A 57,671-nucleotide genomic window follows, 5' to 3' on the forward strand; every position below is an offset into this window, starting at 1 on the left:
GTATTCTTTTATGGAAAACCTCCACCGTATAAGGATACTGAAAACAGACATAAGAAAAAGAAGAAATACCCATGGAGATCTTCCTTTTACAAAGAAGAACAGCAGCGCCAGAAACAGAATAAGCATAAATGCCATATAGACCATTCTGGGGCTGAATTCCATGGGTTTTCTTCTCATGTCAATTTCTCCTTTTGCTTCCGATCAAGAGGAATATACCTGCATAAATCAATAGTACCGCATGAGCAATCAGAAATCCATTTCTTTCTCCCCGATATACAGCGTCCAGTCCATAAGGCAGCCAGTAAGTGGGCAGCACCCTGATGAAAGGTATGAGTTTGTCCGGCAGAAAGTTAAGGGGGATCGATATGCCGCTAACAAGACACATGACCGAACCCAATCCTGAAAATAGTCCGAAGGAAAGATTGAAGTTCCTGAAAAATGAACTCCAGGCAAGGGTCAGTGAAAGAGTCATCACCGCAAAGGAGAGATAGAGCGAATAGAGCATCGGCTGACCGAATGTCGCTTCACCATGAAGTACAAAGGTTCCAAGAATGAAGATCAGGCTCTGGATCATCAGAATCAGAAAATACGCAGCGAGATGACTGCTGAGATACTTTAGCCGTGATATGGGACTCGCTTCGATTCTGACAGATATCCCTTTCATCCTGTCTTCGACTACGGGTCTTGAAAGAAGATATCCAGAGTAAAGAATAACCATACCTACAAGACTTACCCCCTGAGAAAAACCGTATTCGCTTGCAGGGATGAAAAGAACCGCCGCGGGCAGCAAAAAAATAAGTATGATGTTGATCGGCTGTCTGAAACTTTCTTTTATCGCATAACTAAATATCATCTTTTATTCACCTTCCTGCTTAGAGGTCTGATCGCCATATACAGCAACATGCTGATGAGAATAAGAGGAAGTACACCTGTCAGCAGTTTGCCAAGGTCTTTTTCCATTGCACCGAATATGGCGGTATTTGCAAGTGCCATTGGGGTAAGGTATTTTTTCATCAAGTCGAAGAATGTATTGTCCGGGAGCGGAAAATAAAGCCCAGTAATCATAGGTGCCACGATTGCGTATACAGTCATTACAGCGGTTGCAGTCTTCACTTTCCCCGTCGAAAGAATAATAAAAGTACCGATGAGCTGGTTCACAATAATGGATACAATCATCACAGCCAGGACAACCAGAATCGATGGGATCACAGCATTCAGCACGAATATAGAAAACAGCAGGACAACCAGCGTCTGCATAAAACTGATGACAATGCTTGTGGAAACAATGGAAAGGATAAGACTGCTCGGCTCCTTGGGAGATGCCAGAAGTCTGCCCTGCATCGGAGAGTAGAAGTCTGTGGCTATGTTTTCATAGCTGAGCACTCCTCCATAGATCTGGAATGTCAGCGCAAAACCGATGGTGAGAACAGTAATGAAAGGACTGGCATTGCCGTTGATATCCGATATGAGCCCATTGTCCCTGTAGATGAAATTGAAGAAAGCGATGAGAATTACAGGAAGCACAATTAGAATTCCATGACCGAATATGTCTCTTGATGCCCGTACAAAGTAAAATTTCAGCATAGCTACACCTCATCCCGCAGCTGTTTACCCGTTAAAGTCAGGAAGACATCCTCAAGATTAGGCTGCTTTGAATTGATGTTCACAATACCCTGGGAGGAAAGAATGGGTATGATTCTGTCTATGACAATAACGCCTCCGGGTACGATGACGTGGTACTGGTTGTCATTAAGGGCCACCTCTTTGACATCCGGCAGCGCCTGCAGTTTCTCCCTCACTTCCTCACTTCCGATGCGGACATCAATGAGCAGATGGGAATCTCCCTTTATTCTTTCAATAAGCTCTCTGAGGGTACCTTCTGCAATAGGATGTCCCTGATCCATGATGAGTACCCGGGAAGCCACCGCTTCAACTTCTTCAATATAATGAGAAGTATAGAGAATGGTCATTCCCGTTTCATGGGCTTTTCTGACAAACTCCAGTATATAGTTTCTCGACTGCGGATCGATTCCGACAGTCGGTTCGTCCAGTATCAGAAGTTTCGGCTCATGAAGCAGAGCACATCCGATATTCAGTCGTCTCTTCATTCCGCCTGAAAAATGACCCGCTTTCTGGTTCAGCTTATCTTTCAGTCCTATGATTTCAGCAACTTCAAGAATTCTTCTGTCCAGCTTTTCCTTCTTCAGCCCGTAAAGGCTTCCGAAGAATGCCAGATTCTCCTTGGCGGTCATTTCCTCATATATGGTGATTTCCTGCGTGACATATCCGATCTGTCTTCTGATGTCCTTGTTCTTTCCATCCTGTTTTATGCCAAATACATTGATTTCACCTTCGTCTATCGAGAGAAGTCCAATGAGCGTTTTGATGAATGTTGTCTTTCCCGCTCCATTAGGTCCCAGCAGGCCGATCACTTCTCCTTCATTGATCGACATGGAGAAATAATCAAGTGCCAGCTGATTCTGATATCTTTTAATTACATTTTCTGCCTGTAGTATCATTTATTTTCACCTCTTGAGTTCAGTATAAGGAATTTCGACATTCTAAAGTAGTGACATTTGTCATCATCTCATCCCGAAAACATAAATCGCTCCACCATAAATCAGATTTCCATGTCTATGATTATCTCTTCCTCTACCATAAGAATTTTCAACTGCTTCGATATATTTTTATTATCCATTTCTTGTTATTTTCCGCCTCATATCATCTTTGGATCCAGGCAAACAAAAAAGAGATAGAATCCTATCTCTTTTTTTATGAACCTGAGCTCTCATATTTCTTTATTCCCTGGATCCAGATGTAATAGGCCAGAAAGATACTGACTACACTGATGACGTGCGTCAGAAGAATCCCATCGAAGAAATTTTCTCTTCCCAGAAAATAAGCACCGGGAAAGTATCCTGTAAATGCGAAGGGAATAATAAAGGTCAGTATGAACTTAACCGCCTTAGGATAGATGGAAAGCGGATACTTTGTAAATGAGCTGAGCTGGTAGGTCATATACAGATAGGACTGGGCAAATTTGATCCAGAAAGAAATGCTGGCAACAGCAAGTTTGATTGCAGTATAGATCAGTGTCGCAAAAAGTATTGTTGAAAGAAGGATCAGAATGCTTGGAAAACTCCATTTAAGATCCAGAGTTCTTCCAGCTGTTATCATCAGTATGGCTCCGATGATGATTTCTCCAAACCCGTCCGGCTGAAAGCGCTCTGCCAGAAGATGAAAGAGCGGATTGAGGGGTCTGAGAAGATACTTGTCAAAGCCGCCTTGAAGGATGATCCTTCCGCTGAGGAGCCAGAGATTGTCGGTAAAAACATGATCTATTCCTCTGGGTACCTGTGCAAGCCCATAGATGAACAGCACTTCATGGAAACTCCATCCATCCAGCGAAGGTATGCTGCTGAAAATAAGCCGTATGAAAATTACACCTGTGAGCTGAACAAAAAGAAAGCCCACCAGTCCGAAAACGAAATCCGCACGATATTCGATCAGTGATTTGATGTACTGTTTGAGAAACTGATTATAGAGTCTGATATATTTAGTCATGCTCAACCTCCCAGTATGCTCAGTGACTTGACGAGTGTCTTCCACATGAATCTTGAAATCACGATCATGACAATGATCCAGACAAACTGAAGCATTAAAGCATTGTAGGCTTCTGAACCACTGATTTTCCCGAGATAGATCATCGTAGGGGTATATACGATGGAACTGAAGGGCAGAATCGTGATGACTTTTCTGAAAATCTCAGGAAAGAAAACGATGGGAATCAGCGCACCGGAAAGAAGCTGTGTGACGGCACCCATAATCTGGCTCATTCCCCACATATTCGTGATCTTGAAAGAGAGAAGTCCGAAGGTGTAGCTGAAATAAAAGTTGATGACTATCCCCATCATCATGCTCAGCATATATAGTGGAATGTTGACATCGCTGGTGAATCCCGTTGTAGAGTAAAAAATCAGATTGACTACAGTAAATGCCGCAACAAAAATGATCACAAAATTATAGAGTACTCCGCCCAGAGCCTGAAAGAGCATCCTTTTTTCGTAGCTGATCGGTCTGATCAGATTAATGGCAATGGATCCGTCTTTGACCTCTCTTGCAATATCAAAGGAAATATCCACAGAAGTCATCAGCGTTGTAAGGAATGAAATGATGATATACATGATCATTTCATTCAGGGTGAATCCGTTGATCACCTTATCTGGAGAACTGGAGAATATGGCTTTCCAGAGAAAAAATGATACTGTAAGCATCAGCCACTCTCCAAGCATAAAAATGATGACATTCGCCTTATAAGAAAGGAGCATCTGGAACGTATTCAAGGTGAACGGCAGATAAGCTTTTATCCTTCTCAATCATCACACCTCATTTCTGTAGATCTTCTTCACGATGTCCTCTATTGAAGGTTCGTGTATGGTGAAGTCTGTAATATCCAGCTTTCCCATCAGTCTCTTGGTGATTTCTGTTGTTGACGTATGATTTTTATTGAACTGAACCGTCAGTCTGTTCTCTTCAGTCTGGAAAGAGATGAACTTTTCATCCAGCGCCTTGATGAACTGCACATCGTCCGGGTTGATGACGCCTGAGGCAACGATATCGATGTCAGACATATAACCGTAGGTTTCCTTGATATGTTTCACATTTCCGTCGTAGAGCATTTTGCCCTTGTCGATGATGATGATGCGGCTTGAGAGCTCTTCTATGTCCATCAGGTCATGGGTGGTCAGTATAATTGTCGTACCGTAGGTTTCATTGATTTTCCTGATGGCCTTACGCACATTTTCCTTGACGACGATATCTAGTCCGATAGTGGGTTCATCAAGATAGATGATCTTCGGATTATGGATGAGGGCAGCTGCAAGGTCCCCTCTCATTCTCTGACCAAGGGACAGCGTTCTTACGGGACTGAGCATGAAATCCTTCAGCTCAAGAACTTCATTGAGAAAGTCCATCTGCCTTTCGAAATCCTTCTGATTCACCTCATAGATGTCCCTAAGAAGCGTGAACGTCTCAGAAAGCGGAAGATCCCACCAGAGCTGGGTTTTCTGACCGAAAACCACTCCGATATCCATGGCATTCTTCTGTCTGTCCTCGTACGGAACTACTCCGTTGACGACTACTTCTCCGGAAGTGGGTGTAAGAATACCCGTCATCATTTTTATGGTTGTCGATTTTCCGGCACCATTGGCTCCGATGTATCCTACAATCTCCCCTTCATCAATCTGAAAACTCACATCATCTACAGCTTTCGTGATGGTATATTCCTTGGAAAAAAATGATTTTATGGCACCTGAAAATCCAGGGTACTTTTTATTCATTTTGAATTCTTTGGTAAGATTTTTAACTTCAATCATTCTTTTTACCTCATATGTGAATTGATTCTGACTTGCAGGATTCATTATATCACATAAGTCTATCATTAATATATCTATTTTTAAAGAAAAAAGGCAGAAAACAGAATATCTGTTTCCTGCCATTATCTGAAGTTAAAAGACGGCAATATTTCCATCCGTTCTGGTCTCAGTACCGGCAACATAAGCGCCGTTTTCAAGTCTTAAAATCATCTGCCCCCGTCCGAAGCTGCCGCTGTCCTCTGATACAGTGATCTCATGACCCATTTCCTTCAGTTTACCGAGGATGTGCTCATCGAAGGTATTCTCCACTATGATGGACTTTTCCTTCGTCCACTGCCACCTGGGGCAGTCTAGAGCCGCCTGAGGATTAAGCTCAAAATCAAGAAGCGAGCTGATAACCTGCAGATGACCCTGAGGCTGCATATAGCCGCCCATGACCCCAAATACCCCGATGCATTTTTCATCCTTCATGAGCATTCCCGGAATGATCGTATGATAGGTCCTCTTTCCAGGTGCCAGGCAGTTTACATGAGTTTCATCAAGTCTGAAGTCTGCACCTCTGTTCTGAAGTGATATTCCTGTCCCTTTTACCACTATGCCGCTGCCGAATCCCATATAGTTTGACTGAATCATGGAGACCATGTTTCCTTCACGATCCGCACAGGAAAGATACACCGTACCGCTGTGAAATGGGTCTTCGTGGGTGAAGATCTGTACCTCATCCGTAATCATTGATGCTCTTCTTTTCCCGAATTGCGGGGTTAATAAATCTTCCGGTGAGAATTTCATCTCCTTAGGGTCGGTGATGTGGTGAAGTCCGTCTGCAAACGCCATCTTCATGGCTTCCATCGATCTGTGATAGTAGATTTCATCCCGCTCCGTGACTTCGAAGTTTCCGAGAGTATTCAGCGCCATGAGCGCAACCATTCCCTGACCGCTTGGCGGAAGCTCAACGACCTTATGATTTCTGTATGGGACAGATAAAGGTGTTACCCATTCAGACATAAATCCTTCAAGATCTTTTTTCCTCAGATATCCGCCATGTTTCACCGAATCATTTTCCATTTCATCAGCGAGACTGCCTTTGTAAAAAGCCTCCCCCATGGACTCGCCGATCTTTCGGAGGGTTTTTCCATGATTTGGAAGGGTGATGATCTGGAAAGCTTCCGGTGGTTTTCCGTCAAAGGTGAAGGTATTAAACCACTCTTCATACTCCGGTCTGTCACTGAAGATTTCCTTATATTTCCTATACGCGCTCTGCCAGGCATGAGCGACATTAGCGGCAACAGGGAATCCCTCTTCCGCAAGCTTTATAGCCGGAAGAAGACACTCCAGAAGCGTAAGGCTGCCGAATCTTCTGCTCAGTTCTGCCCACCCCCTGGGTGTTCCAGGTACGGTAACAGGAATCCAGCCGTGAGTGGGCATGGATTCATGATTCGTCTTCACCTCATCCAGTGTGATGCCTGATGGAGAAGGTCCATTGCTGTTCAGACCATATAGCTTGTCCTTCATCCAGATCAGAGTGAAATTGTCCGAACCGATTCCGTTGGCTGTTGGTTCTACGACTGTAAGGCAGGCTGCTGTGGCAATGGCTGCATCAACAGCGTTGCCTCCTTTCTTCAGAATCTCAAGTCCGGCATCTGCTGCCAGAGCATTTGAAGTGGCAACCACACCATTTTTTCCGCTTAAGGGGATTCTTCTGCTTGCGTAGGGCAAGTGCATAGGATCAAATTTCATGTCTACCTCCATAAATGTTACTCATATTCCCGATCGTTTTTCAGATCGCCCATACCTCCTAGTATATCTGCAATAAAAAAGGATTGGCATAATTCCCGAAGGAACTGTACCAATCCTAAGATATCTGTTTATGATTTTCTACATTTCTTCCACAGTCTCGATGCCCAGAAGATTGAGCGCATTTCTGATCACAATGGTCGTGGCCAGCACAAGATTGAGCCTTGCCTTTTTCAGGTTTTCCTCGGCTGAATTGATCGGACAGTTGTTGTAGAACTTGTTGAAGTCCTTGGCAACCTGAAGCACATATCTGGTGAGCACAGATGGTTCATATTTGTCCATCGCCTGCTTCACTGCATTACCGAAACCTTCAAGTGTCTTGGACAGTTCAAATTCTTCCTGATTGCTCAGAAGGGTAAGATCCGCTGTTTCAGGCAGCTGATTCTTTCTCAGGATGCTTTTCGCCCTTGCATAGGTGTACTGAACATAGGGTCCTGTTTCTCCGTCAAAGGAAAGAATTTCGTCCCAGTCGAATATGATGTCTTTTTCTCTGGAATTCTTGAGATAGGTGAAAATGATGGCACCGATACCCACCTTTCTTGCAACAGATTCACGATCTGCAAGGTTAGGATTCTTATCATGTATGATCTTTTCCGCTGTAACTACAGCTTCCTTCAGCAGGTCATCAAGAAGAACGACATCGCCTTTTCTTGATGACATCATCTTGCCCGGGAATTTGACGAGTCCAAACCCTACATGCACACAGTCATCTGCCCACTCAAACCCTGCCAGTGAAAGTGTCTTGAACACCTGCTTGAAATGAAGCGCCTGAGGCGTACCCACAACATAGATATTCTTGTGGAAATCATAGGTTCTTTTTCTGTAGATCGCTGCAGCAAGATCTCTTGTTGCATAGATGGTGGCACCGTCAGCCTTTTTGATTATTGTGGGCGGCATGTTGTATTCATCGAGCATGACGACCTTTGCGCCGTTGCTCTCTGTCAGGATGCCCTTGTCATTCAGAATATCCACAACCTCATCCATCTTATCCCCATAGAAGCTCTCTCCTGCATAGGAATCGAATTCAACACCCAGTTCCTTGTATACCCTATCGAAGACCATGAGGGAAAGCTCTCTGAATTCTTTCCAGAGATTGTACTCATATTCCTTTCCATCCTCAAGATTTTTAAAGTGCTGTCTTGCTTCATCATCTAGACTCTTATCATTTTCCGCTTCTTCATGGAATTTCACATAGATTCTGTTCAGTTCCTCAATAGGTGACGTCTTCAGTTTTTCTTTATCCACCCATCTTTCATACCCGGAAATCAGTTTTCCGAACTGTGTTCCCCAGTCTCCAAGATGATTGATTCTGACTGTGTTGTATCCCTGAAATTTATAAATTCTGCTTAATGAATTTCCGATAACTGTTGTAAAAAGATGCCCGACATGGAACGGTTTTGCTATGTTCGGTGATGAGTATTCCACGATTACGGTTTTACCCTCACCCATATCAGATCTGCCGTATTCATCTTCACTGCACAGTATCTCTTTCACTACGCCTTCAAGAAAAACACTCTTATTCAGGAAGAAGTTGACATATGGTCCCAGTACTTCAATTCTTTCAATCTCCGAGATTTCAAGTTTGTCCTTAAGCTCATTTGCAATCATATTGGGTGCTTTTCTCAGGGTTTTTGCCAGCTGAAAACAGGGAAATGCATAGTCGCCCATTTCCTGTTTAGGCGGAATCTCAAGAAGTCTTGAAACTTCATCCTTCTCTATTTCCAGCAAACTGCTGATCTTACCTGCTATCAAATCTTTATAATCCAATATTCTTCCTCCTCACGCGATTCTGATATAAAAAATATCAGTTACCTTCATCTATATCTAATCTATTTTACTACAGAGTTTTAAGGGAGTCCATAGCAAGATTCTTCATACGAAGCCGTGTTCAGAATCGACGTCTTTGTAGTATAATGAGACTACTTGAAATAAGTGAGGTAATATCAATGGAGAAATTAGGACTGATTTACGTCGGCGGGAATACCACAAGATATGCACTGTGGGAACTCAACGACGACAGAAGCTACAGACTGCTTGAATCTTACAAGGAGGATTTGAAGCTTGGTAAAAACACAGATGAAGAATTCATCATTACAGAAGACAAAATTATCTCTCTCATCACCATACTGAGTTATTTCAAAGAATTCTCAGACTCAGTGGATGCCACAAACATCCACATCATTCTGTCGGAGTTTTTTCTACGTATTAAAAACAGAAAAGAAATCCGTGAAAGACTGGAGAAAGAGCTGAACATTAAAGTCACTGAGCTCAACAGCGAAGAAGAGCTGCATTACGATATTCTTGCGCTGTCAAATACCATGAAACTGACAAATGCACTGGTTGTAGACATCAGCGGTGTTTCCACTCAGCTGGCACTGATCAGAGACGGTAAGCTCGTTAACAGTCATCTCCTCCCGCTGGGAACATTATCCCTGACTGAACGTTTCAGACTGGAAAGCCAGGTTACCAAAGATGACCATGTGGCAATGGATATCTTTCTGGAGAACGAAATCGGGCAGGTGGATTGGCTTAAGGACAGCAGCATCAATGAAATGATTATTCTCGGCGGTTCAGCCAGAGCCATCAGCAAAATCGACCGGAAAAAGAGACGTTACCCCGTGGACATCATCCACGAATACACCATGCAGGATCTGGATATCCATACGATGTACAAAAATATCATCATCAAAAACCTGAAACAGAGGTATGCCATAGAAGGTCTGGATAAAGAAAGAGCAGATATTCTCCCCGCAGCATTAAGCATACTTGATGCACTTTTGAGGATAACAGAAATCCAGAATATCAGAGTGAGCGGATCCGGAATTCGGGAAGGCTACCTGTTCGACTATATGACCAGACAATATGGTAAGATGGAGGACATGCTGGACCGATCCATCAGCAATATCCTCAGCAGACATAACGTGGATAAAACAAGAGCGGAAAACCTATATCAGCTTACACAGGAAATTTATCTCGCCTTCAGAGGACTTCATAAGGACTGGGAAAATGTGGGTGACATCATCAAGGTCAGCTCTAAGTTACGAGATGTTGGCCTGTCCATAAGGTACTATAATCATGACAGGCATAATTTCTACATCATTTCCAATTCTGAAATCAACGGTCTTGATCACAGACAGATCATCATGTCATCACTGGCTGCCACTTTTTCCAATGGACTTTCGAAAGAGACACCACTGCTGCAGTATGGCCAGCTGATCAACCGAATGGACCTCGAAATGGTATATGATATCGGCATCTGTTTAAGCATTTCAGAGATTCTGCTTCGTTCAAATAAGAAAAAGGTGCATCTTGATCATATCGAGCTGCTGAATGAACGAGTAAGGCTTAACCTCATCTCCTCCCATGATCTGCACTTTGAAATACACGAAGCAATGAAGCTGAAAGATCAGTTCTTTGAAATGTATGATAAAGAGCTGGAGATAGTTTACAATATCAGGAATAAATAAAAAGACTTAGGAGAAAAGATATCATGCACTTTGAACCACTTGAAATGGAAAGCAAAAAAATCTTTGATGATTTTTTGACCCCTTATCCTTTTATCGCCTCTACCTACAACTTCACAAATCTTTATATCTGGCGTAATGCACAGAACATAAAGCTTCATCATTCAGACAAAGCACTATATATAATGAAAGAAAAAAACGGTGTTCCCTACTTTATTCCCCCGATATTGAAGAATGAAGAAGACGGGAAAGCCGCTTATGATCTTCTTCTTCATGAGATGGATGCAATGGGCATGGATAGAGAACTGAAGGATGCTGACAAAACACAGATTGAGCTTCTGGAAAGATTGGGCTACAATATCGAATATGTTTCGGACAGGGACAATGCCGAATATATCTATACTGTAGAGAAAATGAGTTCTTTCAGCGGTAAAGCGCTTCACAGTAAACGAAACCATTTTAATAATTTTATAAGATACAACGAATATACTATTAAACATATACAGGAATCCAAGGAAGAGTGTATTGCTCTAGCAGAAAAATGGTACGAGGCAAGTGACAAAACACCTGCTCTTGCCCATGAATTTGCCGGAATAAAGGAGCTGATCACTCATCAGGAATTCTTTAATCTCGTTGGAATATCGGTTTTTGTCGATGACCACTGCCAAGGTTTTTCCTTACTGGAAATCCTGAATGAAAAAGTCATCCTTAACCATATCGAGAAAGCGGATCGCAGCATCAGCGGTCTCTATGCTTTTCTGGCAAAGACATCTATGGAGTATTTCGGTGAAGGAATAGCATTCACCAATCGAGAACAGGATATGGGTATTCCTGGCCTCCGAAAATCCAAAGAATCCTATGTCCCTGAGTTCCTGGAAGAAAAGTTTATCGTTAAATTTCATTGACAATACAAAGGAGTGATACGATTATGAAATTTACTTTTGGTGGAAATGAAGTTCATCTTTATGGAACGCAGCTTGAAATCGGTGATACTTTACCGGATTTCACGCTTACAGACACAACATTAAGTGATGTTGAATCAAAGGATATTAAAGGTCCTAAGGTGATTCTCACATTTCCTTCTGTCGACACCTCTGTCTGTTCACTTGAACTCCTGACATTCAACGATCAGCTGGAATCTTTTCCGGATATGAAGGTTTATGGAGTGTCAATGGATCTGCCCTTTACACAGGCAAGATGGGTCAAGGAAAATGCCGGAGACTTTATCCGCATGATGTCCGACCATAAATTCCGTATTTTCGGTGAAATCACAGGAACCTATGTGGAAGAACTCGCAATCCTCGCTAGAGCAGTATTTGTCGTTGACCGGGATGAAAAAATCACCTATGTGGAATATCTCCCTGAAATCGGAACAGAGCCTGACTATGCAAGGGTTATGGAAGAAGCCAGTAAAATATTTTAAATATTATCAGTAAAACAGAACCCTTCACCTGTTCTTAAGCCATATGGCTATAAGAATCAGGTGAAGGGTTTTTCTCCTGTTGTCATTTACTGATAGAGATAGTTTTCCTGGTAAATCTTCAGTTTTACCGGTAGCTCTTCAACCATGTCGTCGAGATAACGGTTGAGTACATAGTATGCAGCTGCATTGGATGCTGCAAAATCATACTTTGACTTTCCGAAATATAGTCCGTCCTCATCAAATCGGATAAATATCTCTGCAATCTCGAGGATATCCGTTCTTGTCTCTTCAGTGAAGTCATTGAATACACTGATGTTGTCTTCAAAGAAAATGAGCACATTTTTTCTCTCTTCTTCATCCAGACTGAATCTCAGTTCAACCTCCCCTGCAGGAACATCCAGATGACGGACTTCGGAATCTCTATAGAACCCGCGAATAAAATTCGTCAGATCCGTTTTGATCTCTGCGATATCCATCATGATTCTATCCTCTCCTCTCTATATCTGAAGATACCAAACTTTATCTTCACACCAAACGCACTGAACTTCTCTTCATATTCCGTTCGGACATTATCTTTAAAGTCACTTTCGGAAAGGTCCCAGTTCCTGTACAGTTCCTCGAAGTTCTCTTCTTCAAAGTACTCGAGAGATGCTTCAAAAAGATCGTCGTCATCTGTCTTGAACCAGACTTCAGTTCCAGGCTGAATGAATCTTTTATATTTTGTCAGGAATCTCGGGTGAGTCAGTCTTCTCTTATTGTGAGAAACCTTCGGCCATGGATTGCAGAAATTGATATAGATTTTGGAAATCTCATCTTTTTCAAAAATCTCATCAACTCTTTCAATGAACATCGGAATAATCCTGACGTTGGTCAGTTCCATTTCGTTCAGTTTTCTCAGAACAAATACCAGAACCTCATCTTTCAGATCAATGGCAATATAGTTTATGTCTGGATTCTTTTCAGCAAGGGTTGTAATAAACTGTCCCTTTCCGCAGCCAAGCTCCAGATGAATCGGATTATCATTACCGAAATTTTCTCTCCATCGGCCTTTTACGGCATATGGGTCAATTACTGCTTTGCTGTCCTTTTCCATTTCTGGACGAGCCCACCACTTTTTTCTTAATCTCATCTTATCACCTATTCCAATTTAATCACTTAAAGAAGTATACAATATTTCTCGTCTTTTTTCATCATTTCCGGAGCATTCTTTTCTTCACCTGTCAAACGTGTATCACACTGACTCTCAGTTTCTCTCAGAAAATCCGTGAAATTTGATTTAAGTCATACAAAGTTTAAGCAATATGTAGTATGTTGAGGAAGTAAACATTAAGGGGAGGAAATTATGAAAGAAAAAATAGCACCAATACATTTTATGCAGCATAACCGTATCAGGATTCAGGAGAATCTTGAAAGATATCTCATCGACATGTTCAGCCTGCAGGATCTGGATCGTGAAAACACAGAACACTACGGTGAACGTACCAGTGAAGAAGCCCTTGAAAATCAGATTGATCATGACAATATTCACGGATGGCTTGAATCACATGTCATCGGAAACGAAAAGAGACTGGCTGCACTCGCAGGTAAAATTATTGAAACCAGTGATGAAGAAACGCTTATTTTAGCTTATGCCGAGTATGGCAGAAGAGTAGGTGAATCATTGAAGGGAGAGATTCATTTCAGCAACGGTCAGGAACTTTACGGATATCTGAATGCGCTTCTTCTTGATGGCATGCCCTGCGACAAAATCAATGTTCTGGCTGAAACAGACGAGAACCACCTCGTCTGGCATAATGTAAGAGATATCCATGGAAGATATTTTGAAGAGCTGGGTCTTCAGGGAAATCTGTTCTACATTTTAAGACAGTCATTCATGACAGGTTTTCTGAGCGCCATCGGCAACATAGAATACAGTCTTGACATCATGCCGGAATTCATTGTAAACAGTGTAACTTTCTAAAAATCCTAATAGCCGCTGCAGAATTCTGCAGCGGCTATTATTTCTTACTATCCTATTTAAGGAAATCTTCTCTCATGGGACTGAAGACATCCACAAGCATTCCATCTTCCAGCGCAAGAGTTCCATGAGGAACATCTGGTGGCATAAGAAGACTGTCTCCTGCTTTCACAACTTTTGTCTCATCTCCTATAGTGAACTCAAATGATCCCCTGATGATATATGTTACCTGCAGATGCGGATGAGCATGTCTTGCGCCTACGGCACCCCTTTTAAATTCAATCTCACACATCATCATATCTTCATTGTAAGAAAGTATCTTACGATATACTCCCTCATCACAGTTAACCCGCTCAACTTCCTGATTGTAAACAAACATGTAGTACCCCTTCCTGCGCATTTAAGCGCTTCTCTTATGACTCCATTATACCTCAGAAGAATCCTTTGAAAAAGTCATAGTTTCATCATAGGCATACCAGCCATGAAAATATCCGATCAGAGTGCGGAATCGTCGATAATCTCCTTCATCTTCTTCGCAGATGATATGAAATCCTCTCTCTCTTTATCTGTGAGTGGAACTTCAATGACTTTCCTTATACCTTCTTTTCCTACAACTGAAGGTATCCCGATATAGAGGCCATTGAGGCCGTATTCTCCATCCATTAATGATGATACGGTAAGTATGGCTTTCTCATCACCGGTAATCGCTTCACATATCCTTCTTACAGCAAGTGCAATGGCGTAATTTGTATACCCTTTGGTATTGATCATTTCATATGCAGCATTTTTCACGCTCATCGGGATGTATTCCATAAAAGAAAGATCTCCCTTCCCTTGCTCCGTAATACGGACATATTCCTCAAGATTCACACCTGCAATATTGGTCAGGGACCATGCAGCGATTTCTGAATCTCCATGTTCTCCTATAATATATCCATGAATACTTCTTGCATCCACGTCAAGATACTCGGCAAGAAGTGTTCTGAATCTCGATGTATCAAGTACAGTTCCTGATCCGATAACTCTTTCCCTAGGGAATCCTGAAAGCTTATAGGTTACATAAGAAAGAATATCAACAGGGTTTGAGACAACAAGCAGTATACTGTCCGGACTGTATTTTACGATTTCAGGGATGAGCGACTTGAATATACTGATATTTTTATTGACAAGATCAAGTCTGCTTTCACCCGGCTTCTGAGCTGCTCCAGCTGTTATGATGACGATATCCGAGTCTTTGGTGTCCTCATAAGTGCCTGAAATCACTTTCACCGGCTTAACAAATGCTGCGCCATGAGAAATATCCATGGCTTCTCCGATTGCCTTATCTTTATTGATATCTACTATCACAAGCTCTTCGCATAATCCTCCGAGCATGAGCGCATATGTTGTAGTGGCGCCTACAAAACCGGCTCCGATGATCGAAATTTTTACATTCTTCAGTTTCATAATAATCTCCTTATTGAATTTTTATTCATTATAACTGAAGTTTATGAACGGACTTTTAAAAGTCTGATAAAATATCACATACTTCGTCCTATTTTCAGAAAAAATATTCAACCAGTTAATATGGACTTTATGATTTCATTCTATACTGAAACTGTTCCTTCAGATTCCGGTTATCTTTTCACCCTATAGAGCGATTGAAAAGCAGTGAAAGATACCCGGGAACCCTTGCGAACTGCAGATTTATACAGTTTTCTGTATAAAGATTTTTTCTTGTAAATCGTGGTATTCCTATTGTGTATGATATATAATGAATTGAATTTAAACGGAGGTGCATAAATGAAAATAGAACTGATTGGTTTTCCCATGTTTTATGGTTGCGACAGACCTGGTGTTGAACATGGACCAGATAAACTGAGAGAAAATGGTATCGTTGATATCCTGAAAAAGTACACGAATGAAGTAAATGACAACGGTAATATAGAAGTAACGCAGGTGGATACGGATAAGAAGTATGCAAGTCACAAATCCATGAAATATCTTAATGAAGTAGTTGAAGGCAATGTACGCCTGGCAAAGGCTGTTGAAGGCGCAATCAATAAAGGAGGTCTTCCTTTTGTTGTGGGCGGCGATCATTCTCTTGGTCTTGGCTCCCTTGCTGGAGTCAAATCCGCAAGAGAAGATGATTTTGCAGTAATCTGGATTGATGCTCATGCAGACCTGAACGTAACGGAATCCTCACCTTCAGGCAATATCCACGGAATGCCTCTTGGTGCTTCTGCAGGTCTTGGAGACATCTCACTCACATCCCTTTACCATGAAGGACAGAAAGTCAAACCTGAGAATATCTACATCATCGGTCTAAGAAGCGTTGATGATGGCGAAGAAGTCATCATCAAAGAACATGGCATTAATATCTGGAGAATGACCGATATCAGGCAGCGAGGTATGGATACGATCATAGATGAACTGCTGTCAAAGATCAGCGCCAGCGGAATCAAAAAAATCCATCTCTCCTATGATATCGATTCACTTGACGATCAGCTGGTTCCCGGTACAGGAACACCAGTTGCAGGAGGTCTTGAAATCGATGAGAGCAAAAAACTTGTACAGTCCATTATCCAGACAGGTAAGGTCGGAAGCATCGACTTCGTTGAGTTCAATCCTGTCATTGACAGGAACGATATCACCCTTCATTCTTCACTGAGTATGCTTGATGCATTCTCTGAAGCGCTTGGAAACATAAAATAATACAAGAAATAAAAGCTCTTCATGAACATCGCAAAGATGAATCATGAAGAGCTTTTATTATATAGGGTTCAGATTTATACTACAAAGATTTCATATCCCTTAAGGGTCAGACTATACTCCTGATCCATTTATGGGATCTATACCTCGGATAGCAGATCATGAGCTTAACAAGCTCCTCAGCAAAGCTGATCAAAAGCACATATTCTACCGGCAGTCTGAAGTATAATGCAGCCAGTGACACCATAGGCACACCCACAAGCCATAAACTGGTGGTTTCTGCAAAGAGAGAATACCGGGTATCTCCACCTCCTCGGAATAGTCCGACGACAAAGAGTACATTGATGAATCTGATCGGGACGATAAAGGCAATCAGAGTCAGAAGTTTAGAGGTCGTAATTCGAGTAGATTCCTCAAGCTTGTAGAGCGAGAGAATCGGTGTTTTTGCCAGAACAAGGAGCAGTGCTGTACCTACACCGATAAGGAACGTCAGCTTAATGATTTTTCGAGCGTAGACCTTCAAGGTTTCAGTCTCCCCTCTGCCAATAAGATTGCCTGTTATGATTGCAGCAGCATTGCAGATACCAAACGAAAACACATAGAACAGCTGTGTTATGGTATTCTGAATCTGAATTGCCGCAAACGAGGACACACCAAGCTTGGAATAGGAAAAGTTATAGACCATGATGCCCAGCGACCAGAAGGTTTCATTCAGAATAACCGGGGCTGCAACAAGCAGGTACTTGGATATATTCGGTTTCCTGAATGATGAGATTTCCTTGAACGTCGCATTCAGAATGTTCTTCTTGATGAATACAATATAAAACAGAATTGAAAATTCGATTACTCTGGCAATCAGCGTGGCTATGGCGGCGCCTCTCACTTCCAGTCTCGGAAATCCGAATGCTCCATTAATCAGACAGTAATTCAGTACTGTGTTTGTACCAAGTCCAATGATGCTGGAGAGCATTGGAACAAAAGCCTGGGAAGTTGCTCGAAGCGAGAATATAAAAGTCATGGACAGATTACTGATCACATAGCTCAGTCCCACGATTCGAAGATAGTTTACAGATTCCTGAAGAACCAGAGGATCATCTGAGTACAGACTCATTACCCTTTCTGGAATCACAACAGCGATAAATGTAAACAGAATCGCAATAAGACTGCCCAGCAGCATCGTAATACCCATATACTTCTTGAATGTCTTATAGTCCTGGCTGCCATGAAACTGAGAGAAAAAAATCGATCCACCGCTGTTCAGTCCAAAGGACATCAGCGAAAACAGAAAGAACAGCTGATTGGCCTGCCCGACCGCGGCGATTGATTCTTCACCCAGATTGCCGATCATCAGGTTATCGACCATATTAAGAGATGAAGATAGAAAATTCTGTACAATAATGGGGACAGCAATGGTTAATAATATCTTATAAAATTTCTGATTATCAAGTGATGTCTTGTTTGTTAACTGCATATTCATAATACCTCACGATAAATAAGTATACCCCATTCGAGGGGTTTATTAAATATCTATTCTCACAAAATCTATTGAAAGCTGTAGTTTTCTCCTCTATAATCTAGTTAGGTTATGTTTATATAACACTTTAACTGAAATAGGAGGGAATATGATGAAGAGTTACGTTTGTTTGGTATGCGGATACGTTTATGATCCAGCTGTTGGCGATGAAGACAACGGTATCGCACCAGGAACCAGCTTCGAAGATCTACCTGAAGATTGGGTATGTCCACTTTGCGGAGTTGGCAAGGACCAGTTCGAGGTTGAGGAGTAAAAATCCCTTAAGGCACCAGACGTCAGTCTGGTGCCTTTACATTTCGCTTTTCTTTTATATCTGTTTGAAGATAGTGTCGATTCCGGCACATTTCAGGTAACTCACAAGAAAGTTCCCTAAATGCACATAATAAGAATGTTAAGCACGAGGATGTTCTCTATAATTCAATACATAATCCTATTGTATCGGCATGTATCCAATAACTTCTAAGGTATCACTATCACAAACAATCACCGCAAAGTCGTGGCCTGACCTATCACCGATAGTAATAATCCAGTCAGTCGAATCAACTGCATTTTTATCTGCTATAGAGTCTTCTGAATAGACAGACTCCCATGTTTTTTCATCTGCATTTTTTATTGTTATAATGTTTGTCTCTATACGGTCTTTTGAAGCAAACTCTGAGTTTTTAATAAAGTCTATACTGTTATTGACAGCCTTTTGTTGTTCAGATGATAATGAAATTTGCTGTTCAGGAGATAATGAAATCTCATTATTTGAATCGCACCCGAACATCGAGAAAAACATAGCTAACGTAATCGTTATGATCAAATATTTCTTCATAAAAACCTCACTTGAATTATTGATACAATCTAGTGTTATGTGAATCAAAACAGTTCTATCACTTTTACCATATATCGGACACCTGCCTTGAAAACCCGCGATTATGATATTGCTGTTTGATGAATGTGCACGTATAAAAGCTGCCTGCCTTTAAATGCTCTCATCCCGTTATTGAAAACTTCAGCCATTAAAACCAGCATAGATATTCCCTGAGGTTTTAGTGATTTCCTTTGAAACTAAAACAAAAGTACCCGCTTCATCAAGAAAACTCATTATATCTTCTTTTTGTGTATAGCCTGAAGAATATATCTTTCTTCATAAAATAAATGGTTTTAATACCAAGACTTACGTCCACGTTTATATACATATATTATACTTTTTCACGAAAGTATTCAATTTCCAACTTAGATTTCATAAAGAGCATTTCTTTTTACCTACCATATTACAGTTCGCCTTAACCGCTTCGCAAAAAAGGATGATAAAGATTTTACACCCTTATCATCCTGAAATTCTATTATCCGATTCTCTGTATATAGGTTTCCTCTTTGCCCTCTTCTTTTCTTTCACAGAAGCCTTCTCCAAGTTCCTGAAGAAGAAGCTGCATAAGTTCGGCATTTCGGCTGCGGTCCATTGGTTCAACACCTTCCAGCTTGTACTTCATATTCATGACTTCATACTTGTTTTCACCCATTGTGTGATAAGGAAGAAGCTCAACCTTGACAACATTTTTCAGCTCTCTGATTTTCTTTGCAAGATTTCGGATATGATCTTCACCATCTGTTATACCCGGTACAACAACATGTCTTACCCACATCTTTGTTCCTGCTTTCTGTATAGCATCAAGAAATCTTGCGGATTTGTCTTCTTTCTGTCCTGTAACAAACAGATACTGCTTTGGATCCTCATGTTTGATGTCAAAGAGAACAAGATCTGTATACTGAAGAATCTCATCATACTCACCGAAACCATATCCAGCAGTATCAAGCGCTGTGTGGATCCCTTTTTCCCTGCAGAGCTTAAGACTCTCCAGGAGGAATTCAGGCTGCAGAAGGGGTTCTCCTCCGGAGAATGTAACCCCTCCTCCTGACTTTTCAAAATAGGGTCTGTATCTTCCGATTTTCCTGACAAGATCAGAGGCTTCCACCTGATCTCCGCCGCCCATCATCCAGGTATCCGGGTTATGACAGTAGAGACATCTCAATTTGCAGCCCTGCAGAAATACAACGGTTCTGATTCCAGGTCCATCTACGAGGCCCATGCTTTCTATTGAATGTATTCTACCTTTCATAGCCTTCTCTCCTTATCTTGTCTTTTCTGTATGTTCTATATTACATTGCATCGTGGAATGTTCTTGAAATAACTTCCATCTGCTGTTCTCTTGATAATCTGTTGAAGTTTACTGCATATCCTGAAACTCTGATTGTCAGTGTAGGATATTTTTCAGGATGTTCCATAGCATCTTCAAGTTTTGATCTGTTGAATACATTTACGTTCAGATGATGTGCATCCTGTGCAAAGTATCCATCCAGAACTGCAGCAAGATTACTGATTCTTTCGTCCCCTGTCTTTCCTAGAGCATCAGGTACGATGGAGAATGTGTTGGATACACCATCTTCACAGGTATCACAGTAAGGAATCTTAGCTACACTGTTCAGTGATGCCAGAGCACCTTCAAGGTCTCTGCCGTGCATTGGATTTGCTCCAGGAGCAAATGGTTCGCCAGCTTTTCTTCCGTCTGGAGTTGAACCTGTCTTCTTGCCGTATACCACATTAGATGTGATGGTCAGTACGGATAGTGTATGTTTCGCGTCTCTGTATGTCTTGTGCTTTTTAAGCTCAGATGAGAATTTTTCAACAAGCTTTACAGCAATCTCGTCCACTCTGTCATCATCATTACCGTACTGTGGGAATTCTCCTTCGATTTCGAAGTCTGAAGTGATTCCTCTTTCGTTTCTCTTAGGCATTACCTTGGCAAACTTGATTGCAGACAGTGAATCCGCAGCAACGGACAGTCCAGCTACACCGAACGCCATCAGTCTTCCCACTTCTGTATCATGAAGAGCCATCTGACCAGCTTCATAAGCATATTTATCATGCATATAGTGAATGATGTTCATGGTATTCACATAAAGCTCAGCAACATATTCCAGTACCTTTGTGTAATTGCTTAGTACTTTTTCGTAATCAAGAACTGCATCAGTGATCGGTTCAAGTCCGCTGATGACTGTCTTTCCTGTCTTTTCATCCACACCGCCGTTTAATGCATAAAGCAGTGACTTGGCCAGGTTACATCTTGCTCCGAAGAACTGCATCTGCTTACCAAGAGTCATTGCGGATACACAGCAGGCAATCGCATAATCATCTCCATAAGTCGGTCTCATAATATCATCGTTCTCATACTGGATTGAATCTGTCTGGATGGACATGTCCGCACAGAACTTCTTGAAGTTCTCTGGCAGAGCCTGTGACCATAATACTGTCATGTTCGGTTCAGGAGCAGTTCCAAGATTGATCAGAGTATGAAGGAATCTGAAAGAAGATTTGGTAACCAGCGGTCTTCCGTCCAGTCCCACACCACCGATAGATTCAGTTACCCAGGTTGGATCTCCTGCAAACAGATCGTCATATTCAGGTGTTCTCAGATGTCTTACAAGTCTCAGCTTTATAACGAACTGATCGATCAGTTCCTGTGCATGTGCTTCATTGATCATTCCGTTTCTAAGATCTCTTTCTATGAAGCAGTCGATGAATGTGCTTGTTCTGCCCAGGGACATCGCCGCACCGTTGTTCTCCTTAACTGCTGCAAGATAACCGAAGTATACATACTGTACAGCTTCTTTGGCATTAGCAGCAGGCTCTGAGATATCAAATCCGTATGATGCAGCCATTTTCTTCATTTCGCCTAGTGCAACGATCTGTTCATTTGTCTCTTCTCTTTTTCTGATCAGATCATCAAGCATTGGACCTGTCAGATTCTCAAGATCCTTCTTCTTCTCTTCAATCAGTCTGTCTATTCCATAAAGAGCGATTCTTCTATAGTCACCTATAATTCTTCCTCTTCCGTATGCATCAGGTAAACCTGTGATCAGACCGGTACTTCTTGCCGCTCTCATTTCCTTGTTATATGCATGGAAGACGCCTTCATTATGAGTCTTTCTGTACTTTGGAAAATCCTTCAGGATAGCATCTGAAGCTGTGAAATCGTAAGCTTCAAGTGACTGTTCCACCATTCTGAATCCACCGTATGGATTAATGATTCTCTTAAGAGGAGCATCTGTCTGAAGTCCAACGATTGATTCGTGGTCTCTGTCGATATAACCTGGCTTGAAATTGTTGATGCCTGCAATATTCTCTTCGTCTACACCAAGAACACCTTTTTTGATTTCTTCTACAATCAGTTCACTTGATTTTTTCCAGACTTTCAGCGTATCCTCTGTCGGTCCTTCAAGGAAAGAATCATCACCATCATATAAGGTATAATTTTTCTGAATAAAATCTCTAACATCTATTTCATTCTGCCAGTTTCCTTCTGTAAATCCCTGCCATTGAGTCTTCATTGTACTTCCTCCTAATAATTCTATAACACATAGGTTATTTTTTAATCATCTGTTTTTTACTACAATCGTATTATACAATACCTGATCACATTTGTTAATACCTAATCAATATAATTTTTTATTGCTAAAACCTGTTTTTGCAGTATTTACTATTGACTTTTAAGCTGTTCTATGTATCTATGACAAGCACCATGATAAATTAGCACATAATCAGAACAGAAAACCTATTTTTTCATTGAAATACGGATATCTGTACTATGTTATATTACAGTTTTACATAAAATTTATTTTCAATTAATAATAATTATTACAATGGTTCTTTCTTGTTTCATCTCCCCAGCGGATTTTCACTTCAATTTCGCTTCTCGTTTCAAAGTACTGCTATTCATTTTCTATGAGAATCATGCAACAAACAGATCCCATAATTTTTAGTACAGTATCGGAACTAGACTGGACAATTGTAGTTAAATATCGTAACAGACAGCTCATATTTATTACAGACTCTGATCGGCAATAAAAAATGCTCTCCCTTGCGGAGAGCATCCCTATGATTTGTTCGATTCAGCTATTAGATATCTCAATAATCTGCGTTTTCGAGATCCAGCACTCTTTAGCTATGCGCCTCTTCCCGTCTTTCTCATTCTTTCCTTTGCGAAGTGCACTTCTCAGTATATTTTCACCTAAGGAAACCATTCTTCTTCTGACCGGATGATCGATCTCTCTTACAGTAAATCCTACTCTTCTTGCCAGCTTATGAAGCAGCGTAACAGAGAGGAGAGCTTTGTACATGCTATACTCTTCTGTCTGCATAAGCACTCCAACCTGACTCAGTTCCTGCTTCAGCATGATGAACAGATTTCCGTACCCTGTATCCAGGTTCGCAAGATTTGTATTGATGATATGTATTTCAAAAATATGATCACCTTTATGGATGACTGTTCCATCTTCTATTGTCACAGTTTTACCTCTGTGCACTTTCGGAACAAGATATAAAAACTCAAGATCGCTTCCAGGAATTTTCTTCCATCCAAGAAGTTTCACCATATTCCTGTCATAAAAGGCGACGATACTGTTTAATGCGTTCATCTGATCACTCCTTAAGCTGTGGTCGTTTTTTCGCTATCCATCGGGATGACAAAACGGAATCCCTTTTTCTTCATCTGAGGTATCGCACTCTTAAGTGCATTGATTGTTCTCTGAGGGGCTTCCTTAGCCCCTCTTCCATCATGAAGCAGAACAATATCTCCAGGCTTTACTTTTTGCGTGAGAACTTTTTCGATATGTTCTTCATTACAGTATCTGCTCCAGTCTGAAGCGTGGATGGACCATAATATCGGTGCAAACTTATACTCTCTGATGAATTTACGCGAAACCACATTGACCAGCCCCCACGGAGGTCTGTAAAGATGTATTCTTACCCCCATGTTCTTCAGGATGTCGAGTGAATTGTGAAAATCATCTTTCATCGCTTTATACGATCTGAAAGGCGCTCCGATATGTTTATTAGCATGAAGACCGATTACATGACCTTCATCTACAATTCTTCTGATGATATCCGGATTCGCCTTCGCCTTTTCGCCTAAAACAAAAAAAGTCGCTTTGATTCTATGCTGTTTAAGTAGATCAAGAAGCTGAGGTGTGTATCTCGGGTCCGGACCGTCATCAAATGTAAATGCGATATCTTTGTCACCGGCAGGCATAAATCTCATCACGTTCTTTGAAAAAAAACGAAAATAAATATTCGGTACGATAGAATATATGATAAATAAATAGAATAAAATTGTATCCATATTTCACCTTTTCTCTTAAGTTCAGTATTTTGCTCTATTTAATATTATAGCCCTAAACTTCCGGTTTATCACCCAGGAATCAAAAAAGCGCAAAAAAATTAAGCAGCCATAGGCTGCTTAACTGCACAAATGTGCTGAAAGCTATTTGACCTAGTATTTGACCCCACACTCGCCTGCTGGAGCTTTTGCTACCCGGACTTAACCTCTCACTACTTACCCTCTCATTTCTGGCAGGACTTACTTCTAAGCCGCACCATGATTGTCAGCGCTTTGACTGACTTACGTGGATCCTTTTGCCTGCGACTGGCCTGGACTATCAGGGTTACCCCTGAGCAACTACAAACATAACTTTCATCTAATCATTATAGCTATGTTGTTTTGATTTATCAAGGCGTTTTTTAGAAATTAAACTCTGCGGTCAGGCAGCTTTTTTCAGAGTCTGGAAAATGTAAGGTACCTGCACTCCATATTAAGCTCCTCCAGAAGCTCTAAACACTGCAGTACAGTACTTCCGGTAGTATAGACATCATCAATGAGGACAACCCTTTTCCCTTTAAGCCCACTGAAATTTCCTTTTCGAAGTCTGATATTCTTCGCATTCACCTTGCGTTCTTCCCTGTCCAGAACTTTCTGTTCTTTACCCGCAGCGATAAAAAGAGCGACTACAGGAACACCCGTTTTTCCCGATAGCGCACAGGCCAGATACTTCCCGTGATCAAACCCAAGTCTTTTCCGTGATTCATCAGAGGATGGAGCAAATGTGATCAGATCAAAACCCTTCAGTTCATTTCCGCATCGTTCGAACAGGAGATCAGCCATGGCATCTCCTGCAGAAAAAATCATTTTTTTCTTGAAGTTTGCAACGAGGGCCTGCGCTTCTTCCTGGTGCCTGAATAATGACTGCCCCCTGTTCTGATGATCGAGACAACCTTCATCATAGATTTTCAGTGAATCTCTACAGGATGTACAGATACCCGGATGGACTCCTCTACATACAGGACACGTCACTTCAGGATAGAGAATCTTAAGAAACATGTTAAGCAGTCTACTCGAAGCCTTCATCCCACAGAACCTTATTGAAATGTCTTGCCAGATCTCTGGTCTTTTCCATATCTCGGGTTACACTCTGACACAGCATAATGACTTCACCATTGAGTTCGTCATAATAACCGCTTCTCAGACAGAAGAAAATCAGCTCACGGTAGCTGTACCTTGCAGAATCTGAACCATGGATAATGATTTCCAGATTGGATTCCACCTCCAGATAATCGTCCAGATCATCCGTAATGAAGATATGGGCTTTCGTTCCATCCATGCAGAGTTCCTTCATCTTCATTGTTCCGATCTCATCCACATCATAAATCGAACTTTCCAGAGACTCATCAATTTTCGAAAGAAATCTTGCCACTTTCTTCTTCACTTTTTTATTTGATGTCAGAAACAGCACCTTCTTCTTCTCGATCACAAACCAGAGCAGATACTCGTAAACAGAAGTCGGCACAAATTCATCAAGATTAAGCCTGGTTTCCAGAATCCGCGGTTCAGAAATAAAACCGCTTCTCCCTGCCATAGGCACTTCAATGACCTCCATGCCCATGAATACCGTTTCGAAGGAGTAAGCAATGACCTTTCTGCATTTCGGAAAGATAAATCCGATGAGCTGCTGCATTTCAGGCTTTTTATGAATCGGAAAAGAGTTCACATCATCATAGATGACAAGATCATACTCCCCTCTGACTCTAAGTGCCTGAAAATAATCACAGATGACCAACGCATCCATTTCATTGATTTCCATCTCCTGATGTACCGAAATGGACTCAAACCCAGCCTCCCTCATCACTCTTACAATCAGAACCTTTTCCTTGTCTTCCCCTGTAATGTAGAGCACACGACCGCCATCATAAAGAATCTTTTTCACCAGATCTTTGACCGGTTCAATGCCCATATAGGGAACAGTTTTCATATTGATCGCTTTATCCATTGAGGTATCATACCAGTTCATCAGCTGTTTTATCTTTTCTGTTTTCATAAATTCCCCCACCTATTTAACGAGACTTACAGATCACCTACATGCTCACATTATCCAGAACACTGAGGATTCTGTATTTCAGCGATGTATGTCTTTCGTAAGTTCTGGTATTTTTGATCATGTAGCTTAATGCTTTCTTGGAGCCGACAAGGACCAGCAGCTCCTTCGCACGGGTCACCCCGGTATAGATCAGATTACGGCTCATCAGAAGAGGCGGCCCCATAAACATGGGTATGATCACAACCTTGAATTCACTGCCCTGACTCTTATGAATTGTGACAGCATAAGCCATCTCCAGTTCATCCAGTTCAGAAGATTCAAATTCGACGATCTTATCTTCATCAAACAGAACAGATACGATGTTGTCCTCAGTATTGATTTCCGTCACATATCCGATATCTCCGTTGAATATACCCTGCCCTTCCGGCGGTTCTCCATGCGCTCTTTTTATTTTTTTCCATTTAATCATATAATTGTTTTTGGTCTGCATAACTTTATCACCGACCTGAAACTCAGTAAAGTCATACTTTTTGCGGTTGGGATTCAGAGCCATCTGAAGAACCTGGTTGAGATTATAAACACCAAGCTCTCCTTTGCGCATTGGTGTCAGGATCTGGAAGTCTCTGATTCTATCCCAGTTTTTATTGAATTTTGGCAGTCTCGAAGTAACCAGTTCAACGATCTTGCTCAGTGAATCCTCATTGCTGTCTCCGCTGATAAAGAAAAAATCACTTCCTTTATTATTGAGCTGAGGCATTTCACCGGTGTTGATCCTATGTGCGTTGGTTGTGATAAAGGATTCTTTTCCCTGTCTGTAGATGAACTGCAGCTTTACCACCTTGAAGGCTGTACTGTCGATAAGATCTTCCAGCACCCGCCCCGCACCGACAGAAGGGAGCTGATCCGCATCTCCCACAAGAATCAGTCTTGTATGAGGTTTGATCGCTTTCAACAGATTATTCATCAGCATGACATCAATCATGGAAGCTTCATCAATAATCACCACATCGCAGTTTAAAGTGTTATCCTCATCAAATAAAACCTCTTCATCCTCTGTGGATACACCAAGTTCAATCAGTCTATGTATCGTCTTGGATTCTCTGCCTGTAGCCTCAGACATTCTTTTTGCCGCTCTTCCTGTTGGTGCACCCATAAGAACTTTTTTCCCAGCCCGGTCAAAAATCTCAAGTATGCATTTGATGATTGTCGTTTTACCTGTGCCCGGCCCACCAGTAATGATTTCAATTCCATTGTTTACAGCCCCTACAATAGCTTCGATCTGTTTATCATGGAATTCAATCATATTCTCTTTTTCAAAATCTCTGATGTATTCTTCCACAGGGATTTTGAGATCATCCACTTCATTCAGCGCAAGCGTGAGCATCATTTTCGTGACCGAAACTTCAGCATAGAGATATGGAAGGGAAAAGATTCCCTCCACATCCCCGACGATCTCCATGGCAAGTTTGTTCGTCATCACACTGTGCATGATATTTTCTTCGATAAGCTCCTCAGGAACTTCAAGAGTCATTCTCCCCTTTTCCAGAAGAACGGGTCTAGGAATAAAAGTGCTCCCTTGAGCGCAGTACTCATTGACGATATGCCTGATTCCGCTCTGAATCCGGAAAGGTGAGTCAATTTCGATGCCCAGATTTCGAGCGATTCCATCAGCGGTCTTAAATCCGATGCTTGGAACCTCTTCCGAAAGCACATACGGATTCTCTCTGACTTTTGACACCGCTTCATTTCCGAATACCCTATAGATTTTCAGCGCCTGTTTCGGTGTAACACCGTAACTCTGAAGGAAGACCATGATATTCTTCACTTCACGGCCTTTGATGTATGAATCGTAGATGAGCTTGATTTTCTTCTCTCCTATCCCTTCAAGTTCCATCAGACGCTTAGTATCATTCTCGATGATACTGAAAATGTCACTGCCGAATTTATCGACGAGTTTTTTCGCGGTAATGGGCCCTATGCCTGATATGGTTCCAGAAGACAGATATTTCTCGATTCCTTTTAAAGAATTAGGCATAACCTCCTCATAGTTTTCGCATTTGAACTGTCTGCCGAAGGTTGCATGGGTTACCCAGTCTCCGTGCAGAATAAGTGTCTGGCCTACTGATATGAATGGAAATGTACCCAATGCGATATGAATATCCTTGTCATCTTCTATTCTGAAAATACAAAAGGCATTTTCTTCATTCTGAAATATGATGTCGCGTACAACACCTTCTAAATTTTCCATAACTACTCCCTGCATTCTTTCTTAACGTTAATCTCTAGTTATATGATAATCTAAAAGGCTTTGGGTTTCCACATTTCCTGACATGGTTTATTATATATACCTGCAAATAATCTATTCATTTTGATTAATTTATTTTTCCGATTTGCTGTATAATAGAAGAAGAAGAAATCTGCTCAGCAGACTGAAATAGTAAAGAGGTGCAAAAAATGATATTCAAAGATTTTAAAGTGATTTTTCCTGATCGTATTGAAGTGATGTCAGTACAGACAAGAGACGGAAAAATCATCAGTTTCAGTCCTGATTTTTCAGGAGATGAAGTTATAGAAGGTAACGGAAGATATCTTTCACCCGGTTTTGTCGACATCCATATCCATGGAGCGGGTAATCACGACACCATGGAGGCAAGCTTTGAAGCTCTGGAAGCCATATCAACAACCGTAGCAAAGCATGGGACAACAACCTTCCTACCCACAACAATGACCGTGGACGTAAGAGAAATCAGAAAGGCTGTGGAAGCGGCAAAAGAGGCAAAAGGTAAAGTAAGTGGAGCATCCATAGGCGGTGTACATCTGGAGGGACCCTTCATCAGTGAAGGGGCTATCGGTGCACAGAACCCCAACTTCGTCATCAGACCCACACTTGAATCTTTCAGAGAAATGGTGGGTGAAGATCTTGACCTCATCAAGAATATCACCATGGCGCCTGAAGTGGAAGGTGCACTTGAGCTCATTCCATTCCTGAGAAAAAATGATATCAACGTATCCATCGGCCATACTGTGGCTACCTATGAAGAGGCGATGAAAGGCATAAGAGCTGGATGTAATCATTCCACCCATCTGTTCAATGCCATGACTCCATTTACTCATAGACAGCCCGGAGTTGTCGGTGCAATATTTGACACAGATATTTCCACTGAGACCATATCCGACGGCATTCATGTCAGCTATCCCTCACTTCGTATCGCCTACAAAGCCAAATCCACGGATAAAGTGCTGCTGGTCACCGATGCCATGATGGCCTGCGGAATGCCCGACGGTATCTATTCACTCGGCGGACAGGATGTCATTTCCAAAGAAGGTGCGGCAAGACTCACTTCAGGCGCTCTGGCCGGTTCCATTCTGACCATGGACAAAGCAGTGAAGAATGTGTTTGAGCATACCGATATTCCTCTTCATGAAGTCATTAAGATGGCTTCATTAAACGGTGCTAAATTTATCGGCGCTGAAAAGACGAAAGGTAAGATTGCACTGAATTATGATGCTGATCTTCTTGTTCTTTCCGAAAACCTGGAAGTTCTCCATGTTTATATTGAAGGCAGACAGTTCATCTAGAAAAATATCTGAAAAGGACATCATTCCCGTGAATGGTGTCCTTTTATATATGCTGAAATCCGCATGTTTTCGATCAGACTTTGTTTAAATCATTATGAAGTTTTCTGTAAGTAATACTCCTGACATGATTTTGATACTAAAATGTAGCTAAGACATAATACAATCAGATAAAGAAATCCTTATTATACAAGGAGGTGAACAGAAAACATCATATAAGATGTTTTCTCGATCATGAAACTGACAGAAAGAATCAAAGAACAATTTTCAGGCCTTGGAGACAGCTTTCTCCGTTTCCCTGTAACAGCAATTTTATCATTTATTCTCATGGGACTGCTCATTACTCAAAACGAAAGAAATATTCAGGGTATCTACGAAACGGACACTCTACGAAGAATGGCTATGGTCACAGCCATCGGAATGCTCCTAAGCATTTCTCTGAAACATCTGGCTGAGAGATTCTGGCCGGATAAACCGGCACTGCTCATTACAGTGGTACCTGCCCTGGCCGTTATGGTGCTCTACTACATATTTTATACAGAAGAGATGAATATGGTAAGTACTGTACGTTTTGTGGGAACACTGCTCATCCTCATCATCGCCATATTCTATACACTGAGACTGAAGCTCACAGAAAATTATGAGCATTATGTCGTACGTGTTTTTAACGGACTGTTTATCACTATTCTCTATTCCGGTGTACTGTACTTCGGAATCTCGGCAATCATTTTCACCATCAACGCTCTGTTTGATGCCGATATAGACGGTAAGTGGTTCTTCTATTTCTTCCTTGTTGTCACCTTCATATTCGGCGCACTGATGTTCCTCTCGAAGCTCCCAAGAAAAGAAGAGAACCTTGATGAGCATCTCTATTCCAAAGCCCTCAAAGTTCTTCTGCTTTATATCGTCATTCCGCTGATCACCATTTATACCGGAATCCTTTATGTTTACTTCATCAAGATTCTTGTGACTCAGGAATGGCCACGCGGACTGGTTTCCAATCTGGTTCTCTGGTATTCAGTGGTTTCAGCCGCGGTAATCTTCTTCATTACACCAATACTCCATGAAAATCAGCTGGCAAGACTCTTTAGAACCTGGTTTCCAAGAATACTGCTTCCCATCCTTGCCATGATGTTTGTTTCCATCGCAAAGAGAATATACCAATATGGCGTGACAGAAAACCGCTATCTCGTGGTTCTTCTTGGCCTATGGGTACTCACTGCTATGCTGTACTTCATCATCAAGAAGAAGCTCAATAATATTTTCCTTCCAGTAAGTCTATCGATCCTTGCTGTGATATCCATATTTGGTCCCCTGTCCGCATTCAGTGTTTCTAACTTCAGTCAGAATCAGCGCTTCTCGACATTGCTCGAAAGAAACAATATGCTGGTGTCAGGCGAAGTCGTACCGGGAACCAATGTTTCAGAAGAAGACCGCAAGAATATCTCAAGTATCGTTTCTTATTTTGAGTCAAGAGACCTGGATAAAATCAGACATCTCGATTCAGGATATGCTTACTCGGATTTCAAGGACACCTTCGGATTCGAGCGTGAGGATCATTACGGTAACCCCAATATGGAATACATCAACCTGTTTACCGACCAGAATGAATCCGCATCAGAAGTATCAGGTTTTGATTACCTGTTTATGCTGAACAACTATACAGAATCTGTAACCTTCCAGGACATGAAAATAGAACTCACCGATATAACGAACCTTAAAATCACCCTTAAAGATGAGCTGATCCTTCAAGAAGAACTAAGTGATGATATTCTCGCAATCGTAGAGAAACATGAAGGACAGATGGAAAAAGGCATTCTCAATCCGGAAGATGCTGTTATCCTGCTGGAAAATGAGGAAATCAGTGTAAAAATCACACTACTGGAACTCTCCGCAAGAAGAGAGACCGGTGATGAACTGAATTTCGATCACCTCAGAATCAGCCTGCTGATCGACGTGAAGTAAGGTAACCTAAAGAACAGATAAATTTAAAAGTCCTGCAGCCAGAATTTGATATCTGGTTGCAGGACTTTTATGATTCTTAAATTTCTGATTCAGGTTTATCTATATACTAGCTGAGCAGCGCTCTGATCTCATCGACCTTATCAAGCTTTTCCCATGTCAGATCGAGATCATTTCTTCCAAAGTGTCCATATGCAGCAATCTGTCTGTAGATCGGTCTTCTCAGATCAAGGTCTCTTATGATAGCACCAGGTCTGAGGTCAAACACCTTATTGATGATTTCGATGATGCTCTCGTGTGAGATTTTCTCTGTTCCAAAAGTGAATACCTCAACCGAAATCGGTTTAGCCACACCAATAGCATAGGACAGCTGAACTTCCAGTTTATCGGCAACACCTGCTGCCACCAGATTCTTTGCAACCCATCTTGCAGCATATGCCGCTGAACGGTCAACCTTTGTCGGATCCTTTCCTGAGAAAGCACCGCCGCCGTGTCTGCCGTATCCGCCATAAGTATCGACAATAATCTTTCTTCCTGTAAGACCAGAGTCACCCTGCGGTCCACCAACAATGAACTGTCCAGTCGGATTCACGAATATCTTCGTCTCTTCATCCATGAGTTCTACAGGAATTACAGCCTTAATGACATTTTCGATGATGTCTCTTCTGATTTCTTCCTGTGTCACGATAGAACTGTGCTGTGTGGAGACGACGATGGTGTCCACTCTAACAGGCTTATCATCCTCATCATATTCAATGGTCACCTGAGTCTTGCCATCAGGTCTTAAGTATGGCAGAAGCTCATTTTTTCTGACTTCAGCAAGTCTTCTTGCCAGCTTATGCGCAAAATTCACAGGCATCGGCATATAATCTTCAGTTTCGTTTGTAGCAAAACCGAACATCATCCCCTGATCTCCTGCTCCTGTCTGCAGCATTGCATCATGGTCACCCTCACGGGTTTCAAGAGAAGCGTTAACTCCCTGAGCGATATCTGGTGACTGTTCATCAATAGAAGTCAGTACAGCGCATGTCTCGGCATCAAATCCGAACTTGGCACGAACATATCCGATTTCAGTGACCGTCTTTCTTACGATTTTAGGAATATCCACATAGCAGTCTGTAGTGATTTCCCCCATCACCATCACCATACCTGTTGTCACCGCTGTCTCACAGGCAACTCTCGCCTTAGGATCCTGTTCCAGTATGCTGTCCAGTATGGCATCTGAAATCTGGTCACAGATTTTATCCGGATGTCCTTCTGTTACTGATTCTGAAGTAAATAATCTTTTCATTTTCTCCTCCTTATTTTTACACAACAAAAAACCTCTTCACAATAAGAAGAGGTGTGTCAAAGTTCTACATCTCTCTTATCTCGCAGCGTAATGCTGCAGGAATTGGCACCACGTATTGCTACAGGTTGCCGGGTTTCACAGGGCCCTTTCCCTCCACCTCTCTTGATAAGAGTATTCAATTTTAATTCCATAAAAAAAGACATCAATTGTAACAATTGTGTCTTTGTGGTGGAGGAGAGTGGATTCGAACCACTGAAGCAACTTGCAACAGATTTACAGTCTGCCCCCTTTGGCCACTTGGGTACTCCTCCCTATTTGTGTACAACTGCTTTTTTATATTACAACAGTCTTAGGGTTTTGTCAATAACATTCGCTAAGGTATTTCATCGGAAAAAATGGTGGAGGAGAGTGGATTCGAACCACTGAAGCAACTTGCAACAGATTTACAGTCTGCCCCCTTTGGCCACTTGGGTACTCCTCCTGAAATGTGGAGCTGGTGAACGGAATCGAACCATCAACCTGCTGATTACAAATCAGCTGCTCTACCATTGAGCCACACCAGCAAATGAACTGACAAAGACTAGTATATAGCCTGGACGATGATATTTCAAGGGTTTTTCCAAAAAAATATTTCTGTTTTTTTATCACTGAGTGCATTTTCAGGAACAGAAAACGTTCCTGATTTTCCCTTTGAAAAAGATTGCCTATGAGACTCATGGATGATTGAAATTCACCTGTTACCGATTATCTGGAACAGATCCTGAAAAAATGCAGACTCCGAAATCAGTTTTCGCAGTCTGCACCATCATCATCTGATTATTTAGTTCCGAAAAGTCTATCTCCGGCATCTCCAAGTCCTGGAACGATGTAGCCGTGCTCATTCAGTTTTTCATCGATTGAAGCGATGAAAATATCCACATCCGGATGTGTTTCTGATAGAACCTTGATTCCTTCTGGAGCAGCAACAAGGCCGACAAACTTGATGGACTTCGCTCCTCTTTTCTTCAGCATATGGATCGCATCAACTGCAGATCCGCCAGTTGCAAGCATAGGATCAACTACGATTACGTCTCTTTCTTCGATGTCCTTTGGAAGTTTGCAGAAGTATTCTACAGGCTGTAGTGTGCTCTCATCTCTGTAAAGACCGATGTGTCCGACCTTGGCAGCAGGAACGAGCTTAAGCATACCATCAACCATACCGATACCCGCTCTTAAGATCGGAACGATGGCAAGCTTCTTTCCTGTGATTGTCTTGCAGTGGGCAATCGCAACTGGTGTTTCAATATCAATATCCTCCATCGGCAAGTCTCTGGTCACCTCATAAGCCATAAGTGTGGAAATTTCTTCTACCACCTCTCTGAACTCTTTGGACCCCGTGTTCTTGTCTCTGATGATCGCCAGTTTGTGCAGTACCAGCGGATGATTGATTTCTATTACTCTACCCATTATTTTTCCTCCTCAACTTCTATATATTTCTCTTCCAGTGATGTGATCTTATCGATTCTTGTCTGATGTCTTCCGCCTTCAAACTTCGTAGTCAAAAACGTATCAACGATGTCAAGAGCCAATGAAGGTCCGATTACCCTCTCGCCCATGGTCAGTATATTGGCATCATTGTGTTCTCTTGTCGCATGTGCACTGAATGTATCATGACAAAGGGCTGCACGGATTCCTCTGATCTTGTTTGCCGCAATCCCGATACCGATACCTGTTCCGCAGATAAGGATACCTAAATCCTGACTTTTATCTGCAATACTTAGTGCGACCTTTTCCGAGATATCCGGATAATCACAGGACTCTCGGGTATATGTACCGAAATCCCTGACCTCATATCCTTTCTTCTCGAGATGTTCCTTCACCGTTTCTTTCAGCGTGATGCCGCCATGGTCAGAACCAATTGCAATCTTCATGTTTACCTCCTGAACTTTTCAAAATCTTGTATACTCTGGATCAGTGTTCTGATTTCACTGAACGTTCTGATATATACTTCTTCTTCCATGCCGTAAGGGTCCATAACGTCCCCTGTTTCGCCGGCAAGCTCTTTAAGCGTAAATACCTTTTCCCCGCCGTATCGCCTTCTGATTTCCATTTTCTGTGCTTCTGTCATGGTGATGATATAATCCGCTTTCACCACATCACCATCAAGTATTTCCTCAGCTTCCCGATTTTCATTATAACCGTATTCCCGAAGCAGAATTTTCTTCGCTTCCGGAGATAGAATACTGCCTCTCTGAACATAAAGTCCTCGTGAAGACGCCTCTGCCTTGTGATAGGTTTCATTGAAAATCACTTCGGCCATAGGACTTCTGCATGTATTACCTGTGCATACAAACAACACTTTCATCTCTACACCTCAATTATATTGAATCCTGACGCCTTCTTCAGACGGTTCATGATCGCCTGTCCCACACCCTCCTCTGAAAGCCCTTCTGCAAGGATCAGATCCACATCTGAATCATCAAAGCTTCTGAGCCCTTCAAAAAGATTTCGCGCAAGCTCTTCCTGATTCTTCTCGCTGCCTAAAGAAATAAATCTGACATTTTCTCTATTATACAACTTCTCCCGCTCTATCGGTGAAAGAATTCCTACATGTTTTCCATCCCGGATATTCTTTTCCATTAGTTCGACGATCTTATCTGCCACATTTTTCTTACTCCCAGATATGATGGTCAATGGTGCTTCTGGTGCATAATGACGATACTTCATTCCAGGCGCCTTTGGGGTTTCCTTTTCGTCCGCTCTGGTCTTTGCCTCATCATAAACCACTTCATGATCAACCTCCCAAAGATCTTCATATGTGATGAATCCTGGCCTTAAAAGGCGGGGAGGATGAACGCTGTAGTCCACAATGGTGGATTCAAGACCCACAATGGAACTACCGTCACCTATAATCATATCCACTCTACCATCAAGATCTTCCACACACCTTTCAAAGTTTGTGGGACTCGGTTTTCCGGAAATATTGGCTGATGGTGCGGCAATAGGGTGTCCCAGTGCTTTTATGAGCATTCTCGCAACCTCATTCGATGGCATTCTGACACCCACCGTATCAAGTCCGGCGCTGGTTTCAAGAGGTACGAGATCTGTTTTCATAAGGATGATGGTCAAGGGTCCAGGCCAGAACCTGTCCATCAGCTCCTGAGCCTTCGACGGTACTGATCTGACATATTCTGAAAGATCAGCATCTGCAACATGGATGATGAGAGGATTATCCTGAGGCCTTCCCTTTGCTTCAAATATCTTTTTGACCGCATCCTTATTCAGTGCATCGGCACCAAGGCCGTATACTGTTTCTGTAGGAAATGCGACAACTCCCCCTCTACTCAGTATCTCTGCACCTTTATCCACTGCCGATCTGTCTGTTCCATTTTTGAAATTGACTTTGATTGTATCCATTTTCACCTCAAAAATGGGGACAGTAAAACTGTCCCCCTCATTAGTTATTTCTGTTACCCATGGCCTTCAATTTTTCAGCCTGGTCGTATCTGATAAGGGAATCAAACATTTCATCCATATCTCCATTAAGGAATGCTTCAAGTTTATAAAGCGTGAGATTGATCCTGTGGTCCGACACTCTTCCCTGAGGATAATTGTATGTTCTGATTCTCTCGGAACGGTCACCCGTACCTACCTGTGATTTTCTTTCGTCAGCTATGCCCTTGCTTCTTTCACTCTGCGCAATTTCATAAAGCCTTGCTCTTAATATCTTAAGCGCTTTTTCCTTGTTCTTCAGCTGTGATTTTTCATCCTGTACGGCAACGACAAGTCCCGATGGCAGATGAGTAACTCGAACAGCGGAGTCGGTAGTATTAACGGACTGTCCGCCATTACCTGATGAACGGTAAACGTCTACCCTGATTTCATTCATATTGATGACAACGTCAACATCATCCACTTCAGGCAGAACTGCAACTGTTGCTGTGGATGTATGTATTCTTCCTGAACTTTCAGTATCAGGAACTCTCTGTACTCTATGTACCCCTGACTCATACTTCATCAGGGAATAGACACCGTGCCCCTTAACCATAAACACGACTTCCTTGAATCCGCCGATGTCTGTTTCATTAAGGCTCATGATTTCCACTTTCCATCTTTTGCTTTCTGCATATTTTACATACATTCTATACAGGTTGTACGCAAAAAGTGCTGCCTCATCTCCGCCTGCGCCACCACGAATTTCAACAAAAACGTTCTTGTCGTCATTGGGATCCTTAGGAAGAAGCATGATCTGAAGTTCAGACTCGATGTTGTCAAGTCTTGCCTTGATGGTTCTCACATCTTCATTGATCATTTCTCTCATGTCCTGGTCGTCTTCAGACTGAAGCATCTCCATATTTGAGTCGAGCTCATCCTTTAAACCTTTGAATTCACGGTACTTCGTAACGATCGCTTCAAGATCGGAGTGCTCTTTTACAAGTTTCTGCCATGCTTCCTGATCCGCAATGACACTCGGGTCACTGATTCTCATGGTAAGCTCTTCATATTTACCTTCTACAAAACATAATCTTTCTAACATTAATCTCTCTCCTTAATTCTAAATGATATGAAAAAATAACGTCAGGAAGCTAAGTCTCTGGAATGAGTTCTCCGGAAACTACCCGATGATGACCCGAAAGGTCATTTATGGTTATGACATTTTTAAATCCATTTTCTTTTAACATATTTTCCACCTCTTGACTCTGGTCATAACCGATCTCAAAAATCAGTATGCCATGATCCGTCAGATGCTGCCTTGCCTGCATTGCTATGGTTTTATAGAAATCCAGTCCTCGTATTCCTCCATAAAGAGCAAGATGAGGCTCATAGTCTTTCACAGAAACCGATAAAGTCTCCATATCCTCCTGACTGATATAGGGAGGATTACTGATGATGAGATCATACTGATCATCAATCTTCTGAAAAAGGTCCGATACGATGAAATTCACCCTATCTCTGACACCAAGCTTTTCGGCGTTTTCTTCCGAGACTAGAATGGCTCCTTTATTTATATCAGAAAGTGTTACATTTGTAAATTCCAAGATTTTGGCTATAGACAGCCCAATAGCACCTGATCCGGAGCACAGATCAAGTATTTTTCGGCATTTCTTTTCCCTGATAACCTCAACAGCCTTTTCCACAGCAATTTCCGTGTCCGGTCTTGGTATGAGTGTATCTTCATTCACCCTGAAGGCAAATCCCATAAATTCCTTGTATCCTAAAATATAGGCAACCGGTTTTCCTTCTGCACGGGCTCTGATCATCTCGAAGAATCTCTCGAGAGAATCAGAGTCGAGCTCTTCATCCCGATTTGCGAGCAGATAGCCATCATCCTTTAAGAGCACTTCTTTAAGAAGTACTCTTGCATCAAGTGCCGGCGTGTCAGATATTTCTTTTAACATTCCCTGTGCCTGCCTGAGCACTTCTACGATACGCATCTTTATACCAGCCCTTCAGCTTCCTTGAGTGCTCTGATGGATACTTCCAGCATTTCGTCCAGAGGTTCTTTTGTGGTCAGTCTCTGAAGCATCATTCCAGGATAGGCGATGATTTTCTGAACGGGTCCCTTTGTCTTTCCAAGCCACCTTAGAATTTCATAGGTGATGCCGGAAATAAGCGGAAGTAGCAGAATCCTTGATACGATTCTCATGAGCGGATCTGTCCATCCTGTAAAACTGAAAACGATGATGCTTACAGCCATAACAAGAAACATAAAGTTGGTTCCGCATCTTTCATGAAATCTTGTGCAGGATCTCACATTTTCCACGGTAAGTTCCATCTCATTTTCATAGCAGATAATCGCTTTATGCTCCGCGCCATGATATTGAAACACCCTGTAGATATCTTTCATCTTGCTGATTCCGTAAAGGTATCCGATAAATATGCTCAACCTGATCACCGCTTCAATGACATTCAGGGCGATATGGGGTAGGTCATAATTTCTGAGTACCCCTGTAATCAGTGTGGGGAGAACAAAGAACAGGAGTACACTGATGCTCAGACTGAAAATCATGGTCAGGGTCTCTATGATCTTTTCCCCTTTGTCTCCGAATTTATCCTTCAGAAATTTATCGAATTTTGAGGGTTCATCTTCAATACCGAATATCGATGCGGACCAGTTGAGGCTCTTTATTCCAATCTTCATGGAATCGACCAGCGCGACAGCACCTCTTATGAGTGGCCATCTCAGTACTTTATATTTCATGGAGAGGGGCTTAGTATCATCGTGGTTCACCACGATCTCTCCTTCAGGACTTCGTACAGCCGTCGCAATTCCCTTTAGGCCTCTCATCATAACGCCTTCAATGACTGCCTGTCCCCCTACAGTTGTGTTTCTCATCTATTCACCAATTCCTTATTTTGATTTATTTCTTTCTTGCATTTTCTTTCTGAACTTGAAATAACAGTCAGCGCAAAGAGACTGGTACTCAACATTTCCCACCATATCGATGGCAACCTGTTCTCCTTCGAATACAAATTCACCATTGATCTTCCTACCGTTAAGAAGCGCTTTCTTGCCGCAGGTGCATATGGTTTTCAGTTCTTCAATGCTGTGCGCGAGCAGAAGAAGCCTTGCGCTTCCCTCAAAGCCGTTCATGAGAAAGTCTGTTCTTAGTCCATAACATATCACAGGTACCTTAAGAATAACTGCAACCTGAAGAAGTTCATCTATGTGCTTTTCTTTCAGAAACTGGACTTCATCCACCAGTATACAGTTGATTTTGCCTTCGCTCTGTATCCATTTCTCGGTAACTTCATAGAGGTTATCCTCATCACTTACTGCGAAATCCGCATCCCTGACGACTCCAAGCCTTGAAACCAGCTGGTTGCCGCCTTTTGCATCTACCTGAGGTTTGAAGATCTTGACTTTCATCCCTCTTTCCTCATAGTTATAAGCAACCTGCATGAGGTTGGTGGATTTTCCTGAGTTCATTGCTCCGTACCTAAAATAAAGTTTGCTCATCTCAAATTCTCCTAACTTCCTTAATACCCCATCTATTATAACATCTACCCTCATCATAATCCATAAGTATAGTTGACTACTTGCCGGGTAAGTGTTAGAATTGAAGAGTTAAAAAACAATGAAATTGAGGTGAATTAAATGAAAGAAGGCATACATCCAAATTACAACTCTGAAGCTGTTGTTAAGTGTGCATGTGGAAACACATTCGTTACTGGATCAGTAAAGGATGAACTTAAGGTTGAAATATGCTCTCAGTGCCATCCATTCTTCACAGGTAAGCAGAAGATTGTTGATGTGGGCGGAAGAGTTGATCGTTTCAAGAAGAAGTTCAACATCACTTCTACAAACGAAGAAGAATAGAATCTTCATTTAATTAAGGATCATTATTGGTCCTTTTTTATTTTATCTTAATATAAGGAAGGATCTTCGCAAAGACACCGCAAAGATCCTTCCTTTTTCTTATATCAGCCCCAGCTCTTCAGCCATTTCATTGAGATAGGTCCATCTCTCCATTGCTTCTTCCAGCTCTTTTTCAACCGCTTCCTTTTCGCTCACGAGCTCATTCAGCTTCTCAAAATCTGTAGCATGTTTTTCTATGGCCCCCTCAAGCTCAGCAATCTTATTTTCCAGATCTTCGATCCGTTTATCGATGCCATCGAACTCCCGCTGCTCCTTAAAGGAAAATTTCTTTGCCTTCTCCTTCTGTCTCACTTTCTGGGGAGTTTCCCTGACTATTTTCTCTTCCTCTTCTTTTTCCTCCGCTTCCTTCTTCTCCTCATAATCCGAGTAGTTTCCGAATATGATCTGAACATCCCCGTCTCCCTTAAAGAAGAATATCTTTTCAGCAACGCGGTCAAGGAAATAACGGTCATGTGAAACTGTGATGACAGCTCCAGGGAAGTTTTCCAGATAGTCTTCCAGTATCGAAAGTGTTGCGATGTCCAGATCATTGGTCGGTTCATCCAGAAGAATCACATTCGGTTTTTCCATAAGGATCCTGAGTAGCATCAGTCTTCTCTTCTCTCCACCTGAAAGTCTGTTTATGGGGGTCCACTGCTCATATGGTGGAAACAGGAATGTCTCCAGCATCTGAGAAGCAGTGACCGATCCATCTACCGTTTCGATGATTTCGGCGGCTTCCTTGATGAAGTCTATGACTCTCATCTCCTCATTCATGATGGTATATTCCTGAGACAGGAATCCGATTTTCACTGTTTCACCCACATCTATTGTGCCTTTGTCCGGCGCAACCTGTCCTGCAATCATCTTAAGAAAGGTTGACTTGCCGATGCCATTAGGACCGATGATTCCGATTCTGTCATCTTTTAGAACATTATAATTGAAGTCCTTAAGCAGTATATCTTCATCGTATGCTTTGGAAAGAGATGAGATTTCCACAATTTTCTTTCCAAGCCTTGAGGAAACCGTTCTGATTTCCACTTCATTATCCTCAAAGTGACCTTCCTGATTTTTCAGTGCCTCATATCTGTCGATTCTGGCTTTCTGTTTTGTACTTCTTGCCTTCGCACCTTTTCTGATCCAGGCAAGTTCACTTTCCAGAAGTTTTTTTCTTTTTCTGTCAGCCACTTCCTGAAGTTCCTGCCTTGATGCTTTCATTTCCAGATATTTGGAATAGTTGACGGGATAACTGTAAATTGATCCATGATCGATTTCAAGAATCCTGTTGGTCACCCTCTCAAGAAAGTACCTGTCATGGGTCACCATGAGGAGAGCTCCTCTTCGCTCCTTGAGATATTTCTCGAGCCAAGCCACCGTATCATTATCGATATGGTTTGTCGGCTCATCAAGAATAAGCAGATCGCATGGCGCGATAAGTGAAGTGGCCATGGCCACCCTTTTCTTCTGTCCACCTGAAAGTTCACCCATCTTTTTATGGAAATCTGTAATACCAAGCTTTGTGAGGATGGATTTTGCCTCCGCTTCCATACCCCAGGCATCCAGACTGTCCATTTTCCCCGTCAGCTGAATCAGCGATTTCTGATGGATTTTATTCTCGGGTTCAGAACTTGAGCGCTCAAGAGCTTCTTCATAAGCTCTGATCGTGTTCAGCTCTGGTGAATCTCCGCTGAACACCTGGTCAAGAACTGTATGTTCATCGCTGAAATCGGGCTCCTGTGAAAGGTATTCCACACGAATCTTACCCACTCTCTGCACAGTTCCCTCATCAGGTGGAATGATTCCCGCAATCACCTTCAGCAGCGTTGATTTCCCTGTACCGTTTATCCCTATGATTCCGATTTTATCTGTATCTGTAAAGGTAAAGCTGACCTCTTCAAAGAGTTTCTTTTCCCCGAAATTTTTCGTTAAGTTCTCTACTGTAATGATATTCAATGTGATTTCTCCTTCTTAGGTTTAATCTACCCATTATCATACATCATTTCCAAAATCTTTGGTAGAAGCGATCCTCCAAAAAAAAGTTCCTTCAGACGATATGGTCATCGACTGAAGGAACTTTTGTATCATAGATTACTGTGCCATGAAGAGTTCAATGTCTTCATCCACTTCACCGATTGGGCTGATTCCGAATTTTTCAACAAGGACATTTGCCACGTTAGGTGAGAGGAATGCAGGTAGTGTTGGTCCCAGGTGAATATTCTTGACACCAAGGTGCAGCAGTGCCAGAAGAACGATGACCGCTTTCTGCTCATACCATGCAATGTTGTATGCGATAGGCAGATCATTGAGATCCTCAAGTCCGAAGATCTTCTTTAGGGTAAGCGCAATGACAACCAGGGAATAGGAGTCGTTGCACTGTCCTGCATCAAGCACTCTAGGAATTCCGCCGATGTCACCCAATGGAAGCTTGTTGTATCTGTATTTTGCACAGCCTGCAGTGAGGATAACTGAATCCTGTGGAAGCTTTTCAGCAAATTCAGTGTAGTAGTTTCTGGAGTTCATTCTTCCGTCGCATCCTGCCATAACGACAAACTTTCTGATGGCGCCGCTCTTCACCGCATCCACTACCTTATCTGCCAGTGCGATGACCTGTGCATGAGCAAATCCGCCGACGATCTTTCCTGTTTCGATTTCTGTTGGTGATTTTAGCTTCTTGGCCATTTCGATGATTGCAGAGAAATCTTTGATGCCATTTTCATCAGCTTCGATGTGTGTGCATCCTGGGAATCCTGAAGCACCTGTTGTAAAGATTCTATTTCTCAGGCTTTCATTTCTAGGCGGAACGATACAGTTTGTCGTAAAGAGTACCGGTCCGTTGAAGGATTCAAATTCTTCGACCTGTTTCCACCAGGCGTTTCCATAGTTACCCACAAAGTTGTCATACTTTTTGAACTCAGGATAATAGTGAGCAGGAAGCATTTCACTATGGGTATAGACATCCACTCCTGTTCCCCTTGTCTGCTCAAGAAGCTGCTTAAGATCGGTAAGATCATGTCCTGATATCAGGATAGCAGGTTTATCGCCTACGCCGATGTTGACTTCTGTCACTTCAGGATTACCGAACATGGAAGTGTTGGCATCATCAAGAAGCGCCATCGCACTCACTCCAAGCTCTCCTGTCTTCAGTGTCAGGGCAACAAGCTCATCTGCAGACAATGTATTGTCCAGTGTTGCAGCCAGAGCCTCATAAGTAAAGGCATATATGCTCTCGTTCTCTTTTCCGATATTCAGCGCATGATGTGAATATGCAGCCATACCCTTAAGTCCGTAGGTGATCAGTTCTCTAAGAGATCTTACATCTTCGTCTTTAGTCGCAAGTACACCGACAAGTCTCGCCTTCTTCAGCATCGACTCCCTATCTGAAACAGCAAATGAAGCAGCGTCCGAATATTTATCAAGACCCGCTGCTGATTTCAGGCTCTCTCTATAACCGATCATCCTGTTGATCTGACCCTCAATAGCCGCTTCATCAAAGTTTGCATTGGTGATGGTCATGAAGAGTGAATTGATCACTTCATGGTTGATCTCGCTTATCGCGGTGACATCCAGTTTTCCGTTAACTACGATCTGCGAGATTCCTTTGATGGTGTAGATCAGAAGATCCTGCAGATTAGCCACTTCAGGGTTCTTTCCACAGACACCGATGATTTCGCACCCGGTACCCCTTGACGCTTCCTGACACTGATAGCAGAACATGGCCTGTTGATCTTTAATTGACATATTTATTCCTCCTTAAGATGTGAACTGTTTTACAATTGCTGAATTACGAACTAAAATGATAAATAAATGTAATTATCCTTGACCTAAGAATTCACAATTATTTAGAGTGATTTCTTAATATTATTATGATATTTTAGTTTATTAGAAGTAAGATTATCGGATTTCCGATAATGCTGATTTATTTCTGCTTATGACTGAGATCTTCAATCAATCTACGAGATGATTATAATAGAACAGTAACTATAAAACTGTAACATCTGTTACACTTTATGAAATATAATATTTTTTACGATATGCAGATAGTTTATGAGAATGCAGCAGCATATAAGAGAATGGCAGTTTCCTTTGAGGCAGCTCTGACTTATAATAGACGGATATGAAGAATATCATATGCCTGAAAAATATGACGAGGTAAAAGCATGCAAATCAATATGATTAATTTACAGAAGAATTCTTTATTCAGAAATATGAGTGAAGAAGAAATCAATAGAATCTTAGATTTTACAAACTGCATACAGGAAACATACGAAAAAGACACGATCGTGATCGAGGAAGGGGAATCGTGTGATACCATCGGATTTGTTCTGGATGGAACACTGACCATACAGCAGTATGGAAGAAGCGGTGATGCGTTGACCATCAACGTTTTCAGACATGGAGACTGTTTCGGCGCACCTCTTCTCTTTACCAGTCACGCGAAATATCCCTTTACCCTTGTCACCACTACAAAAAGCACAGTACTCTTTATCCCCTTTGCACAGATGAAGCATATGCTGGAAGAGAGCAGTACATTCAATCTCAACTACCTTACTTTTCTCTCCAATCATATCTTCGTTTTGAAGAACAAGATAAAGATACTGGCACACAACGATGTTCGCTCAAGGCTCATGATCTACTTCTCCAAAGAGATGGAATTTGCAGGAGATGCCAGATTTAAAATGAGACATAAGAAGACCGAAATCGGAGAAATCATCAAGGTGGCAAGACCCTCTGTCTCAAGGGAACTTTCCAATATGGAAAGAGACGGTCTCATCAGCATCAAAGGCAGTGAGGTAACTATTCTAGCCCCTGAGGACTTCATACTGTAGTGTGAATAATACGACATGTAGATAAGATTTCACTTTTCAACCGACACAACATGTAGTATAGTAATCCTGTAACAACACAATATATTGAATATTATCGTCGCAAGAGCAGGGAAACAGGTTAGATTCCTGTGCGGTGCCGCCACTGTAAGAGATCATTCTCTAAGCCAGATTGCTGCCTTGATGACGCTCAGCCACGCTTTACGTCGCATAAAGCAGGTCTGCTGAAAAGTGGATCTCTCTTTGCCTGTAAAGAAAGATCCACTTTATTTTTTGGAGGTACAATATGGAAAACAGACAGTTCACCCTTCTGAATGTGCAGAAAAGAGACGGTAGAGTCCTGCCCTATGACCGAAGCAAAATCGCAACAGCACTCACGAGAGCCTTTCAGGCTGAGAAGATGCCCTTTACGGAAGAATCCATAACCGAGCTCGTCCTTTGGGTAGAAGAGCAGATCAGTAAGGATGCCAGGTCTTTGCCTGTCGTAGAAGAGATTCAGGACTTTGTCGAGCTTGCCCTTCAGACCAAAGGCTATTTCAACGTGGCAAAAGCCTATATCCTATACCGAAACCACAGAAGCAGAACAAGATCGATGAAATCAGATCTTATGAAGATCTATGAACGCATCACATTTGAAGATGCTGAAAATGATGATCTGAAAAGAGAAAATGCCAATGTAGATGGAAACACAGCCATGGGCACCATGCTGAAATACGGTTCAGAAGGAGTTAAAGACTTTACGAAGCTGTTTGTCCTCCATCCGGAGCATGCAAAAGCCCACGAAGAGGGACTCATCCATATCCATGATATGGATTTCTACAACTTCACCACAACATGTGCCCAGATTGATCTGAAAAAGCTTTTTAAAGGTGGATTCTCCACAGGACACGGTTTTCTGAGAGAGCCTCAGGATATTCTGAGCTACAGCGCCTTAGCCTGTATCGCCATACAGTCCAATCAGAACGATCAGCATGGCGGGCAGAGCATACCGAATTTCGACTATGCCATGGCGGAAGGTGTCCGCAAGACCTATGTGAAGCAGTTTAACCAGAATCTGATAAAAGCGCTGTCACTGTTCTCCGTAAGCTGTGACGAAAACGAACTGAAGACAATAAATCAGAACTTAATGATCCAAGGTATCCACAACCGCATGGGAGATACACAGGAATTTGAAGAGGCGCTTAGAAAACACTTCACAAAAAATAGTCTAAGCAAGGAAATGATTGAGAAGGCCATAACCTTTGCAGGAAATGAAGCAATGCTAGAAACGGACCGAAAAACCTATCAGGCTATGGAAGCCTTTATCCACAACCTGAATACCATGAATTCACGGGCAGGTGCACAGGTTCCGTTCTCATCCATAAATTATGGTACGGATACAACTCCTGAAGGCAGAATGGTGATGAAGAATCTTCTGCTGTCTCTTGAAAGAGGGCTGGGAAATGGTGAAACACCAATATTCCCGATTCATATATTCAGAGTGAAAGATGGCGTAAACCTCAATGAAGGCGAAGTAAATTTTGATCTGTTTGAACAGGCAGCCGCCGTCAGCGCCAAGAGACTCTTTCCGAATTTCTCTTTTCAGGATGCACCATTTAATCTAAAGTATTACAGAGAAAATGATCCCGAATCTGAAATATCATATATGGGCTGCAGGACAAGAGTCATATCGAATGTCACAGACCCGTCTCTTGAAACGCCCTACGGAAGAGGCAATCTCAGTTTTACCTCAATCAATCTTCCAAGACTTGCCATTCTGTCAGAAGGAAGTGAAGAGAAATTCTTCGAGAGACTTGATCTTGCACTGGATCTTGTGGTCTCCCAGCTTCTGGACCGGTTCAGCATTCAGAAAGCGAAAAAAGCGAAGAACTTTCCTTTCCTTATGGGTCAGGGTGTATGGAGAGGCAGTGAAGAGCTCGCTCCTGAAGATACCCTGGAAAACGTACTGAGGCACGGTACACTTTCAGCAGGCTTCATCGGCCTTGCGGAAGCGCTCGTTTCCCTTACAGGTGCTCATCACGGAGAAAATCAGCATTCAAGAGAACTCGGTCTTAAGATCGTTTCTCACATGAGAGAAAGGATGGATCGGGAAAGCCAGATAAGAAACCTGAATTTCTCACTCATCGCCTCCCCCGCTGAAGGTCTATCTGGGCGGTTTGTCGCTTTAGACAGGAAAGAGTTCGGCAAAATTTCAGGAGTCACAGACAAAGCCTATTACACCAACAGCTTCCATGTACCGGTTTTTTACCCTGTGACCTCATTCGAAAAAATCGACATAGAATCACCGTATCATGAACTGACAAATGCAGGCCATATCACCTACGTGGAACTTGATGGTGACGCTGGGAAAAACCCCAAGGCATTCATGAAAATCATAAGACACATGCAGAAATCCGGTATCGGCTATGGTTCCATCAATCACCCTGTGGATTTCGATCCCGTATGCGGTCATCATGGAATCATAGGAGATGTATGCCCAAGATGCGGAAGAACCGAAGAAGATGTGCCGTTTACAAGAATCAGAAGAATCACAGGTTATCTGGTAGGCTCCCTTGACCGGTTCAACAATGCAAAGCTCAGCGAAGTCAGGGACAGAGTGGTTCATGGTAAAGGTCAGAATAATGCTTAGAATTGCAGGTATTGTCAAAGAGTCAATTACCGATGGTGAAGGATTAAGGCTGGTCATTTTTGCCCAAGGCTGCGCACATAAGTGCCCTGGTTGTCACAACCCCGAAACCCACTCCTTTGAAGGCGGTTACCAGATTGAAGATGAGGAAATCATTGATCTCATTCTGAAAAACCCTCTCCTGGATGGTGTCACGTTCTCAGGAGGGGATCCACTCTTCCAGGCTGAAGCTTTCCACCAGCTGGCGCTTCTGATCAGAAAAAAAGTCACTCCTCATCATCCTCACTTTACGATCATGGCCTATACAGGATTTACCTTTGAGAGACTACTCGAGCAAAGGGATCTTTATATACCGCTTCTTCATGAAATCGATGTGCTCATCGATGGACCTTTTGTTGAATCTGAAAGATCGTTTGATCTTAATTTTAAAGGTTCATCCAATCAGAGAATACTTGATATGAGAGAAACACTGAAAACGGAGAAGCCTGTGCTATATAGGATGTAACAGAAGATTTAGGAATAGGAAAGACTTTGAGTAACCCGCTAGGCGTGTGATGTGCTCAAAGTCTTTTTTTGTGTTTACTATTTAAATACCTGAGTGCTCTTCAGGTGACTGATGAAATCATCATTGTTTTCCGACTGACTCATCATCCGTATAAGATCCTCTGTAACCCGATCAGCACTTCCGCTTGAATTCATCTGTCTTCTGATATTCATGGTCATTTCATACTCATCTGCTGACAGAAGGGCATTTTCTTTTCTCGTTCCTGACTTGTAGATATCGATAGCAGGGAAGACTCTTCTTTCCTGAAGTCTTCGATCAAGGTGCACTTCCATATTTCCTGTACCTTTAAACTCTTCGAAAATCATATCATCCATTCTTGATCCCGTATCCACTAGAGCTGTGGCAAGTATTGTAAGACTTCCGCCCTCTTCAATGTTTCTTGCGGCCCCAAAGAACTTTTTAGGCATAATGAGCGCTGCAGGATCAAGCCCTCCTGAGAGTGTTCTTCCAGAGGGATTTACTGTAAGATTATACGCTCTTGCAAGTCTTGTTATGGAATCCATAAGAATGACTACATCCTGTTTCTGCTCGACCATTCGTTTGGCGCGTTCAAGAACCATTCTGGCCACCTTTGTATGATGATCCGGTTCTTCATCAAATGTGGAATAAATGACCTCCCCATTTATGCTTCTCTGCATATCCGTAACTTCTTCCGGTCTTTCATCAATAAGGAGAACAATGATTTTGATGCTGGGATGATTCAGTGCGATGTTCTGGGCAATCTTCTTCATGATGGTGGTCTTACCGGCTTTAGGCGGGGCAACAATGAGACCTCTCTGGCCTTTCCCCATAGGGGCCATAAGATCGATGATTCTTGTGGAAAGATCATTTTCGGATGGTACTTCAAGCTTTATCCGCTCTTCAGGATAAATCGGTGTGAGCCTGTCGAAATAAGGTCTTCCAATGGATTTCTCAGGGTTTTCCCCATTGATTTTTTCGATGTAATTCAAGCCCGCAAATTTCTCCCCTTCTCTGGGATAACGGGCATACCCTATGACTTCATCCCCTGTTCTAAGATCGAATCTTCTGATCTGAGGTGGCGAAACATAGATATCTTCAGGACTTGTCAGATAGTTCTGACCTCTAAGAAATCCGAAATTGTTCATATCAAGGATTTCAAATACACCTCTGCAGTCAAATTCATTGGAGTATTTTACTCTTCTGGTGTCCTCGTTTCGAATAAAATTATAAGTTTCATTTCTAACTGCAGGTATCTGCGAATCAGATACTGACTTCTCTACATTATTCTGTAGAAGGTCAGTGTTTCCAGCTGGCTCATCAGACTGATCAGGTTCCGATACACGTGTTTGTGCCGTTTTTTCCTGAGATTCACCAACTTTCGGTTCATTCACTGCGGCGGAGTCATTCACTTCTGCAGCTTCTGATGAATGAACATTTTCCATCTTTATTTCCTCTTTAACTTCAGCTTTCATGATGTCATCAAGAAGCGAAATGAGTTCACCTTTCCGGTACTTCATCAGATTCTTTATCTTATGTTCTTTTGCAAGAATTCTGAGCTCGTCAAGTTTAAGCTTTGACAGCTCCTGTATTTTTTCATTGGACATATTTTTACCACTCCTTATATAGGGGTCTATGGATATTTTCTATTAATTTTCATAATATATGCTCATTAAGGAAATTATGATTTGAATTTATCAGATTTGCTGCAGAACCATGCAAGAGTTGCATTAATTTTATATGATCACTATTCAGAAAAAATCGCTGTACAATTTTGATTGAAATTTCTTTTAAACGTATATACTTTGAAATCCGACAAAGATGCTGGTCATTCAAGATATTTCCGAGAATCAGTTTTGATAAGATTATGCACTTGTAAATTGAGCTTATCTTATATCAAAAATATAAAAAAGTAAAGTGAAAAGACATCATCTCTCACTTTACTGTACTGTAGAAAACCTTACTTACTCCAGCTTTCAGGCAGTGGTAAGAAAGACAGCATTCATTTAAAATGCTGTCTTTTATCTTTCACAGATTATCTTTTCACGCAGGCGTTGATGAATCCTTTAAATAGCGGATGAGGGTTGTTTGGTCTGCTCTTCAGCTCCGGATGAAACTGCGAAGCCACAAACCATTTATGTCCCGGAATCTCGATGATTTCCACAAGATTTTTCTTCGGATTGATTCCACTGAATCTCATACCCTTATCCTCAAATAACTTAAGATAATCATTGTTGAACTCGTATCTGTGACGATGTCTTTCGTAAATGGTATCCCTTCCATAAGCCTCTTCCGCAAATGAACCACTGCTCAGTTTCGCTTCATACAGGCCGAGTCTCATTGTTCCACCCTTCTCCTCAATGTTGATCTGCTCAGGCATCAGGTCAATAACAGGATCTGATGAGTTCTCATCAAACTCGCTGCTGTTGGCATTTTTGAGTCCAAGCACATTCCGTGCGAATTCAATGACCGCAGTCTGCATACCGAGACATATCCCAAGAAACGGAACATTATGAGTCCTTGCAAATCCGATAGCGAGAATCTTTCCTTCAATTCCTCTTGTACCAAATCCTCCCGGAACAAGAATACCTTCAACATCAGAGAGTTCCTCTTTCAGATTGTCTTCTGTGAGATTCATCGCATTGACCCACTTGATCTCAACCTCTACTCCATTCGCAAGACCTCCATGTGAAAGAGCTTCAACGACGGAAAGATATGCATCATGAAGCTCCACATACTTTCCGACAAGTGCAATTCTGACCTTCTTCTCCAGATGCTTCATCTTGTGCACCATAGCTTCCCATGCACTATTGTCGATAGCATCACAATTAAGACCGAGCTTCTCACAGACAAGTGTATCTAACCCTTCCTTATGGAGCATCAGCGGTACTTCATATAGTGTATCTGCATCAAGATTCTGGATAACTGCCCTTCCTTCAACGTTGCAGAAAAGTCCGATCTTATTTCTCAGCTCCTCCGGAATCTCCTTCTCCGATCGGCAGACGATGATATCAGGCTGTATACCGATGCTGCGGAGTTCCTTTACGCTATGCTGTGTCGGTTTTGTCTTCAGTTCTCCGGCTTTGCCTAAATACGGCACCAGTGTCACATGGATAAACAGGACATTATCCTGACCTGCATCATACTTCACCTGTCGTATGGCTTCAAGAAACGGAAGAGATTCGATGTCACCGACAGTTCCGCCAATTTCCGTAATGACAACATCCACTTCTTCAGACCTGGAAACGCTGAAGATCTTCTCTTTGATTTCATTCGTGATATGAGGAATAACCTGTACAGTTCCACCAAGGTAATCCCCTCTTCTTTCTTTGCTGATGACGTTCCAGTAGATTCTTCCTGTGGTTACATTGCTGTCCTGAGAGAGATTCTCGTCAATAAATCTTTCATAATGTCCAAGGTCAAGATCTGTTTCTGCACCATCATCAGTGACAAAAACTTCTCCGTGCTGATAAGGACTCATGGTACCGGGGTCCACGTTGAGATAAGGATCAAATTTCTGTATGGTCACCTTCATTCCTCTGTTCTTGAGCAGTCGACCCAAAGAAGCTGCCGTGATTCCCTTACCAAGAGATGATACGACTCCACCGGTGACGAAAATGTATTTTGTATTTCTCATTTTTTTCTCCCTCCGCCTATTGACAAGTTCTGTTCATTTGGTATAATTGGAATTACCCCATAAATATAATGGGGTAATTATTGAGTAAATTAAATATAAAAATAATGATAGCATACTTTTTTCCCATACGCTACCATTATTTTTGTATTTCATTGCTCTTTTTTTATTATAGAGTTTTCTGGTTTCTGGTAATCCTGATGAACATCTCGTTCCTGTCGCCCGGATCCCCTGCAATTTCAAGACGATAACGGATATAGATATCGATGGTGTCTGCCGCTCTACCAACCGACAGCTGATCCGTTTCCAGAGCCATGGACATTGCACCCACGCTCATCTTATAGACAAAAACATCTTTATGGTGCTCTCTAAACACCATCCTTGATTCAATATTCCCAGTCCGAACAATTTCTAGATGATCCTTGTCTATAGACAGCTTCGTAAAGACACCCTCCATCCCTGTTAGGACGCTTTCTTCATAGGAAACGAGAGTTTTTCCGTCACTTTCTTCGAGATTGCCCAGATAAACAACCTCTATTGGTTCTTCATTGAATTTATTGCTTCGTACTTCTATCTTGACTTTATTCATCTTACACCTCTTAACTGTCATGCTATATATTAACTTATTTTAAGAATCATTCTCTTAAAAATTAACAGCGTCTTAATATTTATATTATAAACTATAATAAGTTACATATCAGTAGAATCACAAAACCGCGCCTTTCATTTATGAAGGTTTTTATTGATGATTTATGATATTCGCGCAATAATAGTATAAAGATTGAAAATATGAGGTGCAGCATGAAAGCATTAATTCTGTCGGTTTCGACAGGTGGCGGTCATGGAAGGGCAGCTGAGGCAATCAGAGAATCTATCCTGATCAACGAACCTGAATCTGAGGTTAGAATCATCGATACCATTAAATACATCAGCCCGTTCCTGGACAAGCTTGTAGTAGGTACCTACTTACGAAGCATTCGCCACTACCCGTCATTTTTTAAATATCTGTATAAACATTCCGATGAGGATGGAAGATTCTTCAAGTCTTCAACAATCGGAAACGATTATATCACTAAGCAGCTTTACCCTACAATAGTAGAATTTGAGCCGGATATCATCATTGCAACGCATGCATTTACCGCTCAGGTACTCTCTATTCTGAGGAAAAAATTCGGCTGGCAGAAACCGTCTCTGGTCGTTATGACGGATTATGCTTCTCACGCTTTCTGGGTACACCGAAACGTGGATGCATATGTCGTCTCAAACGAAGACATGGTTCATGAACTTGTGCTTAGAGGACGTGATCAGAGTATGATCTTCCCTTATGGCATTCCGATTTCTCAAGCGTTTTTCAAACTCAAATCCAAGAGCCAGATCTATCATGAGCTTAATCTTGATGAAACCAGAAAAACGCTGACTATAGTCGGCGGAAGTCTAGGCATGGGAAATATAGAAGAGATTCTTCAGGAAATCGTCTCCGTAACTCTGGATATTCAGATCATCGTTCTTACCGGTAGCAACACCAAACTGTTCAACAAAGTCATGGATATCAGCAAGGAATGCAGCAAATGCATCCTCCCGCTCCATTACTGTGACAACATGAATGAGATTTTATCCATTACCGATCTTCTGGTCACAAAGCCCGGAGGTCTGACCCTAACGGAAAGCTTTATAACAGGGACTCCTCTTGCAATTTATTCGGCAATCCCCGGACACGAGGTTCAGAATGCGGATTATCTTTTCAGGCATCACCTGGCAATCGATCTTGGTACAGGTGAAAAGTGTGCGGAGATCATACAGAATGCACTGACCGATGACAGTCTCCTGGAAAACTTAAGAACTCGCTCAAAAGCCAACGGTAAGCCCAAAGCTGCCCAGAACATATATACCCTATCCAGAAGACTGATCAGTGAAAAAAACTGCAGTCATCTCGGTGAACTCGTAGATTTATAGAAACAGTAATTATCCTGTCAATTACAAAAGGAATGCAGTTCATTTATGAACGCATTCCTCTTTTCTTTCTATATTTCATTTACCAGTTCTATGAAAAGAACACTTTATATGGTTCTTGTCAGAATGACCTCATTACCGTTCTTATGAAGAGCTCTGGCTGCATTTTCCGCATGCTGTTCATCAGTGAATATACCGTAGATTGTCGGACCGCTGCCGCTCATGAGCGTGATGACCGATCCTGACTTCTGCATGGAAAGCTTGATGCTCTTTAACACAGGATATCGCCTGAGCACAACATTCTCAAGAAGATTTCTCGAAAAGTAGCTCATTCCCTTAAGATCATTTTCCCCCATCGCCTTGATGAGCTTGTCGGTATCCACATGTCTGTTGATCTTATCCAGCTCAAATCCGCCATAGGCATCCTTGGTTGACACACCGAAGGACGGTTTGACAAGTAGAACAATATGATCCTTAAAAGGTTTAAGAGACGTTACAACCTCCCCTACACCCTCGCATAGACATGTTCCTCCCCTGATACAGAACGGTACATCCGCCCCCAGTTTAAGCCCCGCGTCCATAAGCTCTTTCTCAGTCATCTTCAGATTAAAGATCTCATTCATCCCTTCGAGAACAGCAGCAGCATCAGCACTCCCTCCAGCAAGCCCCGCAGCCACTGGGATCTTTTTCCTGATGTCGATTCGCACACCTTTTCTTATATCTTTCAGCTCCATAAGAAGTTTAGCCGCTTTATATGCGATATTTCTTTCATCAACAGGAACATAGTCCTTATCACAGGTGACCAGTATCCCTTTTTCAGTCTCACTGATTTCAATTTCATCATGGAGTTCAAGTGTCTGCATGACCATCTCCAGAAGATGATAACCGTCTTTTCGTTTACCTATGATGTCCAGAGAAAGATTGATTTTTGCATGTGCCTTCAATAACACGTCAACACCTACTTTTTCATATTATCTTATCATTATTGCAAATTTACCCTGAATAATCCACAAAAAAATAAAGTACCGGAAATACCGGTACCGTGTACATACTAATTCTTGTATGAAAGTGTCACTGTTTTCGTCAGCACATCAGAGTAACTAAAGCTTACGCAACCTTTTGCGTCGTTATCGAGTCTCACTACGAATATACTTGGGTAAACCTGTTCAATGGTTCCTGTACTTTCGTACATCTTTCTTCTACCCACGTTTGCTTTGAGTTTTACATCGCGGCCAACATTCTTCTCGATTTCGTTCTTAATGTCTGTAATATTGTTGTAATATTCCATAAAAACACCTTCTTCCGAATATCATTATACACCAGTACCCTCCTGTTGTCAAATTGTTAACTTTTAATATTAGCACCACAGAAAGCCGATGTCAATGGTTAACAAAAAATTAATTTTTACTGATACAATAAAAAAGTACAGGTATAAACTATCCTGTACTAATCATTATATTACCTTTTGAAATTTACCGGTTCTTGATGAAGATGTCGCCTTCTTTCAGTTGACTGATTCTGTTTACAGCTTTAATCTTGCTCATATGTCCAATGATATAATTCGCGGCGATACCTATAAATATACCTGTACCGATCCCTATGAATGTCAGAACGGGCAGATACATCATAACTGTCCAGTTTCTTACAATATAAGATGCAACCAGAAGCTGTCCGATATTATGACTAACAGCACCTGCTCCACTGACCCCAATGATGCTGACTTTATCTTTAAGAAGATTCTTGACGATGGTCATGGAGAACAGACTAAGCAGTCCACCGCTCAAACTGAAAAGAAAAGAGGATAATGTTCCGCCAAACATGGTCGCAAGCGCAACTCTCAGGATCACGACCACAACGGTGGACTTAAAGCCAAGAATATACAGTGAAATGATGGTGAAAACATTTGCCAGCCCCAGTTTTGCTCCGGGTATCCCTATCGGCAATGGAATCATCCCTTCAATGACATGCAGGACAAGTGCCTGTGCCACGATAAGAGAGATGAATATCATTTTAGTTGTCTTATTCATGGTTGTCACTTATCCACCCAGTTATGATGTCCGCATCATTTTCGTCAGGTGTTTCTCCTTTAACTTCTATTACTACTCGGTTTGGCAGACAGACGATGGTTTCCCCTGGTCTTGAGATGTACTCCGGAGAGTAGCATATCTTATCGGGGCAGTCCGCTTCGTACATGCCTACTTTCTCATCAATGAATTCCACGATATTGACGCCCAGATCGGTTTCGATTCTGATTTCTTTCCGTCCTTCATTTCCGGTAAGCTGAACGGTATCATAAAGCTCTCCTTCAACCTTGATCTCAACATAGTATCCACCTGAATCAGCTCGTGCATTAAGGGTAAAGATCAGTGCGGGTATGAAGGAAGCCACAACAAACAGACTGATTACGATGACATCCCATTTTTTAACTTTCATTTCCTTCACCCTTTCAATATATAAAAATAACTGTTCCAAAATAGTATTATATCAGATTACGCAGATGATTTGAATGCTTTGACTCAATCTGCGATAAAATCCTCACAAAGCAATTCGTCGAATTAAATTGCGTAAAATTCATTTTTAGTTTATGATGAACTCTATAATCAAGAATATTCGGGAGGAATGCCACTTGAAAAAAATACTTCGCACGAGTGTCCTGGCACTTATCACTGCCGGTCTTTTCACAGGATGCAGCACCCCTAAACCTGAACCGCTGATTGATGGTACATATTCAGTTATGTTTGATCAGCCGGATTCAACAGACTGGAAAGCTTTCATGACCATCGAAATCAGCGGTGGTAGGATTACAGAGATAAACTACGATTATGAAGGCACCGGTGAAAACGAAGGCAAGCTCAAATCAGAAGATGTAGCATATAACGAGGCGATGTTTGCAACTAAAGGGACAAAACCGACCATATATCTGGAAGAACTTGAAAAGAGCCTTCTGGAACACCAGGATCCCGACAAAGTGGACACAGTATCTGGAGCGACCACGTCGTCAAAAGATTTCAGAACCTTCGTAGAAGCCGTTTTAAAGGCTTCCCGTGAAGGAAATGAAGCACCCATCATCATCAGTCAGTATGAGTAAAAGTATGCACAAAAATGTGCATACTTTTATTTTACGGCTGATTTTCTTCTTTTGCAGCTTCTCCATCTTTCACATCAGAGGTTATTTCGATTTCCGGTTCTTCCCCGTAGTAAGATATTGTTTTAGGGACTTCATAATCATATTTTCTCTTGTAATCAGGATATTCTGTTTTCAGTTTTTCTTCAAAGTACTCTTCAAACACAGCTAGAGAGATCGGCGCAACGAATGCTCCTCTTGTGATGTCATATACGATAACAGCTACCACAATTTCAGGATCTTCGATGGGCGCAACCGCAGTATAGACACCAAAGGCAGCTCTTCCGAACTCTTCCTGATTTGTCTTCCAAGTCGCTGTACCTGTCTTTCCGCCATTAGCGATGGGAAAGTCCTTAAATACGCTATAGGAGCCTCCCCCAGGCTTTGTGGAG

The 57,671-nt window shown here is 42.0% G+C and carries 55 protein-coding genes, 3 tRNA genes and 2 riboswitches (2 of these 60 cut by a window edge); of the genes, 14 read left to right on the plus strand and 44 right to left on the minus strand.

The window, feature by feature from the left end:
- The 9 genes from RTX25_RS04770 to argS form a co-directional block, all read right to left on the minus strand.
- Positions 1–177: the beginning of a histidine kinase gene (locus RTX25_RS04770; protein ID WP_312651120.1), read on the minus strand. It extends 912 nt beyond the left edge of the window; the window shows 177 of its 1,089 coding nt (coding positions 1–177); the start codon lies at positions 175–177; its stop codon lies beyond the left edge, outside the window.
- Between the two features lies 1 nt (position 178).
- Positions 179–853: an ABC transporter permease gene (locus RTX25_RS04775; protein WP_312651123.1), complete on the minus strand. Its 675-nt coding sequence runs from the start codon at positions 851–853 to the stop codon at positions 179–181.
- Positions 850–1,584, minus strand: a complete 735-nt coding sequence (locus tag RTX25_RS04780) for an ABC transporter permease (protein WP_312651126.1) — start codon at positions 1,582–1,584, stop codon at positions 850–852. The genes RTX25_RS04775 and RTX25_RS04780 overlap by 4 nt, the downstream gene beginning before the upstream one ends.
- 2 nt (positions 1,585–1,586) lie before the next feature.
- Entirely contained in the window at positions 1,587–2,519 is a 933-nt protein-coding gene (locus RTX25_RS04785) for an ABC transporter ATP-binding protein (RefSeq protein ID WP_312651129.1), read from the minus strand.
- 253 nt (positions 2,520–2,772) lie between these two features.
- Positions 2,773–3,564 carry an ABC-2 family transporter protein gene (locus RTX25_RS04790; RefSeq protein WP_312651132.1) on the minus strand — a complete coding sequence of 264 codons (792 nt, stop codon included), beginning with the start codon at positions 3,562–3,564 and terminating at the stop codon, positions 2,773–2,775.
- A 2-nt stretch (positions 3,565–3,566) separates the two neighbouring features.
- Complete coding sequence (locus RTX25_RS04795) at positions 3,567–4,376, minus strand: ABC-2 family transporter protein (protein WP_312651135.1); 810 nt, start codon at positions 4,374–4,376, stop codon at positions 3,567–3,569.
- Positions 4,377–4,379: 3 nt separating this feature from the next.
- Complete coding sequence (locus RTX25_RS04800; protein ID WP_312651138.1) at positions 4,380–5,375, minus strand: ATP-binding cassette domain-containing protein; 996 nt, start codon at positions 5,373–5,375, stop codon at positions 4,380–4,382.
- A 132-nt stretch (positions 5,376–5,507) separates the two neighbouring features.
- Positions 5,508–7,112, minus strand: coding sequence for a gamma-glutamyltransferase family protein (locus tag RTX25_RS04805; RefSeq protein WP_312651141.1), 1,605 nt, complete (start codon positions 7,110–7,112; stop codon positions 5,508–5,510).
- A gap of 138 nt (positions 7,113–7,250) precedes the next feature.
- Positions 7,251–8,936, minus strand: coding sequence for an arginine--tRNA ligase (gene argS, locus RTX25_RS04810; protein WP_312651144.1), 1,686 nt, complete (start codon positions 8,934–8,936; stop codon positions 7,251–7,253).
- Between the two features lie 179 nt (positions 8,937–9,115).
- Here argS and RTX25_RS04815 point away from each other — a divergent pair, with 179 nt between their 5' ends.
- Genes RTX25_RS04815 through tpx form a run of 3 tightly spaced genes read left to right on the plus strand, consistent with a single transcriptional unit; the run spans position 9,116 to position 12,056 of the window.
- Positions 9,116–10,636, plus strand: coding sequence for a hypothetical protein (locus RTX25_RS04815; protein ID WP_312651147.1), 1,521 nt, complete (start codon positions 9,116–9,118; stop codon positions 10,634–10,636).
- A gap of 23 nt (positions 10,637–10,659) precedes the next feature.
- A complete protein-coding gene (locus tag RTX25_RS04820) occupies positions 10,660–11,538 on the plus strand; it encodes a phosphatidylglycerol lysyltransferase domain-containing protein (RefSeq protein WP_312651150.1) in 879 nt (292 codons plus the stop codon).
- Positions 11,539–11,561: 23 nt separating this feature from the next.
- Positions 11,562–12,056: a thiol peroxidase gene (gene tpx, locus RTX25_RS04825; RefSeq protein ID WP_312651153.1), complete on the plus strand. Its 495-nt coding sequence runs from the start codon at positions 11,562–11,564 to the stop codon at positions 12,054–12,056.
- 86 nt (positions 12,057–12,142) lie between these two features.
- Here the strand turns inward: tpx and RTX25_RS04830 are convergent, their stop codons facing one another.
- Both RTX25_RS04830 and trmB read right to left on the minus strand, forming a co-directional pair.
- A complete protein-coding gene (locus RTX25_RS04830) occupies positions 12,143–12,535 on the minus strand; it encodes a hypothetical protein (protein WP_312651156.1) in 393 nt (130 codons plus the stop codon).
- On the minus strand, positions 12,532–13,185 hold the full coding sequence (trmB, locus tag RTX25_RS04835; RefSeq protein ID WP_312651159.1) for a tRNA (guanosine(46)-N7)-methyltransferase TrmB: 654 nt from the start codon (positions 13,183–13,185) through the stop codon (positions 12,532–12,534). Before trmB ends, RTX25_RS04830 begins: the two co-directional genes overlap by 4 nt.
- Before the next feature lie 213 nt (positions 13,186–13,398).
- Between trmB and RTX25_RS04840 the strand changes: the two genes are divergently transcribed.
- Positions 13,399–14,016 carry a hypothetical protein gene (locus RTX25_RS04840; RefSeq protein ID WP_312651162.1) on the plus strand — a complete coding sequence of 206 codons (618 nt, stop codon included), beginning with the start codon at positions 13,399–13,401 and terminating at the stop codon, positions 14,014–14,016.
- A gap of 52 nt (positions 14,017–14,068) precedes the next feature.
- Here RTX25_RS04840 and RTX25_RS04845 read toward each other — a convergent pair whose 3' ends face one another.
- Complete coding sequence (locus RTX25_RS04845) at positions 14,069–14,392, minus strand: cupin domain-containing protein (protein WP_312651165.1); 324 nt, start codon at positions 14,390–14,392, stop codon at positions 14,069–14,071.
- A 116-nt stretch (positions 14,393–14,508) separates the two neighbouring features.
- Positions 14,509–15,459 (minus strand): L-lactate dehydrogenase, encoded by a 951-nt coding sequence (locus tag RTX25_RS04850; RefSeq protein ID WP_312651168.1) that lies wholly within the window; start codon positions 15,457–15,459, stop codon positions 14,509–14,511.
- A gap of 336 nt (positions 15,460–15,795) precedes the next feature.
- Between RTX25_RS04850 and rocF the strand changes: the two genes are divergently transcribed.
- Positions 15,796–16,707, plus strand: coding sequence for an arginase (gene rocF, locus RTX25_RS04855; RefSeq protein ID WP_312651171.1), 912 nt, complete (start codon positions 15,796–15,798; stop codon positions 16,705–16,707).
- 106 nt (positions 16,708–16,813) lie between these two features.
- On the opposite strand, the gene RTX25_RS04860 is transcribed toward rocF, so the two are convergent.
- Positions 16,814–18,181: an MATE family efflux transporter gene (locus RTX25_RS04860; RefSeq protein WP_312651174.1), complete on the minus strand. Its 1,368-nt coding sequence runs from the start codon at positions 18,179–18,181 to the stop codon at positions 16,814–16,816.
- Between the two features lie 148 nt (positions 18,182–18,329).
- On the opposite strand from RTX25_RS04860, the gene rd reads away from it, so the two are divergent.
- Positions 18,330–18,491, plus strand: a complete 162-nt coding sequence (rd, locus tag RTX25_RS04865; RefSeq protein ID WP_207598402.1) for a rubredoxin — start codon at positions 18,330–18,332, stop codon at positions 18,489–18,491.
- Positions 18,492–18,668: 177 nt separating this feature from the next.
- On the opposite strand, the gene RTX25_RS04870 is transcribed toward rd, so the two are convergent.
- The 8 genes from RTX25_RS04870 to RTX25_RS04905 form a co-directional block, all read right to left on the minus strand.
- Positions 18,669–19,055 carry a hypothetical protein gene (locus RTX25_RS04870; protein ID WP_312651177.1) on the minus strand — a complete coding sequence of 129 codons (387 nt, stop codon included), beginning with the start codon at positions 19,053–19,055 and terminating at the stop codon, positions 18,669–18,671.
- Positions 19,056–19,569: 514 nt separating this feature from the next.
- Positions 19,570–20,343: a pyruvate formate-lyase-activating protein gene (pflA, locus tag RTX25_RS04875; protein WP_312651180.1), complete on the minus strand. Its 774-nt coding sequence runs from the start codon at positions 20,341–20,343 to the stop codon at positions 19,570–19,572.
- 40 nt (positions 20,344–20,383) lie between these two features.
- Positions 20,384–22,612 (minus strand): formate C-acetyltransferase, encoded by a 2,229-nt coding sequence (pflB, locus tag RTX25_RS04880; RefSeq protein ID WP_312651183.1) that lies wholly within the window; start codon positions 22,610–22,612, stop codon positions 20,384–20,386.
- A gap of 561 nt (positions 22,613–23,173) precedes the next feature.
- Positions 23,174–23,698, minus strand: a complete 525-nt coding sequence (locus RTX25_RS04885) for a YkoP family protein (protein WP_312651186.1) — start codon at positions 23,696–23,698, stop codon at positions 23,174–23,176.
- An 11-nt stretch (positions 23,699–23,709) separates the two neighbouring features.
- Positions 23,710–24,312 carry a polysaccharide deacetylase family protein gene (locus RTX25_RS04890; protein ID WP_312651189.1) on the minus strand — a complete coding sequence of 201 codons (603 nt, stop codon included), beginning with the start codon at positions 24,310–24,312 and terminating at the stop codon, positions 23,710–23,712.
- A 522-nt stretch (positions 24,313–24,834) separates the two neighbouring features.
- Positions 24,835–25,464, minus strand: coding sequence for a phosphoribosyltransferase family protein (locus tag RTX25_RS04895; protein ID WP_312651191.1), 630 nt, complete (start codon positions 25,462–25,464; stop codon positions 24,835–24,837).
- The gene (locus RTX25_RS04900; protein ID WP_312651195.1) at positions 25,448–26,431 is read right to left on the minus strand and encodes a hypothetical protein; all 984 of its coding nucleotides are present in this window, start codon (positions 26,429–26,431) and stop codon (positions 25,448–25,450) included. The genes RTX25_RS04895 and RTX25_RS04900 overlap by 17 nt, the downstream gene beginning before the upstream one ends.
- A 37-nt stretch (positions 26,432–26,468) precedes the next feature.
- Positions 26,469–28,679 carry an ATP-dependent RecD-like DNA helicase gene (locus RTX25_RS04905; protein ID WP_312651198.1) on the minus strand — a complete coding sequence of 737 codons (2,211 nt, stop codon included), beginning with the start codon at positions 28,677–28,679 and terminating at the stop codon, positions 26,469–26,471.
- A gap of 206 nt (positions 28,680–28,885) precedes the next feature.
- Between RTX25_RS04905 and nagA the strand changes: the two genes are divergently transcribed.
- Together nagA and RTX25_RS04915 are read left to right on the plus strand one after the other, a co-directional pair.
- A complete protein-coding gene (gene nagA / locus RTX25_RS04910; protein WP_312651201.1) occupies positions 28,886–30,010 on the plus strand; it encodes an N-acetylglucosamine-6-phosphate deacetylase in 1,125 nt (374 codons plus the stop codon).
- Between the two features lie 231 nt (positions 30,011–30,241).
- Positions 30,242–31,972, plus strand: a complete 1,731-nt coding sequence (locus RTX25_RS04915) for a DUF4153 domain-containing protein (protein WP_312651204.1) — start codon at positions 30,242–30,244, stop codon at positions 31,970–31,972.
- A 106-nt stretch (positions 31,973–32,078) separates the two neighbouring features.
- Here the strand turns inward: RTX25_RS04915 and metK are convergent, their stop codons facing one another.
- The 12 genes from metK to RTX25_RS04975 form a co-directional block, all read right to left on the minus strand.
- Positions 32,079–33,260 carry a methionine adenosyltransferase gene (gene metK, locus RTX25_RS04920; RefSeq protein ID WP_312651207.1) on the minus strand — a complete coding sequence of 394 codons (1,182 nt, stop codon included), beginning with the start codon at positions 33,258–33,260 and terminating at the stop codon, positions 32,079–32,081.
- A gap of 72 nt (positions 33,261–33,332) precedes the next feature.
- A riboswitch (SAM riboswitch) is annotated at positions 33,333–33,432 on the minus strand.
- Positions 33,433–33,486: 54 nt separating this feature from the next.
- A tRNA-Tyr gene (locus RTX25_RS04925) sits at positions 33,487–33,571 on the minus strand.
- 85 nt (positions 33,572–33,656) lie between these two features.
- Positions 33,657–33,741, minus strand: a tRNA-Tyr gene (locus RTX25_RS04930).
- Between the two features lie 7 nt (positions 33,742–33,748).
- Positions 33,749–33,823: transfer RNA gene (locus tag RTX25_RS04935), tRNA-Thr, on the minus strand.
- Between the two features lie 253 nt (positions 33,824–34,076).
- Positions 34,077–34,706, minus strand: a complete 630-nt coding sequence (gene upp, locus RTX25_RS04940) for a uracil phosphoribosyltransferase (RefSeq protein WP_312651209.1) — start codon at positions 34,704–34,706, stop codon at positions 34,077–34,079.
- On the minus strand, positions 34,706–35,170 hold the full coding sequence (rpiB, locus tag RTX25_RS04945) for a ribose 5-phosphate isomerase B (RefSeq protein ID WP_312651212.1): 465 nt from the start codon (positions 35,168–35,170) through the stop codon (positions 34,706–34,708). Before rpiB ends, upp begins: the two co-directional genes overlap by 1 nt.
- A 2-nt stretch (positions 35,171–35,172) precedes the next feature.
- On the minus strand, positions 35,173–35,604 hold the full coding sequence (locus RTX25_RS04950) for a low molecular weight protein arginine phosphatase (RefSeq protein WP_312651214.1): 432 nt from the start codon (positions 35,602–35,604) through the stop codon (positions 35,173–35,175).
- 2 nt (positions 35,605–35,606) lie between these two features.
- Positions 35,607–36,656 (minus strand): L-threonylcarbamoyladenylate synthase, encoded by a 1,050-nt coding sequence (locus RTX25_RS04955; protein ID WP_312651216.1) that lies wholly within the window; start codon positions 36,654–36,656, stop codon positions 35,607–35,609.
- A 40-nt stretch (positions 36,657–36,696) separates the two neighbouring features.
- A complete protein-coding gene (gene prfA / locus RTX25_RS04960) occupies positions 36,697–37,776 on the minus strand; it encodes a peptide chain release factor 1 (protein WP_312651219.1) in 1,080 nt (359 codons plus the stop codon).
- Positions 37,777–37,825: 49 nt separating this feature from the next.
- Positions 37,826–38,674 carry a peptide chain release factor N(5)-glutamine methyltransferase gene (prmC, locus tag RTX25_RS04965; RefSeq protein ID WP_312651222.1) on the minus strand — a complete coding sequence of 283 codons (849 nt, stop codon included), beginning with the start codon at positions 38,672–38,674 and terminating at the stop codon, positions 37,826–37,828.
- A gap of 2 nt (positions 38,675–38,676) precedes the next feature.
- Entirely contained in the window at positions 38,677–39,576 is a 900-nt protein-coding gene (locus RTX25_RS04970) for a DUF1385 domain-containing protein (protein ID WP_312651225.1), read from the minus strand.
- 15 nt (positions 39,577–39,591) lie between these two features.
- Positions 39,592–40,200, minus strand: a complete 609-nt coding sequence (locus tag RTX25_RS04975) for a thymidine kinase (RefSeq protein WP_312651229.1) — start codon at positions 40,198–40,200, stop codon at positions 39,592–39,594.
- A 138-nt stretch (positions 40,201–40,338) separates the two neighbouring features.
- On the opposite strand from RTX25_RS04975, the gene rpmE reads away from it, so the two are divergent.
- A complete protein-coding gene (rpmE, locus tag RTX25_RS04980; protein ID WP_312651232.1) occupies positions 40,339–40,560 on the plus strand; it encodes a 50S ribosomal protein L31 in 222 nt (73 codons plus the stop codon).
- Positions 40,561–40,659: 99 nt separating this feature from the next.
- Here the strand turns inward: rpmE and RTX25_RS04985 are convergent, their stop codons facing one another.
- Positions 40,660–42,552, minus strand: coding sequence for an ABC-F family ATP-binding cassette domain-containing protein (locus RTX25_RS04985; RefSeq protein ID WP_312651235.1), 1,893 nt, complete (start codon positions 42,550–42,552; stop codon positions 40,660–40,662).
- 135 nt (positions 42,553–42,687) lie between these two features.
- A complete protein-coding gene (gene hcp, locus RTX25_RS04990) occupies positions 42,688–44,337 on the minus strand; it encodes a hydroxylamine reductase (RefSeq protein ID WP_312651237.1) in 1,650 nt (549 codons plus the stop codon).
- Between the two features lie 431 nt (positions 44,338–44,768).
- On the opposite strand from hcp, the gene RTX25_RS04995 reads away from it, so the two are divergent.
- The 3 genes from RTX25_RS04995 to nrdG all read left to right on the plus strand — a co-directional run bounded on the left by RTX25_RS04995 (position 44,769) and on the right by nrdG (position 48,553).
- Entirely contained in the window at positions 44,769–45,425 is a 657-nt protein-coding gene (locus RTX25_RS04995; protein ID WP_312651240.1) for a Crp/Fnr family transcriptional regulator, read from the plus strand.
- Between the two features lie 82 nt (positions 45,426–45,507).
- A riboswitch (adenosylcobalamin (AdoCbl) riboswitch) is annotated at positions 45,508–45,649 on the plus strand.
- 59 nt (positions 45,650–45,708) lie between these two features.
- Entirely contained in the window at positions 45,709–48,051 is a 2,343-nt protein-coding gene (locus tag RTX25_RS05000; protein WP_312651243.1) for an anaerobic ribonucleoside triphosphate reductase, read from the plus strand.
- Positions 48,044–48,553 carry an anaerobic ribonucleoside-triphosphate reductase activating protein gene (gene nrdG, locus RTX25_RS05005; RefSeq protein WP_312651246.1) on the plus strand — a complete coding sequence of 170 codons (510 nt, stop codon included), beginning with the start codon at positions 48,044–48,046 and terminating at the stop codon, positions 48,551–48,553. The genes RTX25_RS05000 and nrdG overlap by 8 nt, the downstream gene beginning before the upstream one ends.
- A 77-nt stretch (positions 48,554–48,630) precedes the next feature.
- On the opposite strand, the gene rho is transcribed toward nrdG, so the two are convergent.
- The 3 genes from rho to RTX25_RS05020 all read right to left on the minus strand — a co-directional run bounded on the left by rho (position 48,631) and on the right by RTX25_RS05020 (position 52,794).
- Complete coding sequence (gene rho, locus RTX25_RS05010; RefSeq protein WP_312651248.1) at positions 48,631–50,178, minus strand: transcription termination factor Rho; 1,548 nt, start codon at positions 50,176–50,178, stop codon at positions 48,631–48,633.
- A gap of 428 nt (positions 50,179–50,606) precedes the next feature.
- Entirely contained in the window at positions 50,607–52,208 is a 1,602-nt protein-coding gene (locus RTX25_RS05015; RefSeq protein ID WP_312651250.1) for a CTP synthase, read from the minus strand.
- Positions 52,209–52,374: 166 nt separating this feature from the next.
- Entirely contained in the window at positions 52,375–52,794 is a 420-nt protein-coding gene (locus RTX25_RS05020; RefSeq protein ID WP_312651254.1) for a DUF1934 domain-containing protein, read from the minus strand.
- 212 nt (positions 52,795–53,006) lie between these two features.
- Between RTX25_RS05020 and RTX25_RS05025 the strand changes: the two genes are divergently transcribed.
- Positions 53,007–54,158, plus strand: a complete 1,152-nt coding sequence (locus RTX25_RS05025; protein WP_312651256.1) for an MGDG synthase family glycosyltransferase — start codon at positions 53,007–53,009, stop codon at positions 54,156–54,158.
- A gap of 104 nt (positions 54,159–54,262) precedes the next feature.
- Here the strand turns inward: RTX25_RS05025 and ispE are convergent, their stop codons facing one another.
- The 4 genes from ispE to RTX25_RS05045 all read right to left on the minus strand — a co-directional run bounded on the left by ispE (position 54,263) and on the right by RTX25_RS05045 (position 56,588).
- On the minus strand, positions 54,263–55,105 hold the full coding sequence (gene ispE, locus RTX25_RS05030) for a 4-(cytidine 5'-diphospho)-2-C-methyl-D-erythritol kinase (protein WP_312651259.1): 843 nt from the start codon (positions 55,103–55,105) through the stop codon (positions 54,263–54,265).
- Between the two features lie 101 nt (positions 55,106–55,206).
- Complete coding sequence (locus RTX25_RS05035) at positions 55,207–55,443, minus strand: Veg family protein (RefSeq protein WP_312651261.1); 237 nt, start codon at positions 55,441–55,443, stop codon at positions 55,207–55,209.
- Positions 55,444–55,627: 184 nt separating this feature from the next.
- Positions 55,628–56,182, minus strand: coding sequence for a Gx transporter family protein (locus RTX25_RS05040; RefSeq protein WP_312651374.1), 555 nt, complete (start codon positions 56,180–56,182; stop codon positions 55,628–55,630).
- A complete protein-coding gene (locus RTX25_RS05045) occupies positions 56,175–56,588 on the minus strand; it encodes a NusG domain II-containing protein (protein ID WP_312651264.1) in 414 nt (137 codons plus the stop codon). Before RTX25_RS05045 ends, RTX25_RS05040 begins: the two co-directional genes overlap by 8 nt.
- Positions 56,589–56,781: 193 nt before the next feature.
- On the opposite strand from RTX25_RS05045, the gene RTX25_RS05050 reads away from it, so the two are divergent.
- Positions 56,782–57,243, plus strand: coding sequence for an FMN-binding protein (locus tag RTX25_RS05050; RefSeq protein WP_312651267.1), 462 nt, complete (start codon positions 56,782–56,784; stop codon positions 57,241–57,243).
- A gap of 31 nt (positions 57,244–57,274) precedes the next feature.
- Here RTX25_RS05050 and RTX25_RS05055 read toward each other — a convergent pair whose 3' ends face one another.
- Positions 57,275–57,671 carry the final stretch of a penicillin-binding transpeptidase domain-containing protein gene (locus RTX25_RS05055; protein WP_312651270.1) on the minus strand. 2,525 nt of this gene lie beyond the right edge of the window, so the window shows 397 of its 2,922 coding nt (coding positions 2,526–2,922); the start codon falls outside the window, past its right edge; the stop codon is at positions 57,275–57,277.

Origin of the sequence: Proteiniclasticum sp. (genome assembly GCF_032054185.1) — a bacterium.
Taxonomy (GTDB): Bacteria; Bacillota; Clostridia; order Clostridiales; family Clostridiaceae; genus Proteiniclasticum.

Excerpts from the sequence above, each read along its gene's own strand:
- RTX25_RS04775 (WP_312651123.1), bottom strand. The coding sequence starts at position 853 with ATGATATTTAGTTATGCGATAAAAGAAAGTTTCAGACAGCCGATCAAC.
- RTX25_RS04780 (WP_312651126.1), bottom strand. The coding sequence starts at position 1,584 with ATGCTGAAATTTTACTTTGTACGGGCATCAAGAGACATATTCGGTCAT.
- RTX25_RS04785 (WP_312651129.1), bottom strand. The coding sequence starts at position 2,519 with ATGATACTACAGGCAGAAAATGTAATTAAAAGATATCAGAATCAGCTG.
- RTX25_RS04790 (WP_312651132.1), bottom strand. The coding sequence starts at position 3,564 with ATGACTAAATATATCAGACTCTATAATCAGTTTCTCAAACAGTACATC.
- RTX25_RS04800 (WP_312651138.1), bottom strand. The coding sequence starts at position 5,375 with ATGATTGAAGTTAAAAATCTTACCAAAGAATTCAAAATGAATAAAAAG.
- RTX25_RS04805 (WP_312651141.1), bottom strand. The coding sequence starts at position 7,112 with ATGAAATTTGATCCTATGCACTTGCCCTACGCAAGCAGAAGAATCCCC.
- RTX25_RS04815 (WP_312651147.1), top strand. The coding sequence starts at position 9,116 with ATGGAGAAATTAGGACTGATTTACGTCGGCGGGAATACCACAAGATAT.
- RTX25_RS04820 (WP_312651150.1), top strand. The coding sequence starts at position 10,660 with ATGCACTTTGAACCACTTGAAATGGAAAGCAAAAAAATCTTTGATGAT.
- tpx (WP_312651153.1), top strand. The coding sequence starts at position 11,562 with ATGAAATTTACTTTTGGTGGAAATGAAGTTCATCTTTATGGAACGCAG.
- RTX25_RS04830 (WP_312651156.1), bottom strand. The coding sequence starts at position 12,535 with ATGATGGATATCGCAGAGATCAAAACGGATCTGACGAATTTTATTCGC.
- trmB (WP_312651159.1), bottom strand. The coding sequence starts at position 13,185 with ATGAGATTAAGAAAAAAGTGGTGGGCTCGTCCAGAAATGGAAAAGGAC.
- RTX25_RS04840 (WP_312651162.1), top strand. The coding sequence starts at position 13,399 with ATGAAAGAAAAAATAGCACCAATACATTTTATGCAGCATAACCGTATC.
- RTX25_RS04845 (WP_312651165.1), bottom strand. The coding sequence starts at position 14,392 with ATGTTTGTTTACAATCAGGAAGTTGAGCGGGTTAACTGTGATGAGGGA.
- RTX25_RS04850 (WP_312651168.1), bottom strand. The coding sequence starts at position 15,459 with ATGAAACTGAAGAATGTAAAAATTTCGATCATCGGAGCCGGTTTTGTA.
- rocF (WP_312651171.1), top strand. The coding sequence starts at position 15,796 with ATGAAAATAGAACTGATTGGTTTTCCCATGTTTTATGGTTGCGACAGA.
- RTX25_RS04860 (WP_312651174.1), bottom strand. The coding sequence starts at position 18,181 with ATGAATATGCAGTTAACAAACAAGACATCACTTGATAATCAGAAATTT.
- rd (WP_207598402.1), top strand. The coding sequence starts at position 18,330 with ATGAAGAGTTACGTTTGTTTGGTATGCGGATACGTTTATGATCCAGCT.
- RTX25_RS04870 (WP_312651177.1), bottom strand. The coding sequence starts at position 19,055 with ATGAAGAAATATTTGATCATAACGATTACGTTAGCTATGTTTTTCTCG.
- pflA (WP_312651180.1), bottom strand. The coding sequence starts at position 20,343 with ATGAAAGGTAGAATACATTCAATAGAAAGCATGGGCCTCGTAGATGGA.
- pflB (WP_312651183.1), bottom strand. The coding sequence starts at position 22,612 with ATGAAGACTCAATGGCAGGGATTTACAGAAGGAAACTGGCAGAATGAA.
- RTX25_RS04885 (WP_312651186.1), bottom strand. The coding sequence starts at position 23,698 with ATGAACGCATTAAACAGTATCGTCGCCTTTTATGACAGGAATATGGTG.
- RTX25_RS04890 (WP_312651189.1), bottom strand. The coding sequence starts at position 24,312 with ATGCCTGCCGGTGACAAAGATATCGCATTTACATTTGATGACGGTCCG.
- RTX25_RS04895 (WP_312651191.1), bottom strand. The coding sequence starts at position 25,464 with ATGAAGGCTTCGAGTAGACTGCTTAACATGTTTCTTAAGATTCTCTAT.
- RTX25_RS04900 (WP_312651195.1), bottom strand. The coding sequence starts at position 26,431 with ATGAAAACAGAAAAGATAAAACAGCTGATGAACTGGTATGATACCTCA.
- RTX25_RS04905 (WP_312651198.1), bottom strand. The coding sequence starts at position 28,679 with ATGGAAAATTTAGAAGGTGTTGTACGCGACATCATATTTCAGAATGAA.
- nagA (WP_312651201.1), top strand. The coding sequence starts at position 28,886 with ATGATATTCAAAGATTTTAAAGTGATTTTTCCTGATCGTATTGAAGTG.
- RTX25_RS04915 (WP_312651204.1), top strand. The coding sequence starts at position 30,242 with ATGAAACTGACAGAAAGAATCAAAGAACAATTTTCAGGCCTTGGAGAC.
- metK (WP_312651207.1), bottom strand. The coding sequence starts at position 33,260 with ATGAAAAGATTATTTACTTCAGAATCAGTAACAGAAGGACATCCGGAT.
- upp (WP_312651209.1), bottom strand. The coding sequence starts at position 34,706 with ATGGGTAGAGTAATAGAAATCAATCATCCGCTGGTACTGCACAAACTG.
- rpiB (WP_312651212.1), bottom strand. The coding sequence starts at position 35,170 with ATGAAGATTGCAATTGGTTCTGACCATGGCGGCATCACGCTGAAAGAA.
- RTX25_RS04950 (WP_312651214.1), bottom strand. The coding sequence starts at position 35,604 with ATGAAAGTGTTGTTTGTATGCACAGGTAATACATGCAGAAGTCCTATG.
- RTX25_RS04955 (WP_312651216.1), bottom strand. The coding sequence starts at position 36,656 with ATGGATACAATCAAAGTCAATTTCAAAAATGGAACAGACAGATCGGCA.
- prfA (WP_312651219.1), bottom strand. The coding sequence starts at position 37,776 with ATGTTAGAAAGATTATGTTTTGTAGAAGGTAAATATGAAGAGCTTACC.
- prmC (WP_312651222.1), bottom strand. The coding sequence starts at position 38,674 with ATGCGTATCGTAGAAGTGCTCAGGCAGGCACAGGGAATGTTAAAAGAA.
- RTX25_RS04970 (WP_312651225.1), bottom strand. The coding sequence starts at position 39,576 with ATGAGAAACACAACTGTAGGGGGACAGGCAGTCATTGAAGGCGTTATG.
- RTX25_RS04975 (WP_312651229.1), bottom strand. The coding sequence starts at position 40,200 with ATGAGCAAACTTTATTTTAGGTACGGAGCAATGAACTCAGGAAAATCC.
- rpmE (WP_312651232.1), top strand. The coding sequence starts at position 40,339 with ATGAAAGAAGGCATACATCCAAATTACAACTCTGAAGCTGTTGTTAAG.
- hcp (WP_312651237.1), bottom strand. The coding sequence starts at position 44,337 with ATGTCAATTAAAGATCAACAGGCCATGTTCTGCTATCAGTGTCAGGAA.
- RTX25_RS04995 (WP_312651240.1), top strand. The coding sequence starts at position 44,769 with ATGATTAATTTACAGAAGAATTCTTTATTCAGAAATATGAGTGAAGAA.
- RTX25_RS05000 (WP_312651243.1), top strand. The coding sequence starts at position 45,709 with ATGGAAAACAGACAGTTCACCCTTCTGAATGTGCAGAAAAGAGACGGT.
- nrdG (WP_312651246.1), top strand. The coding sequence starts at position 48,044 with ATGCTTAGAATTGCAGGTATTGTCAAAGAGTCAATTACCGATGGTGAA.
- rho (WP_312651248.1), bottom strand. The coding sequence starts at position 50,178 with ATGTCCAATGAAAAAATACAGGAGCTGTCAAAGCTTAAACTTGACGAG.
- RTX25_RS05015 (WP_312651250.1), bottom strand. The coding sequence starts at position 52,208 with ATGAGAAATACAAAATACATTTTCGTCACCGGTGGAGTCGTATCATCT.
- RTX25_RS05020 (WP_312651254.1), bottom strand. The coding sequence starts at position 52,794 with ATGAATAAAGTCAAGATAGAAGTACGAAGCAATAAATTCAATGAAGAA.
- RTX25_RS05025 (WP_312651256.1), top strand. The coding sequence starts at position 53,007 with ATGAAAGCATTAATTCTGTCGGTTTCGACAGGTGGCGGTCATGGAAGG.
- RTX25_RS05035 (WP_312651261.1), bottom strand. The coding sequence starts at position 55,443 with ATGGAATATTACAACAATATTACAGACATTAAGAACGAAATCGAGAAG.
- RTX25_RS05040 (WP_312651374.1), bottom strand. The coding sequence starts at position 56,182 with ATGAATAAGACAACTAAAATGATATTCATCTCTCTTATCGTGGCACAG.
- RTX25_RS05045 (WP_312651264.1), bottom strand. The coding sequence starts at position 56,588 with ATGAAAGTTAAAAAATGGGATGTCATCGTAATCAGTCTGTTTGTTGTG.